Source organism: Streptomyces sp. NPDC047061 (assembly GCF_040643955.1).
In the GTDB taxonomy this organism is placed as follows: Bacteria; Actinomycetota; Actinomycetes; order Streptomycetales; family Streptomycetaceae; genus Streptomyces.
In genome coordinates this window covers 1-57413 of record NZ_JBEYVI010000009.1, presented here as the reverse complement: position 1 = coordinate 57413, position 57413 = coordinate 1, and the positions used below count along the sequence as shown (strand labels likewise).

General features: G+C 71.3%; 49 protein-coding genes, 2 tRNA genes and 1 pseudogene (1 of these 52 running past the window's edge). 38 read left to right on the top strand and 14 right to left on the bottom strand.

Features of this window, described 5'->3' with window-relative positions:
* From ABZ887_RS15975 to ABZ887_RS15930, 10 genes are all read left to right on the top strand, one after another.
* Positions 1–870 carry the 3' portion of a substrate-binding domain-containing protein gene (locus tag ABZ887_RS15975; RefSeq protein ID WP_361288819.1) on the top strand. Its footprint begins 219 nt before the window's first position, so the window shows 870 of its 1089 coding nt (coding positions 220–1089); its start codon lies beyond the left edge, outside the window; it ends in the stop codon at positions 868–870.
* Positions 871–906: 36 nt separating this feature from the next.
* Positions 907–1686 carry an ATP-binding cassette domain-containing protein gene (locus ABZ887_RS15970; protein ID WP_361288816.1) on the top strand — a complete coding sequence of 260 codons (780 nt, stop codon included), beginning with the start codon at positions 907–909 and terminating at the stop codon, positions 1684–1686.
* Between the two features lie 44 nt (positions 1687–1730).
* Entirely contained in the window at positions 1731–3002 is a 1272-nt protein-coding gene (locus ABZ887_RS15965) for a sugar ABC transporter permease (protein WP_361288813.1), read from the top strand.
* Positions 3003–3141: 139 nt separating this feature from the next.
* Positions 3142–4215 (top strand): sugar ABC transporter substrate-binding protein, encoded by a 1074-nt coding sequence (locus tag ABZ887_RS15960; protein ID WP_361288810.1) that lies wholly within the window; start codon positions 3142–3144, stop codon positions 4213–4215.
* 172 nt (positions 4216–4387) lie between these two features.
* Positions 4388–5434 (top strand): ABC transporter substrate-binding protein, encoded by a 1047-nt coding sequence (locus tag ABZ887_RS15955; protein ID WP_361288807.1) that lies wholly within the window; start codon positions 4388–4390, stop codon positions 5432–5434.
* A 65-nt stretch (positions 5435–5499) separates the two neighbouring features.
* Complete coding sequence (locus ABZ887_RS15950) at positions 5500–6372, top strand: siderophore-interacting protein (RefSeq protein ID WP_361288804.1); 873 nt, start codon at positions 5500–5502, stop codon at positions 6370–6372.
* Between the two features lie 153 nt (positions 6373–6525).
* On the top strand, positions 6526–7992 hold the full coding sequence (gene desA, locus ABZ887_RS15945) for a lysine decarboxylase DesA (protein WP_361288801.1): 1467 nt from the start codon (positions 6526–6528) through the stop codon (positions 7990–7992).
* Positions 7976–9268, top strand: coding sequence for a lysine N(6)-hydroxylase/L-ornithine N(5)-oxygenase family protein (locus ABZ887_RS15940; protein WP_361288798.1), 1293 nt, complete (start codon positions 7976–7978; stop codon positions 9266–9268). The genes desA and ABZ887_RS15940 overlap by 17 nt, the downstream gene beginning before the upstream one ends.
* Complete coding sequence (locus ABZ887_RS15935) at positions 9265–9810, top strand: GNAT family N-acetyltransferase (protein WP_361288795.1); 546 nt, start codon at positions 9265–9267, stop codon at positions 9808–9810. Before ABZ887_RS15940 ends, ABZ887_RS15935 begins: the two co-directional genes overlap by 4 nt.
* Positions 9807–11576, top strand: coding sequence for an IucA/IucC family siderophore biosynthesis protein (locus ABZ887_RS15930; RefSeq protein ID WP_361288792.1), 1770 nt, complete (start codon positions 9807–9809; stop codon positions 11574–11576). Before ABZ887_RS15935 ends, ABZ887_RS15930 begins: the two co-directional genes overlap by 4 nt.
* A 62-nt stretch (positions 11577–11638) precedes the next feature.
* Here ABZ887_RS15930 and ABZ887_RS15925 read toward each other — a convergent pair whose 3' ends face one another.
* The gene (locus ABZ887_RS15925) at positions 11639–13210 is read right to left on the bottom strand and encodes a beta-N-acetylhexosaminidase (RefSeq protein WP_361288789.1); all 1572 of its coding nucleotides are present in this window, start codon (positions 13208–13210) and stop codon (positions 11639–11641) included.
* A 158-nt stretch (positions 13211–13368) separates the two neighbouring features.
* Between ABZ887_RS15925 and ABZ887_RS15920 the strand changes: the two genes are divergently transcribed.
* Complete coding sequence (locus ABZ887_RS15920) at positions 13369–14229, top strand: DUF4429 domain-containing protein (RefSeq protein ID WP_361288786.1); 861 nt, start codon at positions 13369–13371, stop codon at positions 14227–14229.
* 54 nt (positions 14230–14283) lie between these two features.
* Here ABZ887_RS15920 and ABZ887_RS15915 read toward each other — a convergent pair whose 3' ends face one another.
* On the bottom strand, positions 14284–15849 hold the full coding sequence (locus ABZ887_RS15915; protein WP_361288783.1) for a metallophosphoesterase family protein: 1566 nt from the start codon (positions 15847–15849) through the stop codon (positions 14284–14286).
* Positions 15850–16014: 165 nt separating this feature from the next.
* Between ABZ887_RS15915 and ABZ887_RS15910 the strand changes: the two genes are divergently transcribed.
* Together ABZ887_RS15910 and glmS are read left to right on the top strand one after the other, a co-directional pair.
* Positions 16015–16272, top strand: coding sequence for a hypothetical protein (locus ABZ887_RS15910; protein WP_361288780.1), 258 nt, complete (start codon positions 16015–16017; stop codon positions 16270–16272).
* A gap of 30 nt (positions 16273–16302) precedes the next feature.
* A complete protein-coding gene (glmS, locus tag ABZ887_RS15905) occupies positions 16303–18120 on the top strand; it encodes a glutamine--fructose-6-phosphate transaminase (isomerizing) (protein ID WP_361288777.1) in 1818 nt (605 codons plus the stop codon).
* Positions 18121–18361: 241 nt separating this feature from the next.
* Here the strand turns inward: glmS and ABZ887_RS15900 are convergent, their stop codons facing one another.
* Complete coding sequence (locus tag ABZ887_RS15900; protein ID WP_361288774.1) at positions 18362–18928, bottom strand: GPR1/FUN34/YaaH family transporter; 567 nt, start codon at positions 18926–18928, stop codon at positions 18362–18364.
* A gap of 154 nt (positions 18929–19082) precedes the next feature.
* Positions 19083–19610, bottom strand: a complete 528-nt coding sequence (locus ABZ887_RS15895) for a universal stress protein (RefSeq protein WP_089105170.1) — start codon at positions 19608–19610, stop codon at positions 19083–19085.
* Positions 19611–19971: 361 nt separating this feature from the next.
* Here ABZ887_RS15895 and ABZ887_RS15890 point away from each other — a divergent pair, with 361 nt between their 5' ends.
* The 9 genes and pseudogenes from ABZ887_RS15890 to ABZ887_RS15850 all read left to right on the top strand — a co-directional run bounded on the left by ABZ887_RS15890 (position 19972) and on the right by ABZ887_RS15850 (position 28306).
* Positions 19972–20313, top strand: a complete 342-nt coding sequence (locus tag ABZ887_RS15890) for a hypothetical protein (protein ID WP_361288771.1) — start codon at positions 19972–19974, stop codon at positions 20311–20313.
* A 377-nt stretch (positions 20314–20690) separates the two neighbouring features.
* Positions 20691–21863, top strand: a complete 1173-nt coding sequence (locus ABZ887_RS15885; protein WP_361288768.1) for a helix-turn-helix domain-containing protein — start codon at positions 20691–20693, stop codon at positions 21861–21863.
* A 539-nt stretch (positions 21864–22402) separates the two neighbouring features.
* Entirely contained in the window at positions 22403–23005 is a 603-nt protein-coding gene (gene orn / locus ABZ887_RS15880; RefSeq protein WP_089105167.1) for an oligoribonuclease, read from the top strand.
* A gap of 125 nt (positions 23006–23130) precedes the next feature.
* A tRNA-His gene (locus ABZ887_RS15875) sits at positions 23131–23203 on the top strand.
* 356 nt (positions 23204–23559) lie between these two features.
* Positions 23560–24639, top strand: coding sequence for an MBL fold metallo-hydrolase (locus tag ABZ887_RS15870; RefSeq protein WP_361288765.1), 1080 nt, complete (start codon positions 23560–23562; stop codon positions 24637–24639).
* A gap of 123 nt (positions 24640–24762) precedes the next feature.
* Positions 24763–25595 (top strand): annotated as a pseudogene (locus ABZ887_RS15865) (alpha/beta hydrolase).
* 177 nt (positions 25596–25772) lie between these two features.
* The gene (locus ABZ887_RS15860; protein WP_361288762.1) at positions 25773–26348 is read left to right on the top strand and encodes a TetR/AcrR family transcriptional regulator; all 576 of its coding nucleotides are present in this window, start codon (positions 25773–25775) and stop codon (positions 26346–26348) included.
* Between the two features lie 83 nt (positions 26349–26431).
* Positions 26432–27226, top strand: coding sequence for an oxidoreductase (locus ABZ887_RS15855; RefSeq protein ID WP_361288759.1), 795 nt, complete (start codon positions 26432–26434; stop codon positions 27224–27226).
* A gap of 57 nt (positions 27227–27283) precedes the next feature.
* On the top strand, positions 27284–28306 hold the full coding sequence (locus tag ABZ887_RS15850; protein WP_361288756.1) for a methyltransferase: 1023 nt from the start codon (positions 27284–27286) through the stop codon (positions 28304–28306).
* Between the two features lie 271 nt (positions 28307–28577).
* On the opposite strand, the gene ABZ887_RS15845 is transcribed toward ABZ887_RS15850, so the two are convergent.
* Positions 28578–29633 carry a LacI family DNA-binding transcriptional regulator gene (locus ABZ887_RS15845; protein ID WP_361288753.1) on the bottom strand — a complete coding sequence of 352 codons (1056 nt, stop codon included), beginning with the start codon at positions 29631–29633 and terminating at the stop codon, positions 28578–28580.
* Positions 29634–29973: 340 nt separating this feature from the next.
* Here ABZ887_RS15845 and ABZ887_RS15840 point away from each other — a divergent pair, with 340 nt between their 5' ends.
* The 5 genes from ABZ887_RS15840 to ABZ887_RS15820 all read left to right on the top strand — a co-directional run bounded on the left by ABZ887_RS15840 (position 29974) and on the right by ABZ887_RS15820 (position 35638).
* Positions 29974–31299 (top strand): extracellular solute-binding protein, encoded by a 1326-nt coding sequence (locus tag ABZ887_RS15840; RefSeq protein ID WP_361288750.1) that lies wholly within the window; start codon positions 29974–29976, stop codon positions 31297–31299.
* A gap of 5 nt (positions 31300–31304) precedes the next feature.
* Positions 31305–32315 carry a sugar ABC transporter permease gene (locus tag ABZ887_RS15835; protein ID WP_361289302.1) on the top strand — a complete coding sequence of 337 codons (1011 nt, stop codon included), beginning with the start codon at positions 31305–31307 and terminating at the stop codon, positions 32313–32315.
* Between the two features lie 10 nt (positions 32316–32325).
* Positions 32326–33225, top strand: coding sequence for a carbohydrate ABC transporter permease (locus ABZ887_RS15830; RefSeq protein ID WP_361288747.1), 900 nt, complete (start codon positions 32326–32328; stop codon positions 33223–33225).
* 106 nt (positions 33226–33331) lie between these two features.
* A complete protein-coding gene (locus ABZ887_RS15825; protein ID WP_361288744.1) occupies positions 33332–34765 on the top strand; it encodes a GH1 family beta-glucosidase in 1434 nt (477 codons plus the stop codon).
* A gap of 198 nt (positions 34766–34963) precedes the next feature.
* The gene (locus ABZ887_RS15820; RefSeq protein WP_361288741.1) at positions 34964–35638 is read left to right on the top strand and encodes a hypothetical protein; all 675 of its coding nucleotides are present in this window, start codon (positions 34964–34966) and stop codon (positions 35636–35638) included.
* Between the two features lie 27 nt (positions 35639–35665).
* Here the strand turns inward: ABZ887_RS15820 and ABZ887_RS15815 are convergent, their stop codons facing one another.
* The 3 genes from ABZ887_RS15815 to ABZ887_RS15805 all read right to left on the bottom strand — a co-directional run bounded on the left by ABZ887_RS15815 (position 35666) and on the right by ABZ887_RS15805 (position 39429).
* On the bottom strand, positions 35666–37150 hold the full coding sequence (locus ABZ887_RS15815; RefSeq protein ID WP_361288738.1) for a cellulose binding domain-containing protein: 1485 nt from the start codon (positions 37148–37150) through the stop codon (positions 35666–35668).
* A 132-nt stretch (positions 37151–37282) separates the two neighbouring features.
* Positions 37283–38722, bottom strand: coding sequence for a HAMP domain-containing sensor histidine kinase (locus ABZ887_RS15810; protein ID WP_361288735.1), 1440 nt, complete (start codon positions 38720–38722; stop codon positions 37283–37285).
* On the bottom strand, positions 38719–39429 hold the full coding sequence (locus ABZ887_RS15805; protein ID WP_361288732.1) for a response regulator transcription factor: 711 nt from the start codon (positions 39427–39429) through the stop codon (positions 38719–38721). Before ABZ887_RS15805 ends, ABZ887_RS15810 begins: the two co-directional genes overlap by 4 nt.
* A 97-nt stretch (positions 39430–39526) precedes the next feature.
* Between ABZ887_RS15805 and ABZ887_RS15800 the strand changes: the two genes are divergently transcribed.
* Entirely contained in the window at positions 39527–40063 is a 537-nt protein-coding gene (locus tag ABZ887_RS15800) for a hypothetical protein (protein WP_361288729.1), read from the top strand.
* Between the two features lie 183 nt (positions 40064–40246).
* Here ABZ887_RS15800 and ABZ887_RS15795 read toward each other — a convergent pair whose 3' ends face one another.
* Both ABZ887_RS15795 and ABZ887_RS15790 read right to left on the bottom strand, forming a co-directional pair.
* Positions 40247–41119 (bottom strand): fused MFS/spermidine synthase, encoded by an 873-nt coding sequence (locus ABZ887_RS15795; RefSeq protein WP_361288726.1) that lies wholly within the window; start codon positions 41117–41119, stop codon positions 40247–40249.
* A gap of 36 nt (positions 41120–41155) precedes the next feature.
* Positions 41156–41578 (bottom strand): hypothetical protein, encoded by a 423-nt coding sequence (locus ABZ887_RS15790; protein WP_361288723.1) that lies wholly within the window; start codon positions 41576–41578, stop codon positions 41156–41158.
* A gap of 255 nt (positions 41579–41833) precedes the next feature.
* On the opposite strand from ABZ887_RS15790, the gene ABZ887_RS15785 reads away from it, so the two are divergent.
* Complete coding sequence (locus ABZ887_RS15785) at positions 41834–43258, top strand: hypothetical protein (protein WP_361288720.1); 1425 nt, start codon at positions 41834–41836, stop codon at positions 43256–43258.
* Between the two features lie 226 nt (positions 43259–43484).
* Here ABZ887_RS15785 and ABZ887_RS15780 read toward each other — a convergent pair whose 3' ends face one another.
* Positions 43485–44081, bottom strand: coding sequence for a histidine phosphatase family protein (locus ABZ887_RS15780; protein WP_361288717.1), 597 nt, complete (start codon positions 44079–44081; stop codon positions 43485–43487).
* Positions 44082–44304: 223 nt separating this feature from the next.
* Here ABZ887_RS15780 and ABZ887_RS15775 point away from each other — a divergent pair, with 223 nt between their 5' ends.
* The 7 genes from ABZ887_RS15775 (at position 44305) to ABZ887_RS15745 (ending at position 50653) form a co-directional block, all read left to right on the top strand.
* Positions 44305–45258 (top strand): phosphatase PAP2 family protein, encoded by a 954-nt coding sequence (locus tag ABZ887_RS15775; protein WP_361288714.1) that lies wholly within the window; start codon positions 44305–44307, stop codon positions 45256–45258.
* Positions 45188–46372 (top strand): hypothetical protein, encoded by a 1185-nt coding sequence (locus tag ABZ887_RS15770; protein ID WP_361289299.1) that lies wholly within the window; start codon positions 45188–45190, stop codon positions 46370–46372. The genes ABZ887_RS15775 and ABZ887_RS15770 overlap by 71 nt, the downstream gene beginning before the upstream one ends.
* On the top strand, positions 46363–47952 hold the full coding sequence (locus tag ABZ887_RS15765) for a hypothetical protein (protein ID WP_361288711.1): 1590 nt from the start codon (positions 46363–46365) through the stop codon (positions 47950–47952). Before ABZ887_RS15770 ends, ABZ887_RS15765 begins: the two co-directional genes overlap by 10 nt.
* Positions 47949–49286, top strand: a complete 1338-nt coding sequence (locus tag ABZ887_RS15760) for an AAA family ATPase (RefSeq protein ID WP_361288708.1) — start codon at positions 47949–47951, stop codon at positions 49284–49286. Before ABZ887_RS15765 ends, ABZ887_RS15760 begins: the two co-directional genes overlap by 4 nt.
* Positions 49287–49521: 235 nt before the next feature.
* Positions 49522–49884, top strand: coding sequence for a hypothetical protein (locus ABZ887_RS15755; protein WP_089105145.1), 363 nt, complete (start codon positions 49522–49524; stop codon positions 49882–49884).
* 105 nt (positions 49885–49989) lie between these two features.
* Positions 49990–50589, top strand: coding sequence for a bifunctional DNA primase/polymerase (locus tag ABZ887_RS15750; RefSeq protein ID WP_361288705.1), 600 nt, complete (start codon positions 49990–49992; stop codon positions 50587–50589).
* Positions 50580–50653: transfer RNA gene (locus ABZ887_RS15745), tRNA-Lys, on the top strand. Before ABZ887_RS15750 ends, ABZ887_RS15745 begins: the two co-directional genes overlap by 10 nt.
* 68 nt (positions 50654–50721) lie before the next feature.
* Here ABZ887_RS15745 and ABZ887_RS15740 read toward each other — a convergent pair.
* Positions 50722–51942 carry a M6 family metalloprotease domain-containing protein gene (locus tag ABZ887_RS15740; RefSeq protein ID WP_361289296.1) on the bottom strand — a complete coding sequence of 407 codons (1221 nt, stop codon included), beginning with the start codon at positions 51940–51942 and terminating at the stop codon, positions 50722–50724.
* A gap of 372 nt (positions 51943–52314) precedes the next feature.
* Here ABZ887_RS15740 and ABZ887_RS15735 point away from each other — a divergent pair, with 372 nt between their 5' ends.
* Complete coding sequence (locus tag ABZ887_RS15735) at positions 52315–54156, top strand: EAL domain-containing protein (RefSeq protein WP_361288702.1); 1842 nt, start codon at positions 52315–52317, stop codon at positions 54154–54156.
* Here the strand turns inward: ABZ887_RS15735 and ABZ887_RS15730 are convergent.
* Both ABZ887_RS15730 and ABZ887_RS15725 read right to left on the bottom strand, forming a co-directional pair.
* Positions 54126–55223 carry an LLM class flavin-dependent oxidoreductase gene (locus ABZ887_RS15730; protein ID WP_361288699.1) on the bottom strand — a complete coding sequence of 366 codons (1098 nt, stop codon included), beginning with the start codon at positions 55221–55223 and terminating at the stop codon, positions 54126–54128. The genes ABZ887_RS15735 and ABZ887_RS15730 overlap by 31 nt on opposite strands.
* 211 nt (positions 55224–55434) lie before the next feature.
* Positions 55435–56136: a decarboxylase gene (locus ABZ887_RS15725; protein ID WP_361288696.1), complete on the bottom strand. Its 702-nt coding sequence runs from the start codon at positions 56134–56136 to the stop codon at positions 55435–55437.
* A gap of 229 nt (positions 56137–56365) precedes the next feature.
* On the opposite strand from ABZ887_RS15725, the gene ABZ887_RS15720 reads away from it, so the two are divergent.
* Complete coding sequence (locus tag ABZ887_RS15720; protein WP_361288693.1) at positions 56366–57319, top strand: D-2-hydroxyacid dehydrogenase; 954 nt, start codon at positions 56366–56368, stop codon at positions 57317–57319.
* Positions 57320–57413 lie beyond the last annotated feature (94 nt).

Genomic DNA, 57413 nt, shown 5'->3' with positions numbered 1-57413 from the left:
GAGCACGCCAACGCCGAAGGCGACGTGGCCATCCAGCAGAAACAGATGGACTCGTCGATCGCCGAGGGGGTCGATGCCATCGTGCTGACGGCCGTCGACGCCAGAGCCATGGCCGCCTCGGTCGGACGAGCGGCTGCCGCCCACATCCCCGTCATCGCCTACGACCGCCTCGCCGAGGGCCCGATCTCGGGCTACGTCTCCTTCGACGGCCAGGAGGTCGGCAGGCTCCAGGGCAGGGCGCTGCTGACGGCCATGGGCGCCAAGGCGCGCGACGGCCGGATCGTGATGATGAACGGCGACCCCGGCGACCCCAACGCACTGTCGTTCAAGCAGGGCGCACTGTCCGAACTCCGGGGGAGGACGACGATCGCCAAGGAGTACGACACGCCCGAGTGGAGCGCGGAGACGGCGAACCGGAACATGTCCGGAGCCCTCTCCGCCCTGGGCGCCGACGGCATCGACGGCGTCTACGCCGCCAACGACGGCCTCGCCGCCGGCAGTATCGCCGCCCTCAAGGCCGACAAGGTCACCCCGCTGCCTCCCGTCACCGGGCAGGACGCCGAGCTCGCGGCCGTACGGCGCATTGTCGACGGCGATCAGTACATGACCGTCTACAAGCCGTTCGGACCCGAGGCCGCCGCCGGCGGCGCCATGGCCGTGGCGGCCGCCCGTGGTCAGCGCCTGGACGGGGTGGCCACCAGGCGGGTGAAAACCCGCGGCGGTGCGGAGGTTCCGGCCGTGCTGCTCACTCCGGTGCCCGTGGTCCTTGCCACCATCAAGAACACCTTGGTGAAGGACGGCGTGTACACGCTCGAACAAATCTGCCCCCTGTCACTCGCGGGCGACTGCCACAAGGCCGGGCTGACCTGACGGGCGGGACCGGCCGACCCCAGGCCCGGGAAGGAGATGATTCTCTTGCCGCCCCCCTTGCTCGCCCTGCACGGCGTGTGCAAGCGCTTCGGCGTCGTCGAGGTTCTCCGGGACATCGAGCTGGAGATCCACGCAGGCGAGGTCCTCGCCCTGCTCGGCGACAACGGAGCCGGCAAGTCCACCCTGGTCAAGGTGATCTCCGGGGTCGCTCCCGCGGACCAGGGGAACATCGAGTGGGAGGGCCGGCCCGTGCACATCCGGCGCCCCCAGGAAGCCCGGGACCTCGGCATCGCCACCGTCTACCAGGACCTGGCGCTGTGCGGAGGCCTCGACGTCGTCGGCAACCTCTTCCTCGGACGGGAGATCCGCAGGTTCGGTTTCCTCGACGAGGTGGAGATGGAGCGCCGCACCGCACAGCTGCTGGAACGCCTGACCCGGAGCGTTCCCGACCTGCGCGGTCCTCTGGTGTCACTGTCCAGCGGCCAGCGGCAGACCGTCGCCGTCGCCCGTTCGCTCCTCGGCGACCCGCGCGTCCTTCTTCTGGACGAACCGACCGCGGCGCTGGGGTTCGAGCAGACCAACGAGGTCCTCGACCTCGTCGACCGGCTCCGCGACCACGGCCTGGGGATTCTGCTCATCAGCCACAACATGGGCGATGTGAAGGCGCTCGCGGACCGGGCCGCCGTGCTGCGGCTCGGCCGCAACAACGGCTTCTTCGACGTGAGCACCGCCTCCCAGGAACAGATCATCTCCGCCGTCACGGGCGCCACGGAGAACGTGCCCCGCCGGCCGGCCCCTCGCGAGGCCGAGTGGTGACGCCGAGTGGTGAAGCCGAGTGGTGAAGCCGAGTGGTGAAAGGGATGCGTGACATGGCGGACGAGACGCCGGCCGATCCTGCCGCAGCCACCGCGAAAGCCCGTCGGGGCCTCGGCGGGCGGGCCGTCGGCCGTGCCGTGGCCGGCTGGATCACCGTCCGGCGGCGCAGGCTGAGCGCCGGTGAGCTCGGCTACCTTCCCGTCACCCTCGTCCTCGCCGCGGTCTGGATCATCTTCCAGAGTCTGAACTCCACCTTCCTCTCGCCCCGCAACCTGTCCAACATCAGCGTGGACATCGTGGGCACGGGCTTCATCGCGGTCGGCATCGTCTTCGTGCTGCTGCTCGGTGAACTCGACCTGTCGGTCGGCTCGACCAGCGGGTTCGCCGCCGCGGTCTTCGCGGTGCTCAACGTCAACAACGGCGTGCCGGAATGGCTCGCCCTGATCGCCGCCGTGCTGACGGGCACCGCGGCGGGAACCGTCCAGGGGTACTCCATCGCCAGAACCCGGGTGCCGGCCTTCGTGGTCACCCTGGCCGGGCTGCTGACGTGGAACGGCCTCATGCTCGTCATCCTCGGCACCAGCGGCACCATCAACCTCGACGAGAACGGGCTCATCGCCCACCTCACCGGCTACTACTTCACCAACGCCGGCGTCGCCTACGCGGTGGCGGCACTCGCCACAGCTCTGGTCTTCCTCTCCGCCTACCTGAACAGGCGCCGCCGTGTGGCCCTCGGCATGCCACACCGCCCGCTGCGCGCCATCGGGGTGCGCACCGGAGCCGTGGCGGTGATCGGGTTCGGCTCCGCCTATCTGCTGAACCAGTTCCAGGGCCTGCCGCTGGCGCTGCTGATCTTCCTCGTCACGGTGGCGGGCCTCGACATCGTGCTCCGGCGCACGCACTACGGACGGCGGGTCTACGCACTGGGGAGCAGCGTCGAGGCGGCCCGTCGCGCCAGCCTCGACGTGACCGCCGTACAGACGGCCGTACTCGCGGTCTCCGGCACACTGGCGGCGACCGGCGGCCTGTTCCTGGCCTCGCGCATCACGTCGGTGAGCCAGAACTCCGGCTCCGGCGTCCTGCTGCTCAACGCCATCGCCGCCGCCGTCATCGGCGGCACCAGCCTGTTCGGAGGACGCGGTACGACCTGGTCCGCCGTGCTCGGCATCCTGGTCATCCAGTCGATCGCCTCGGGCATGGCCCTCACCGACACCCCCACCGCCGTCCAGTTGGTGATCACGGGCGGGGTGCTCTTCGCCGCCGTGGTCATCGACTCGCTGTCCCGGCACACGCAGCAGGCGCACGGGCGCGCCTGACCCTTCCCCGGGCGCCTGGGATGCCCCGGTATATTGGCTGATGAGACAGTTTGGTGTCGGCCGGGTGGCATGTCTCCGTCGGTCAGGTGAGCCCGGGGGAGACGGCAGGCGCTCCGGGACCCAGCGCGAGGAAGTACCGATGAGGTCCAGACCCGTCCTCTGCTCCACCGCTTGCGCCCTCTCCGCACTCGTCCTGCTCGGCGCCTGCGGCGGCGGCTCCGACAGCACGGCCACGTCGAGCGACGGCAAGCCGCTGGTCGGCGTCGACTACCCGCGCTCCGACACCGACTTCTGGAACGCGTACATCAAGTACACCCCCGAGTACGCCGAGCAACTCGGCCTCTCGCTCAGGACCACCAACTCGCAGGACGACGTCGCCAAGCTCGCCGCCAACGCGCAGACACTCATCCTCCTGGGCGCCAAGGGCATCGCGATGGCCCCGCAGAGCACCTTCGCCATCGGGCCGATCCTGGCGCAGTTGCAGGCGGCGAAGACCCCGGTCGTCACCCTCGACACCCGCCCCGACACCGGCAGGGTCTACATGGTGGTCCGCGCCGACAACCGCGCCTACGGCGAGAAGGCGTGCAAGTACCTGGGCACCAAGCTGGGCGGCAAGGGCAAGGTCGTGATGCTCGAGGGCGACCTCTCGTCGATCAACGGCCGTGACCGTACCGAGGGGTTCGACGCGTGCATGAAGGCGAACTACCCGGACATCAAGGTGTTCGGGGAGACCACCAACTGGGACGAGGACGTCGCCGCGCAGAAGCTCCAGGCCGACCTGACCGCACACCCGGACATCAAGGGCGTCTACCTGCAGGCCAGCTTCGCCCTCTCCGGCACGCTCCACGTGCTCAGGCAGCAGGGGCTGCTGGTCGGCCCGAGGAACCCGAAGCACGTGTTCGTCGTCTCCAACGACGGCATCCCCAGAGAGCTCAGGAGCATCTCCGCCGGCACCATCGACGCCACCGTGTCCCAGCCGGTCGACCTCTACGCCAAGTACGCGCTGTACTACCTGAAGGCCGCGATCGACGGGAAGACCTTCAAGCCGGGCAGGACCGACCACGACAGCACCATCGTGCGGATCCGCGACGGACTCCTGGAGGACCAGCTCTCCGCCCCGCTCGTCACCGCCGACGGCGGCACCTACGGCGGCGTCCCCAGCCTCAAGAGCACCGACCCCTCCCTGTGGGGCAACAGTCTCGACCGACAGTGAGAACCGGGAGTGGCATGGGTCAATGAGCGCCACTCGCACGGGAGTTGACTTCGGCGGGCCACCCCCCGGGCGTAAGCCGCAGGGCCCGGACCTGGACAAGATCTGAGGTTAGGCTAACCTAATCTCCATCCCGTCCGGCGGTGTTTCCGCACGTCCGAAAGCAGCCACACCTATGTCCAACGTCAGAGCAGCCCACCTCACCCGCCGTGGCATCCTCGCCGCCGGCGGCGCCCTCGGTCTCGGCGCCGCGCTCGCGGCCTGCGGTGACGACGACGCGAAAAGCGGCTCCTCCGACAAGGAGACGACGGCCGCCAAGTCCGGTCCCTGGACGTTCAAGGACGACCGCGGCACCACGGTGAAGCTGGACAAGGTCCCGGCGAACATCGTCGCGTTCGTCGGGGTCGCCGCCGCGCTGTACGACTACGGCGTCAGCGTCAAGGGCGTCTTCGGCCCGACCAGGACCAAGGCCGGCAAGGCCGACGTCCAGGCCGGCGACATGGACATCAGCAAGCTGACCGTCCTAGGCAACGAGTGGGGCCAGTTCAACGTCGAGAAGTACGCGGCGCTCGCCCCCGACGTGCTCATCACCACCCTGTTCGACGCCGCCGGCACCCTCTGGTACGTCCCGGACGAGTCCAAGGACAAGATCGCCAAGCTCGCCCCGAGCGTCGGCATCTCGGCCTACGACCGTCAGCTCACCGTCCCGCTCCAGCGGGTCTGGGCCCTTGCGGAGTCGCTCGGCGCGGACATGACGGCGAGCAAGGTGACCGACGCGAAGAAGCGGTTCGAGGACGCGTCGTCCCGGCTGCGCGCCGCCGCCAAGGCGCACCCCGACATCACGGTGATGGCCGGTTCCGCCGCCCAGGACCTGTTCTACGTCTCCGGCTCCAACCTCTCCGTGGACCTGGAGTACTTCAAGGCCCTCGGCGTGAACTTCGTCGAGCCGTCGGCGTCCGTGCTCAAGGCGAGCGGCGGCTGGTACGAGTCGCTGAGCTGGGAGAACGTCGACAAGTACAAGGCCGACATCATCATGATGGACGACCGTACGGCGACCATCCAGCCCGCCGACATCACCCAGGCCACCTGGAAGAAGCTCCCCGCGGTCAAGGCCGGCCAGGTCATCGCCCGCTCCCCCGAGCCGATCTTCTCCTACGACAAGTGCGTCGCGATGGTGGAGAACCTCGCCAAGGCGATCGAGACCGCGAAGAAGGTCAGCTGACCCGCGGTCGACCGACCCGCAGGACACCGCACATCCATACAACTTCCTGAATCTCAGGAGCACATATGACGACGGCCGTAGCCGCCCCGTTCCGTTTCTTCTCCCTCCAGGTCGTACGGACGAGGCGGCTCGGTCCGTCTCTGGTCCGGGTCACCTTCGCCGGCGCCGACCTGGCGCACTTCCACTCCCACGGGCGCGACCAGTCGCTCTCCCTGTTCATCCCGGCCGAGGGGCACACCGAGCCGGCCGTGCCCGTCGAGCTGGGATGGGGGTCCCCCCGCTCGAGCGAAGCCGAGAGTGGGGGAGGATGGTGGCAGGGCTGGCGTGAACTCCCGGACGACGTACGGGCCGTGATGCGGTCGTACACGCTGCGGGCGCTGCGCCGGGACCCCGACGAGATCGACATCGACTTCGTGCTGCACGGGGTCGAGCCGGGGGCGGCCGTCCCGGCCGGGCCCGCCTCCCGCTGGGCGTCGCGGGCCGCCGCCGGGGACCGGGTGGTCCTGCTCGGACCCGCGGTCGCCGACAACCGGGCGATCCGGTTCCGGCCGCCCGAGGACACCGACCTCGTGGTGATCTGGGGCGACGAGACGGCCGTACCCGCCGCTACCGCCGTCCTCGAATCGCTGCCCGCCGGCACCCGCGTCCGCGCCTGGCTGGAGGTGCCGTGCGCCGGGGACGTCCAGGACGTGGCCACCGAGGCGGACGCGGAGATCACCTGGTTGGTGGGCGGCCGCGACGCCACGGCGGAGATCCGCGCCGCACAACTCCCCTCCCACACGCACCCGTACGCCTGGATCGCCGGGGAGTCGGGGCGGGTGAAGGAGCTGCGCCGGCACCTCGTCGGCGAGCGCGGGATCGACCGGCGCCGGGTCACCTTCGTCGGGTACTGGCGGCAGGGCCTGACGGAGGAGCAGCTCCGGGAGTCCGGCGAGTAGTTACGGCCGCTGGTTACTACCGCTGGTTACGGCCGTCGACGTGACGGCTGTCACGGGAGGGGCAGCGTTTCACTCGCGTTACTTAGGTTAGGCTAACCTAAGTGGAGCCGATCGCTCCCCTCCCCCGCACGGAACGTCCCGGAGGCCCCCCTCATGCGCTCGCACCTGCTCAATGACCTCACCGCGGAGCAGTACCGCCGCTCCGTGACCGAAGGAGTAGAGCGGGTGGCGGCCAAACTCGCCACCACCGACCGTCCGTTCACCGGCGTCACCGTCGACGCCCTCTCGCCCCTCATCGACGGCATCGACCTCGACCGGCCGCTGCACGACACCACCGCGGCCCTGGACGAGCTGGAGGACGTCTACCTCCGGGACGCCGTCTACTTCCACCACCCCCGCTACCTCGCCCACCTCAACTGCCCGGTGGTCATCCCGGCGGTGCTCGGCGAGGCGGTGCTCTCCGCCGTCAACTCCTCCCTGGACACCTGGGACCAGTCGGCCGGCGGCACCCTCATCGAGCGGAAACTGGTCGACTGGACGGCCGAGCGGATCGGCTTCGGCGCCGCGGCCGACGGCGTGTTCACCTCGGGCGGCTCCCAGTCCAACCTCCAGGCGCTGCTGCTGGCCAGGGAGGAGGCGAAGCCAGGGCCGGGCGGGTGGGAAGGACCGGCCAGCCTCGCCGACCTGCGGATCTTCGCCTCCGAGGTCAGCCACTTCAGCGTGAAGAAGTCGGCGAAACTGCTCGGTCTCGGCCCGGACGCGGTGGTCCCCGTCCCCGTCGGCGCCGACAAGCGGATGCAGACCGTCGCCCTCGCCCGCGAGCTGGAGCGCTGCAAGACGGACGGTCTCGTGCCCATGGCGGTCGTCGCCACCGCCGGCACCACCGACTTCGGCTCCATCGACCCGCTGCCGGAGATCGCCGAGCTGTGCGAGCAGTACGGCGTGTGGATGCACGTCGACGCGGCCTACGGCTGCGGGCTGCTCGCCTCCCTGAAGCACCGGGACCGGCTCGCCGGCATCGAGCGCGCCGACTCGGTCACCGTGGACTACCACAAGTCCTTCTTCCAGCCGGTGAGTTCGTCGGCGCTGCTGGTCCGGGACGGCGCGACCCTGTGCCATGTCACATATCACGCGGACTACCTCAACCCCCGCCGCATGGTCACCGAACGCATCCCCAACCAGGTCGACAAGTCCCTCCAGACCACCCGCCGCTTCGACGCCCTCAAGCTGTGGCTGACCCTGCGCACCATGGGCGCCGACGGCATCGGCGAACTCTTCGACGAGGTCTGCGAGCTTGCCGCGGAGGGCTGGAAGCTCCTCGCGGCCGACCCGCGCTACGACGTCGTCGTCGAGCCGTCCCTGTCCACCCTCGTCTTCCGCTACATCCCGGCGGCTGTCACCGACCCGGCCGAGATCGACCGCGCCAACCTGTACGCCCGCAAGGCCCTGTTCGCCTCCGGCGACGCCGTGGTCGCGGGCACCAAGGTCGGCAGCCGCCACTACCTCAAGTTCACCCTGCTCAACCCCGAGACCACGGCGGCCGACATCGCCGCCGTCCTCGACCTGATCGCCGGCCACGCCGAGCAGTACCTGGGAGAGTCCCTTGACCGCGCGTCCTGACAACCCGACCAAGACCTATGACTTCGTGGGGATCGGGCTCGGGCCCTTCAACCTCGGCCTCGCCTGCCTGACCGAGCCGATCGCCGAACTGGACGGCGTCTTCCTGGACTCGAAGCCCGACTTCGAGTGGCACGCCGGGATGTTCCTGGACGGCGCCCATCTCCAGACCCCGTTCATGTCGGACCTGGTCACCCTCGCCGACCCCACCTCGCCGTACTCCTTCCTCAACTACCTGAAGGAGAAGGGCCGGCTGTACTCGTTCTACATCCGCGAGAACTTCTATCCCCTCCGGGTCGAGTACGACGACTACTGCCGCTGGGCCGCGCACCGGCTGACCAACGTCCGCTTCAACACGACGGTGACGGAGGTCCGGTACGACGACACGGACGAGGTCTACGTCGTCACGGCGGCCGTCGGCGGGACGCGCGAGACGTACCGCGCCCGCCGCCTGGTCCTCGGCACCGGCACCCCGCCCCACATCCCCGAAGCCTGCCAGGGGCTGGGCGGCGACTTCATCCACAACTCGCGCTACCTGCGGCACAAGCAGGAACTCCAGTCCAAGGAGTCGATCACGCTGGTCGGCAGCGGCCAGTCCGCCGCCGAGATCTACCTCGACCTGCTCGGCGAGATCGACGTCCACGGCTACCGCCTGAACTGGGTGACCCGCTCCCCCCGCTTCTTCCCGCTCGAATACACCAAGCTCACGCTGGAGATGACCAGCCCCGAGTACATCGACTACTACCACGCCCTGCCCGAGGCGACCCGCTACCGGCTCACCGCCGAACAGAAGGGCCTCTTCAAGGGCATCGACGGCGACCTGATCAACGAGATCTTCGACCTGCTCTACCAGAAGAACCTCGGCGGCCCGGTGCCGACCAGGCTGCTGACCAACTCCGCCCTGAACGCGGCCGCCTACGACAACGGCACGTACACCCTCTCCCTCCGTCAGGAGGAGCAGGGCAAGGAGTACGAGCTCGAGACCCAGGGCCTGGTCCTGGCCACCGGCTACAAGTACGCCGAGCCCGAGTTCCTGGCGCCCGTCCGCGACCGGCTGCGCTACGACACGCACGGCAACTTCGACATCGCCCGCAACTACGCGGTCGACGTCACCGGCCGGGGCGTCTTCCTGCAGAACGCCGGCGTCCACGCCCACAGCATCACCAGCCCCGACCTGGGCATGGGCCCGTACCGGAACGCGTACATCATCCGCGAGCTGCTCGGCTCCGAGTACTACCCGGTGGAGAAGACGATCGCCTTCCAGGAGTTCGCCGTATGAGCACGATGACGACGGCGTTCACCTTCCGCCCGCTGGACCCGCTGCAGGACGCCGAACTCCTCCACTCCTGGGTCACCCACCCCAAGGCGGCCTACTGGATGATGCAGGACGCCCGCCTGGAGGACGTCGAGCGGGCGTACATGGAGATCGCCGCCGACGCGCACCACCATGCGCTCCTCGGCCTCGGCGAGGACGGCGGGCCCGCCTTCCTCATGGAGTACTACGACCCGGCCCACCGCGAGCTGGTCGGGCTGTACGAGCCCGAGCCCGGCGACGTCGGGATGCACTTCCTCACCCCCGCCACGGACACACCCGTGCACGGCTTCACGAAGGCCGTCATCACGGCCGTGGTGGCCCGTCTCTTCGAGGACCCGGCGGCCCGCCGGATCGTCGTCGAGCCGGACGTCGGCAACACGGCCGTGCACGCACTGAACGAGGCCGTCGGGTTCGTGCCCGTACGGGAGATCCAGAAGCCGGAGAAGAAGGCGTTGCTGAGCTACTGCACCCGGGAGCGGTTCGAGCAGGCGGTGGCCGCCGTATGACCCTCGCCGACTCCGTGGCCCACCTCTCCCCCGAGCGCTGGGAGAAGGCAAACCGCCTGCTCATACGCAAGGCCCTCGCCGAGTTCGCCCACGAGCGCCTGATCACCCCGGAGGCGGACGGTCCGTCGTACGTCGTCCGCAGCGACGACGGCCTCACCCGCTACCGCTTCACCGCCGTCCGCCGCGCCCTCGACCACTGGCAGGTGGACGCCGACTCGATCACGCGCACCCGGGACGGCGCCGAACTCCCCCTCGCCGCCCTCGACTTCTTCATCGAGCTGAAGGAGGCCCTGGGGCTCGGCGACGAGGTGCTGCCGGTCTACCTGGAGGAGATCTCCTCCACCCTCTCCGGCACCTGCTACAAGCTCACCAAGCCCCAGGTACCCGTCGCCGAGCTAGTTCGATCCGACTTCCAGGCGATCGAGACCGGGATGACCGAGGGCCACCCCTGCTTCGTCGCCAACAACGGGAGGCTGGGCTTCGGCGTCCACGAGTACCTGTCGTACGCCCCCGAGACCGCGAGCCCGGTCCGGCTGGTGTGGCTGGCGGCGCACCGGTCGCGGGCCGCGTTCACGGCGGGGGTGGGGATCGAGTACGAGACCTTCGTACGGGACGAGTTGGGCACGGCGACCGTCGAGCGCTTCGACGGTGTCCTGCGCGACCGGGGCCTGGACCCCGCCGACTACCTCCTCATCCCGGTCCACCCCTGGCAGTGGTGGAACAAGCTCACCGTCACCTTCGCCGCCGAGGTCGCCCGCGGGTATCTGGTGTGCCTGGGCGAGGGCGACGACGAGTACCTGGCCCAGCAGTCCATCCGGACCTTCTTCAACAGCTCCAGCCCCGAGAAGCACTACGTGAAGACCGCGCTCTCGGTCCTCAACATGGGCTTCATGCGCGGGCTTTCCGCCGCCTACATGGAAGCCACCCCGGCCATCAACGACTGGCTGGCCCAGCTCATCGACAACGACCCGGTGCTCAAGTCCACCGGCCTGTCGATCATCCGCGAGCGGGCGGCCGTCGGCTACCGGCACCTGGAGTACGAGAAGGCGACCGACCGCTACTCGCCGTACCGGAAGATGCTGGCGGCACTGTGGCGGGAGAGCCCGGTGCCGTCCCTCCGGGAGGGCGAGTCCCTGGCGACCATGGCCTCCCTCCTCCACGTGGACCACGAGGGCGCCTCCTTCGCGGCCGCGCTGGTCGAGCGCAGCGGACTGCCGGCGCGGGAGTGGCTGCGCGCCTACCTCCGGGCCTACTTCACGCCCCTCCTGCACAGCTTCTACGCCTACGACCTGGTGTTCATGCCGCACGGCGAGAACGTCATCCTGGTCCTGGCGGACGGGGTCGTACGGCGGGCGGTCTACAAGGACATCGCCGAGGAGATCGCGGTCATGGACCCGGACGCGGTGCTGCCGCCGACGGTGGAACGGCTGCGCGTCGACGTCCCGGAGGACATGAAACTCCTCTCCGTCTTCACGGACGTCTTCGACTGCTTCTTCCGCTTCCTCGCCGCGAACCTCGCGACCGAGGGGGTCCTGTCGGAGGACGACTTCTGGCGGACGGTCGCCGAGGTCACCCGTGAGTACCAGGAGTCGGCGCCCGAACTCGCCGACAAGTTCGCGCGGTACGACATGTTCGCGCCCGAGTTCGCACTGTCCTGCCTCAACCGGCTCCAGCTGCGCGACAACCGGCAGATGGTGGACCTGGCGGACCCGTCGGGCGCCCTCCAGCTGGTCGGAACCCTGAAAAATCCCGTCGCGGGGTTCTGATCCGGGCCGGCGGCTCCCCCGAGTACGGTCCTCGGGGGAGCCGTCGGTCGTTTCACCTCACCCTAGTGCGCGGGCCAGGGCACCTGCGGCGAGCGGTAGTAGGGGATGCCGAGGGCGTCCCAGCGCGGGGCCTGGACGGCGAGCCGCACCCTGTAGGCGTCCCAGGAGTGGGCGGCGGCCGGGGACCAGCCGAGCTCGGCCACACCGGGCAGCCGCGGGAAGGCCATGTAGTCGATGTCGGCGCCGGTCACGATCGTCTCGGTCCACAGCGGCGCCTCGACGCCCCTGATCGCCGAACCCGGGGCGCCGGCGAGGTAGTCGCCCGGGTCCCAGTCGTACGACCGCCGCACCTCCACCAGGCCCGCCCAGTCCTGGCCCAGCGGGGTGTCCTCGGTGTACTTCATGTCCAGGTACGCCCGGTCGGCGGGCGAGAGGATCAGCCCGGTGCCGTTCCGGGCGGCCGCGGCCACCTGGGCCTTCTCGTCGGCGCTCGTGTCGTCGAGCCCCCAGTACTGGGCGATCGCCCCGGGCGCCGGGTGGGCGCCGGTCAGCTGGTGCCAGCCGATCACCGTCTTGCCGTACTTCGCGACGATCGGCTGCACCCGGTCCATGAACATGACGTAGTCCGCGTGGCTGGTGGAGTGCGCCTCGTCGCCGCCGATGTGGAGGTAGCGGCCGGGGGTGAGGGCGGCCAGTTCGCGGATGACGTCCGCGGCGAAGTCGTACGTCACCTGCTTGCCGGCGCACAGCGAGCTGAAGCCGACCTCCGTGCCCGTGTACAGCGGCGGCGCGGTGCCGTCGCAGTTGAGGTCGGCGTAGGAGGCGAGGGCGGCGTTGGTGTGGCCGGGCATGTCGATCTCGGGGACGACCTCCAGGTAACGGGCGGCCGCGTACCGGACGATCTCCTCGTACTGGGCCTTGGTGTAGTGGCCGCCCGGGCCGCCGCCCACCTGGGTCGAGCCGCCGTAGCTCGCCAGCCGCGGCCAGGAGTCGACGGCGATGCGCCAGCCCTGGTCGTCGCTGAGGTGCAGATGCAGCTCGTTGATCTTGTAGAGGGCCAGCTGGTCGATGTACCGCTTGACCTGGGCCACGGTGAAGAAGTGCCGGGAGACGTCGAGCATCGCGCCGCGGTAGGCGTAGCGCGGGCGGTCGGTGATCGTGCCGCCCGCGACCAGCCAGGGGCCGGGCTGCACGGTGTCCTTCTCGACGGCCGCGGGGAGCAGCTGGCGCAGGGTCTGGACGCCGTGGAAGAGGCCGGCGGGTTCGGCGGCGGTGAGGGTGACGCCGTCGCGGCCACTGTCGAGCCGGTAGCCCTCGGCGCCGAACGGGCCGGGGGCCAGGCGCAGCCGGATGCCGGCGGTGCCGTGGGTGGTCAGGGGCAGCCGGTAGCCGGTCGACGGGCGCAGCAGGTCCGCGAGGTACTCGGCGACCCGGCGGGCCGCCCCGGAGCCGTCGACGCGGATGACGGTGTCCCGGGTGATGCGGTACGGCGCTCCGCCGGGCGTGACCGAGGCGGGCGCCGGGACGATACGGCCGAGCGAGACCGGCGCAGGTGCGGGCGTCGTAGGCGCGGCGCCGACCGTGAAGGCACCGGCCGCCGCGACGAGCAGCAGGGCCCCGAGGACGCGGGCCATGCGGGGAGTTCGGGAAACCCGGAGGGTTCGGGGAGTTCGGACAGTTCGGGGAGTCGTTCTGAGGTGCGTTCGCACATGCGCTCCCTTCAGCGGGGGGTGAGACCGAACCTGGATTGGTCGAGACCACTCTCCCGCACTTCCGGTGGAACAATCCCCGCATGGCGGAAATCATCCAGAAGGACGGCATCTGGGTCTTCGACGGAGACGCCCTGCGGCTGACTCCCGGGCGGGACCGGAACGTCGGTGTGCTGCGCCGGGCGCTGGGTGAACTGGTCGTGCCGCTGGGCGCGTTGGCGGGGATCTCGTTCGAGCAGGGCCGCAAGCAGGGGCGGCTGAGGCTGCGGCTGCGGGACGGCGCCGATCCGCTGCTGCACGCCACCGGGGGCCGCCTGGCCGAACCGCACGACCCCTATCGGCTGACCGTCGAGTCGGACCGGTACGGGGTCGCCGAGTACTTCACGGACGAGGTGCGCGACGCGCTGCTCCTCGAACAGGTGCCTGGCACGCCGGTGAAGGAGTACCTGCTGCCGGGGCCGCCGCTGCCGCTGTCGGTCTCCGCGGGGGACGGCACGGCGTCGTTCGACGGCGAGCGGGTGCGCCTGGAGTGGAACTGGAAGACGGAGGACGTCAAGGCCGCCGCGGGGCCGCGCACGCTGGCCCTGGCGGACATCCTCGGCGTGGAGTGGCAGCCGTCCGCAGGTCTTGAGAACGGCCATCTGCGGTTCCGGGTGGCCGGCGCGCCGGTCCGGGAGCGGGCCAAGTACGACCCGCACGCGGTGGAGTTGTGGGGGTTCAAGCGGGATCCGCTGATGGCGCTGGTCGCGGCGGCGGTCCAGGCGCGGCTGCCGCATCCGTCGGCGGACGGGGTACCGGAGGTGGCACCGGTGCCGGAGGCGGCCGAGGCCGATCACGACGCGCTGCTGCGCAGGCTGCGCGAGCTGGGTGAGCTGCACCGCGAGGGGGTGCTCACGGCCGAGGAGTTCACGATGGCCAAACAGGCGGTCCTCAAACGCATGTGAGGACCGCCTGCGGGTGCCTTGCCGCCGTTCGCCCTGTCTTCGGGGCGTACGGCCTTACTTGGCCTTGCGGGCCACCGTGAAGTGGTCGATGCGGTCGCCGGTCTCGGCGATGCCCGACACCTTCAGCTTGGCGTACTGGCCGCGCGGGGCGGGCTCGACGTCCACGCGCAGGAAGGAGTAGTTGAGGTAGCGCACCCGGGACCAGGCGACGGTCTCGTTGACCTTGCCGTCCTTGGTGTTGATGAAGGAGGCGACGGAGTCGACCTCGTTCAGGTGGCCCTCGTAGGAGTCCGGGGCGGTGAACGCGTAGAGGCTGCGGCCGGCCGCGCCCGCGGTGACGTAGACGACACCCTCGGTCTCGGAGTAGGCCGTCTCGCCGATCGGGAGCTTCTTGACGACGGTGTTGCCCTTGATGACGTCGGTGCGCTCGTACTGGTGGTTGTGGCCGTTGATGACCAGGTCCACCGTGTACTTCTCGAACAGCGGCACCCACTCCTGTCGCACGCCCCCCTCCGAGGCGTGCGCCGTGGAGGTGCAGTAGGCGCAGTGGTGGAAGAACACGACGATGAAGTCGATGTCCTTCGAGGCGCGGAACTTCTTCAGCTGCGCCTCGAACCACTTGGTCTGGGTGCCGCCCGAGATGCCGAGGTTGGCCGGGATCTCGAAGGAGACGTCGTTCGGGTCGAGCGAGATGATCGCCGTGTTGCCGTGCACGAAGGAGTAGACACCCGGCAGGTTCTTCTTGTCCGGCCCGTTGTCGGGCAGGGTGAAGCGGGCCTCCTCGCCGCCGTAGCCGTTGGGCGAGTACCAGGCCTCCATGTCGTGGTTGCCGTACGACACCATCCACGGCACCGACTTGGCGACCGACTCGGTCTGGTACAGGAACTGGTCCCACACGCGGGAGTCGAAGCCGGTGTCGGCCGTCTTGCCGGCGCCGGCCGGGTCGGCGTAGGCGATGTCGCCGGCGTGCAGGTGGAAGCTGGGGTTCTGGCCGAGGATCAGGCTGTCGTTGGCCAGGCCGTGGTAGCTGACGCCCTGGTCGCCGAAGGCCGTGAAGGTGAACGGCTCCTTGTTGCGGGGGGCGGTGGTGAAGGTGCCGATGGTGCCGGCGAACTTCGGCGAGGCCGGGTCGAAGCCGTCGTGGCCGACGCCGTAGAAGTAGGTGCGGCCGGGCTTGAGGTTGGCCAGCTTGGCGTGCACGTAGTACTGGGTGTGGTCGCCGCTGGCGCCGATGCCGGCCGGGGTGTACAGGGTGCGGATCTCGGCGTCGATCTTGACCGAGAGGTGGGAGGCGTGGGTGCCGATGCGGACGAAGGGCTTCTTCACCGCGACCGGGACCTGCCAGGAGATCGTCATCTCCGTGCCGGCGTCGTTGCCGAAGGCCAGGTGGCGGCCGAACGGGGCGACGAAGGCGCCGTCGACGTACTGGGTGGCGGGGGCGGAGGACTGGGTGGGGACGGCGGCCTGGGCGGTGCCGCCCATGACCAGCGAGCCGCCCGTGACGGCGCCGAGGGTCACGGCACCGCCTCTGATCATCGAGCGCCGGGAGAATTTGGCGCGGAGGTACTCGTGCTGCTCGGCCATGCTCATGCGGTCGGCGAGCTCATCGGGTACGCCCATACGAGGAATGTCCATGGCGTCTGAAAATCGTCTCCACAAGCGACGTGGCGCAAGACACAGGATGGACAGGCTGCGAACAGCACCCCATAAGAGATTCAACAGTCCGCTGCCCGGAATCGGGCAGGATTCTTGCGAAACCGGCGCCGGTACCCGAGGATCTACCGGGTGCACGATGAACTTGTTGATCACCTGACGCGGTCCACGCCCCTCAGCCGGGGCGAGGCGCTGCGGGTGATCCAGGACGTGCTCGCCTACTTCGACGAGACGGCCGGGGACTACGTCCGGCGCCGCCACCGCGAACTCCAGGCGGAAGGCCTGGTGAACGCGGAGATCTTCGAACGGATCGAGGCGGATCTGAAGTACAGGGCGGTCGCCCCGCCGGAGCTCACCCTCCGGCAGCTGCGCCGCCTGGTCTACGGCTGACTACGACCCAGGAATACGGAACACCTATATATGTGCGGAATTGTCGGATACATCGGTAGGCGCGACGTCGCCCCCCTCCTCCTCGAAGGTCTGCAGCGGCTGGAATACCGCGGTTACGACTCGGCGGGCATCGTCGTCTCGGCCCCGAAGACGCCCGGCCTGAAGATGGTGAAGGCCAAGGGCCGGGTCCGGGACCTGGAGGCCAAGGTACCGGCGCGCTTCAAGGGCACCACCGGCATCGCCCACACCCGCTGGGCCACCCACGGCGCCCCCTCCGACGTGAACGCCCACCCGCACATGTCGGCGGACCAGAAGGTCGCCGTCGTCCACAACGGCATCATCGACAACGCCTCCGAGCTGCGCCGCAAGCTGGAGGCGGACGGTGTGGTCTTCCTCTCCGAGACCGACACCGAGGTCCTCACCCACCTGATCGCCCGCTCCCAGGCGGAGACCCTGGAGGAGAAGGTCCGTCACGCACTGCGCGTGATCGAGGGCACCTACGGCATCGCGGTCATGCACGCCGACTTCCCCGAGCGGATCGTCGTCGCCCGCAACGGCTCCCCGGTGGTCCTCGGCATCGGCGACAAGGAGATGTTCGTCGCCTCGGACATCGCGGCCCTGGTCACCCACACCCGCCAGATAGTGACCCTCGACGACGGCGAGATGGCCACCCTCAAGGCCGACGACTTCCGCACCTACACCACCGAGGGCACCCGCACGACGGCCGAGCCGACCACCGTGGAGTGGGAGGCCGAGTCGTACGACATGGGCGGCCACGACACCTACATGCACAAGGAGATCTTCGAGCAGCCCGACGCGGTCGACCGCGTGCTGCGCGGCCGGATCGACGACCGCTTCTCCACCGTGCACCTCGGCGGCCTCAACCTGGACGCCCGGGACGCGCGTGCCGTGCGCCGGGTGAAGATCCTCGGCTGCGGCACCTCGTACCACGCGGGCATGATCGGCGCCCAGCTGATCGAGGAGCTGGCCCGCATCCCGGCCGACGCCGAGCCCGCGTCGGAGTTTCGCTATCGCAACCCGGTGGTCGACCCGGACACCCTCTACATCGCCGTCTCCCAGTCCGGTGAGACGTACGACGTCCTCGCCGCCGTCCAGGAGCTGAAGCGCAAGGGCGCGCGGGTGCTGGGCGTGGTGAACGTGGTGGGCTCGGCGATCGCGCGGGAGGCGGACGGCGGGACGTACGTGCACGCGGGCCCGGAGGTCTGCGTGGTCTCGACGAAGTGCTTCACGAACACGACGGTCGCGTTCGCGCTGCTCGCCCTGCACCTGGGCCGCATCCGCGACCTCTCGGTCCGCGACGGCAAGCGGATCATCGACGGCCTGCGCAAGCTGCCGGCCCAGATCTCGGAGATCCTCGCCCAGGAGGCGGAGATCGAGAAGATGGCCGCGGAGTACGCCGAGGCCCGCTCGATGCTCTTCATCGGCCGCGTGCGGGGCTACCCGGTGGCCCGCGAGGCCTCCCTGAAGCTCAAGGAGGTCTCCTACATCCACGCGGAGGCCTACCCGGCGTCCGAACTCAAGCACGGGCCGCTGGCGTTGATCGAGCCGGCCCTCCCCACGGTGGCGATCGTCCCCGACGACGACCTCCTGGAGAAGAACCGCGCGGCCCTGGAGGAGATCAAGGCCCGCAGCGGCAAGATCCTGGCGGTGGCCCACCAGCACCAGGAGAAGGCGGACCGCACGATCGTCGTCCCGAAGAACGAGGACGAACTGGACCCGATCCTGATGGGCATCCCCCTCCAACTCCTCGCCTACCACACGGCGAAGGCGTTGGGCCGCGACATCGACAAGCCGAGGAACCTGGCGAAGTCGGTGACGGTGGAGTAGCGCGGTTCGGTTGTGGGGCCGGTGCGGGCCGGTGGGGGCTGGTCGCGCAGTTCCCCGCGCCCCTAAAAGAAAGGGGCGCCGCAGTGCGCCCCGTAAGGGGCGCGGGGAACTGCGCAAGCAACCACAACGCACCCGCACGGGCCGACGAAACCGAACGGACCCCCACGTGTGCCACCAAGCCACGGGGGGTCCGCTCTATTTGTCGCCGGGGACGCCCGACTCCCCGGCGTCGGCTGCCATATCAGCCGTGGGCCGTCACCCCCCGACCGGCAGCCCGTCCCGGAAGCACCGTCGGCCAGTGCGCCAGCGCGGCCGTCGCGGCGTACCAGGCCACCGCCCCCGCCGCCACCGCAACCCAGCCGCCGACCTTGGTCAGTGACGAGCTGTCGGCGAACTGCGCGACGGCGAGCACGAGCATCGCCAGGAACAGCAGCCCGTGCATGGCCTGTCCGAGCTGGTCGCCGCCCGCGAGGGTCAACGACAGGGCCACGAGGGCGAAGAGGAGCAGGAAGAGCCCGGCCCCGTTGGCCGAACCCTGGCCACCGGCCCCGACGGCCCAGGTGAACCAGAGGGCGCCGAGGGCCACATAGCCCGTGCCGTTCGCGGTGTCACGGTCACGGAAGGCCAGCAGGCCGACCAGGAAGAGGGCGACTCCGCCCACGTAGTGGGCGATTGACACGGCGTCGGACGTGGTCACGTCGTCGATGACACCGGTGGTGCCGAGGCCGAACGCCAACAGGGTGATCCCCAGGGCGAGTCGGCCGGCCACGGTAGTGGTTCCGCTTCCCGCAGAGACGTCGTTGTCCACGGCGGGCTCCCTTCATGCTTTGTGCAGTTGTGCGCGGTGACCGATATATGCCCTTCACAAGGGCACAAACACCTCTGCACGCCAGGAATTTCAGGCACTGCACGAAGGGAGCCGGACCGTTCCCACGGCACATCTCACCTGGGAGAACGGGGAGTTACGGAATGACAACGACAGGGCGCTTGGCCCGCTTGGCGAGCCGCCCGGCGACGGAGCCGAAGATCCGCCCGACGATCCCGTGGGTCGACCCCACGACGATCGCGTCGGCCTCGTACTCCCGCCCCACCTCTTCGAGTTCGTGGCAGATGTCACCGCCGCGCTCGACGAGGATCCAGGGCACCTCGGCCAGATACTCGGCACAGGCGAGCTCGAGCCCGAGCACCTCTGTCCGGTGATCCGGCACGTCGACGAAGACGGGTGGCTCGCAGCCGGCCCACACGGTGGTCGGCAGTCGGTTGGCGACGTGGACGATGATCAACCCTGCGCGGGAGCGGTGTGCCATCCCGATCGCATAGGCGAGAGCGCGCTCACTGGAGGTGGAGCCGTCGAAGCCGACGACCACCCCGTGCTTGAAGGCGGGATCGCAGGAAGGGCGTGACTCTTCCGCCGCCAGCGCATCGGCCGCCGTGGGGTCGGCGACCGGCCGCTTGCGGTCCGCTGGATCGAAGAATTCGTGACCGGCCATGGCTGTCTCGGCGTTGTGATCCTTTGTGGGAGGGACGACAGTGTGCGGCGGAGCTGTGTCCGGGAAACATCTTCCCAACCCCATACCCCCAAGGGTACGGCGGCACGCCTCCTCAGCCCAGATCCCGCGCACTCTCCGTAGGGGACCTTCCCCGGAGTCGGTTAGGGGTTCCAGGGAGCATGCACGAGGCGCGCCCGTAACGCAATGGTTGCTGCCCCGTACAGGCGGTTTGCACAGGATTCGGACAGGACCAGGGCCCCACGCACGGTGACCGACCGCCCGAACGCGCGTTGATCCCGGTACGAGTACGTCACGAGGGAGCACGGGAGAGCACGGGGGAGCACGACGAGGGAGTACGACCATGTCCGGACCGCGCCCCACCACCCCCGATCCGCGCCCCGTCCCACCCCCGGCCCCACACCCGTCCCCGCCCCCGGCCCCGCGCCCACCCTCGACCCCACACCGCGCCCCGCACCCCGCTCCGGACACCGCCGGCGACGTGGTCCGCTGGGCCGTGTTCTCCTGTGTCCTCGTCCCCGCGGTGCTCCTCTGCTACGGCACCTCGGCGGCCGGCGCGGCCGGCACCGCCCTCGGCCTCGCCGCCGTCACCGCCGCCTGCCGCTTCCTGCTGCGCCGCTCGGAGCGCGGAACGACGGCCCGGGGAGGCGGACGTCACACCAGAGGTACTACACCGGTCGACTGACCGGTTTCCGCGCACACGAACGCTTCTTTTCAGCCAACTTGGCGGACCTGCGCAGGGGGGGCACCAACTACCCCCCAACCCCCGTTCCACCTGCACGGAAAGGGCCTGCGGGACCCTCTGCACCCTACGCGGTTTGGCCACTGCCACGAGGCGCACTTCCCTGCACGGCCCGTGAGTGCAACCCTTCGTGATCGAATGCTTCACGCCAAGTTGTCATGTCGACAATCGACGGCGTGTCGAACTGGTCAACGCGACACCGCGGAAACCAGTAGATTCGATCTTGACGTCTTACGGCGGGGGACTCGTGCAGGACCGAGGGGAAACGTGCAGGAGCGACACAACCGAGGAGCCGCGACCACCGAGGGGGGCTTAGCAGGATGAGCCACGACTCCACTGCCGCGCCGGAAGCCGCGGCCCGGAAACTCTCCGGGCGACGCCGCAAGGAGATCGTCGCGGTGCTGCTGTTCAGCGGCGGCCCCATCTTCGAGAGTTCCATACCGCTGTCGGTGTTCGGGATAGACCGCCAGGACGCCGGCGTACCGCGCTACCGACTGCTGGTGTGTGGTGGCGAGGAAGGCCCGCTGCGGACCACAGGGGGCCTGGAACTCACCGCGCCGCATGGCCTGGAAGCGATCTCACGCGCCGGCACGGTCGTCGTACCGGCCTGGCGCTCGATCACCGCGCCGCCACCGGAAGAGGCACTGGACGCGCTGCGCCGCGCCCACGAAGAGGGGGCCCGCATAGTCGGGCTGTGCACGGGCGCGTTCGTGCTGGCCGCCGCAGGCCTGCTGGACGGCCGCCCGGCCACCACCCACTGGATGTACGCACCGACGCTGGCCAAGCGCTACCCGTCGGTACACGTCGACCCACGAGAGCTCTTCGTGGACGACGGCGACGTCCTCACGTCGGCCGGTACGGCGGCCGGAATCGATCTCTGTCTCCACATCGTGCGGACGGACCACGGCAACGAGGCGGCCGGCGCGCTCGCCCGCCGCCTGGTGGTCCCGCCGCGCCGCTCCGGCGGTCAGGAGCGCTACCTCGATCGATCTTTACCAGAGGAGATCGGCGCCGACCCGCTGGCCGAGGTCGTCGCCTGGGCGCTGGAGCACCTCCACGAGCAGTTCGACGTGGAGACGCTGGCGGCGCGCGCCTACATGTCGCGCCGCACCTTCGACCGCCGCTTCCGTTCACTCACGGGGTCGGCCCCGCTGCAGTGGCTGATCACGCAACGGGTCCTCCAGGCGCAGCGCCTCCTGGAGACGTCGGACTACTCGGTGGACGAGGTGGCGGGCCGCTGCGGCTTCCGCTCCCCCGTCGCCCTGCGCGGCCACTTCCGCCGCCAGCTGGGTTCGTCCCCGGCGGCGTACCGGGCCGCGTACCGGGCACGCCGTCCGCAGTCCGACCGCTCCGACACCCCGGAACCGGCACCGCTGCCGCCGACGGGTCCGCTGTCGGTCCAGTACCCCGAGGGCGTACTGCCGATGCAGACCCGCAGGACAGCCTCGGTAGGCCTCTCGGCCAGCCTCCCGGGCCCCCGCACAGGCAGCTGACCCACCGGCCCGCCCACCCGAACCCTCGGGTGGGCGGCCCCCGGCCCTCACCCGCCCACCACCCGACTCGGTGGGACAGAAGAGCGAGGCCAAAAGCACACCGCGAGGCCGTCCACAGCGTGACGCACCTGTGAAGACAACGGCGCGCACCCCTTCTCAACCCGCCCGGCGCCTGAGAACAACGCCACACCGGCGGCCACACCCCCCGAAGACGACGGCGATCACCCGCCCTCCAGCCCGCCCGGCGCCCGAGAACAACCACGCCCAGCCACCACCCAGCCCGCCCGGCGCCCGAGGACAACCACGCCCAGCCACCACCCACCCAGCCCGTCCGGCGCCTGAGGACAACCACGCTCAGCCACCTACTCAGCCCGTCCGGCGTTTGAGGACAACCACGCTCAGCCACCTACTCAGCCCGTCCGGCGTTTGAGGACGAGGCCGTAGGCCGATGATGCGGGGGTACGGGGGCGGCAGCCCCCGGAGACGTCGGCGTCGCACCAGGGGCCCCCAAACGCCGACGTCAGCTTTAGGGTGGTCGCATGAACGATCGCATGGTGTGGATCGACTGCGAGATGACCGGCCTCTCGCTGTCCGACGACGCGCTCATCGAGGTGGCCGCACTGGTCACCGACTCCGAGCTGAACGTGCTCGGCGAGGGCGTGGACATCGTCATCCGTCCGCCGGCCAAGGCACTGGAGACGATGCCGGAGGTGGTGCGGCAGATGCACACCACGTCCGGCCTGCTCGACGAGCTGGCCGGCGGCACGACGCTCGCCGAGGCCGAGGAGCAGGTCCTGGCCTATGTACGGGAACACGTGAAGGAACCCGGCAAGGCCCCGCTGTGCGGCAACTCCGTCGGCACCGACCGCGGCTTTCTGGCCAGGGACATGGCGGCCCTGGAGGGCTGGCTGCACTACCGGATCGTCGACGTGTCCAGCGTGAAGGAGCTGGCCCGGCGCTGGTACCCGCGGGCGTACTTCAACAGCCCGGAGAAGAACGGCAACCACCGCGCCCTCGCCGACATCCGCGAGTCGATCGCCGAACTGCGCTACTACCGCGAGGCCATCTTCGTACCGCAGCCCGGCCCCGACTCGGACACCGCACGGACGATCGCGGCCAAGCACGTCCTGCCTGCGGAATAGGCGCCGAGGAGAGGTCCAGGAGGTCTCCGGAGGGGCCCCGGGAAAGCCGTGCGCGAGCACCCCTTCGGACCCTGTACACTTTTTCTCGGCCGGTCGGAGAGACCACAAAGTCACCACCGGTCGTGGTGGGTGTAGCTCAGCTGGTAGAGCACCTGGTTGTGGTCCAGGATGCCGCGGGTTCGAGTCCCGTCACTCACCCTTGTGGGAAAAGGTCCCTGGCCTGCGGAAACGCGGGCCAGGGACCTTTTCGTTCTCCCGGTCCGGCGGAACCCCGTGGGTGCCTCAATTCCCGCCCGCATCCTGCGGGTTGTGGCCGCACTCGGCCGTGGCCGGCGCCGGGGTCCCGCCGCCGGCGGGTGCGTCCCGCTGGGGTGGAGCCCCGGTGCGAACGCCGCTCACGCAGTGCTGTCCTGACGTGGTCGGCGATCAGGGTTCGCGCGGCCAGGAGCGCCGGGGCCGTCGGCAGCCACTCGGCACCCCCGATCCCTGGCGCAGCCGAACTCCGTCCTGAACGAAGACCTCTGCTCCCCGAACCGGAAGGCGACCCGATTCCCATGTCTCCCGAGCCCCAGCCTCCGACCGGCCGCCGCGGATTCCTCAGGGGCGCCGCCGGCGTCCTCGCCGTCCCCGCCGCCGCCGGCCTCGTCGGCGCACTGGCCGAGCCCGCCCACGCCGACGACGGCGGCCTGCCCGACTACGCGCCGATCCCGGCCGCCTCGGTCGGGCCCACACCGAACGCGGACGGTTACCACGTGGGCCAGATCGCCGGAAACCTCTACTGGGTCACGGACTCCTTCTACCAGGCCATGTTCCTGACGACGTCGCGGGGCGTCGTCCTCGTCGACGCCCCGCCGACCATCGGGCACAACCTGCTGCGCGCGATCGACGACGTCACCCGGGCCAACGGCCGGCCGAGCAAGGTGACCCACCTGGTCTACTCGCACTCGCACGCCGACCACATCGGCGCCGCCGGTCTGTTCGGAACCGACGTCGTGCGGATCGCGCACGCCGCGACGGCCGGCCTGCTGGCCCGCGCGGCCGACCCCAACCGTCCGCTGCCGACGGTCACGTTCCACGACAAGTACCAGCTCAAGGTCGGCGGAGAAACCCTGCGCCTGGCGTACCACGGCCCCAACCACTCCCCCGACAACATCTTCGTCTACGCGCCCGAGTACGCCACCCTGATGCTGGTCGACGTCCTGTACCCGGGCTGGGTGCCGTTCAAGAACCTCGCGGTCTCCCAGGACATCCCCGACTGGATCAAGGCCCAGAGCATCGCGATGGACTACCCGTGGCAGACGTTCGTCGGCGGCCATCTCGGACGGCTCGGAGTCCGCGCGGACGGTGCCCTGCAGATCCAGTACATGGACGATCTGGATGCCGGCACCCGGTCCGCGATCGCCTCCGTCGACCCGGCCCCGTTCTTCGCCAAGTACGGCGCGCAGGGGAACTCCTGGGCGATCTTCAAGACCTTCCTCGACGCGGTGGCGGACACCGCGGCCGCTCCGGTGGCCGCGAAGTACACCGGAGTCCTCGCCGCCGCCGACGTCTTCACCCGGGACAACGCGTGGACGCTCCTGGAGTCCCTGCGGATCGACGCGGGAGTCCTCGGGCCGTTCGGCGTCCGTCCCTGAACCCCTGCCGAAGAACACGGCCACCGGGCCGCGCCGCCTCCTGACCCGACGTCAGCCGCGCCGGGCGTGGCCTCGGCCGGGCAACGCGCCTCTGGTTCACCCAGCCCACGAAGGGAAGACGACATGCCGTACATCACCGTCGGCCAGGAGAACTCCGCCGACATCGAGCTGTACTACGAGGACCACGGGAGCGGGCAGCCCGTCGTGCTGATCCACGGCTACCCGCTGGACGGCCACTCGTGGGAGAAGCAGCTCCCGGCCCTGCTCGACGCGGGCCACCGGGTGATCACCTACGACCGGCGCGGTTTCGGCCGGTCGTCGCAGCCGACCACGGGCTACGACTACGACGGTTTCGCCGCCGATCTCGACGCGGTGCTGACCGAGCTGGACCTCACCGACGTGGTACTCGTCGGGTTCTCCATGGGCACCGGGGAAGTCGGCCGTTACCTGGGGACGTACGGCTCGCAGCGGGTCGCCAAGGCCGCCTTCCTGGCCTCCCTCGAACCCTTCCTGGTGAAGACCGACGACAACCCGGGCGGCGTCGACCAGTCGGTCTTCGACGGCATCCTGGAGGCGGTCACGAAGGACCGTTACGCCTACTTCACCGGCTTCTACGAGGCGTTCTACAACCTCGACGAGACACTCGGCAGCCGGATCAGCGAGGAGGCCGTGCGGGCGAGCTGGAACGTGGCGGCGGGCGCGTCGGCGTACGCGTCGGTGGCCTGCGTGCCCACCTGGGTCACCGACTTCCGCGCCGAGTCGCCAAGATCGACGTACCGGCGCTGATCCTGCACGGCACGGCCGACCGGATCCTGCCGATCGACGCCACCGGGCGGCCCTTCCACGCGCTGCTGCCCTCGGCGGAGTACGTCGAGATCGAGGGCGCCCCGCACGGCCTGCTGTGGACGCACGCCGAAGAGGTCAACGCCGCGCTGCTGGCGTTCCTGGCCAAGTAGTCGCGCGGCCCGGCCGCCGCCGAGGACCCGGACCGTGCTGCGGCGCGGGCCCTCCGCGGCAGGCTCCCGGCACACGCGGCTCCCAGTACACACGCCCTCACCTGCGCGGACACCGGCGAGCGCGCCTGGCCCCCCATTGTGGATTGACTATTCCACAAAACACGCTACGCTCTCCCCATGGCACGCATCAGGGAATTCGACATCGACCAGGCCGTGGACCGCGCCATGGACCTGTTCTGGCGCCAGGGCTATGCCGAGACCTCCCTGCAGGACCTGCTGAAGGAACTGTCGATAGGCAGCGGCAGCTTCTACGCGGCCTTCGGCTCGAAGGAGCAGCTCTACATCCACTCCCTCGACCGCTACCTCTCGCTCCAGGGCCGGGACCTGGAGACGACCCTCGACGAGACGCCCGGGATCCGGTCCGCGATCCGCAGGGTGCTCACCTCCCTGATCGAGGCGGACCTGGCCGACCCCACGCGCGGCTGCCTCGTGGTCAACACCGCCACGCAGTGCGGTGACCAGCCCCTGGCGGCGGACCGCGTCAACACCGCGATCCGGCAGGTCGAGTCCTCCCTCGCCGGCGCCCTGGAACGGGCGCAGGCACGAGGGGAGATCTCCCCCGAGAAGAGCCCGAGGGAACTGGCCAGGTTCCTGACCACGTTCATCCAGGGGATCCGCATAGTCGGCGGAGCGCGCGTGGGGCGGGAGTTCATGGAGGACGCCCTGTCCACGGCGATGCGCGCACTGGACTGAGACACCCCCGGAAAACCCCGGCATCCGCACCCGCGGTTCGCCGCACCCAAATTGTGTATTGATCAATCCAGAAAGGAACCGTCATGGAACTGCACCTCAAGGACAAGGTCGCCGTCGTCACCGGAGCCAGCAAGGGCATCGGCCTGGCCGTGGTCGAGAAGCTGGCCCGCGAGGGCGTCAAGGTCGTGGCCGGCAGCCGCTCCTCCACTCCCGAGCTGGACGCCCTGGCAGCCGGACACGACGTCACGATCGTGCCGGTCGACCTGTCCACCAGGGCGGGGGCGGAGACCCTGGTCCAGCAGGCCGTGGAGCGTCACGGGCGCCTGGACATCCTGGTCAACAACGTCGGCGCCGCCGAACCCCGCGAGTCGTTCCTCAAGGTCGACGACGCCGACTGGCAGCGGATCTTCGACCTGACCTTCTTCAGCGCCGTGCGTGTCAGCCGCGCCGCCCTCCCCCACCTGATCGCGGCCGGTGACGCGGCCATCGTGAACATCAGCTCGATCAACGCCCGGCTGCCGTTCCCCATGGTGGTCGACTACTCGGCGGCCAAGGCCGCGCTGACCAACCTCAACAAGTCCCTGTCCGAGGAGTTCGCACCGCAGGGCGTGCGGGTCAACGCCATCGCCCCGGGCCCGGTCCGCACACCGTTCTGGACCGCGCCGGGCGGCTTCGCCGACGCCACCGCCGCGGCCGCCGGGACCACCGCGCAGGAAGCGCTGGACGTCGTCGTGCCGCAGAGCATGGGCATCACCTCCGGACGCGTCAGCGAGGCGCACGAGGTCGCCGACCTCACCCTGTTCCTCGCCTCCCCCCTCGCCGGGAACATCACCGGCACGGAGACCGTCATCGACGGCGGCCAGATCAAGACGCTCTGAGCCCCGGCGGGCCAAGAGCCATTCAAACTGCAACCTTCAATCCGAGCGGAGAGAGAAATGTCGGTCACCGAACCGATCACCCCTGAGCCGCTGCTGCGACTCGGCCTGGGCTTCATGGCGTCCAAGACGCTTCTCAGCGCGGTGGAGTTGGGAATCTTCACCGTGCTGGCCGGCGGCGGCCGCGACCGTGGGTCCATCGCCGCCGAGACCGGCCTGCACCCCAGGTCCGCCGCGGACTTCCTGGACGCCCTGGTCTCGCTCGACGTGCTGACCCGCGACGAGGACGGCACCTACCGCAACACCCCCGCCGCGGACGCGTTCCTGGACCGCGCCAAGCCGTCGTACGTGGGCGGCATCCTCGAGATGGCCGGCGCGCGTCTCTTCGGCTTCTGGAACAACCTCTCCGACGCGCTGCGGACCGGCGCCCCGCAGAACGAGGTCGCGCACAGCGGCGCCCCGTTCTTCGCGACACTCAGCCAGGACCCGGCCGCCTGGCGCACCTTCCTCAACGGCATGAACGGCGTCAGCACCCCCCTCGCCGCCGCGCTGGCCGCCGACTTCGACTGGACCGGCCGCCGGCACGTCGTCGACCTCGGCGGCGCGCTCGGCGCCGTGCCCGCCGCCGTGCTGCGCTCCCATCCGGACATCACCGGGGCCGTCTTCGAACTGCCCCCCGTCGGCCCGGTGTTCGAGGAGTTCGTCGCCGCCCACGGGCTGACCGACCGCCTCACCTTCCACGGCGGGGACTTCTTCTCCGACCCGCTGCCCGAGGCCGACGTCTACGTCATGGGACAGATCCTCCACGACTGGAACGTGGAGCAGCGCCGGTTCCTGCTGGAGAAGGCCTACGACGCCCTGCCCGAGGGCGGCACCCTCATCGTCTACGACGCCATGATCGACGACGAGCGCCGCCACAACACCTACGGCCTGATGCTGTCGCTCAACATGCTCATCGACACCGAGGGCGGCTCGGAGTACACGGTCGCGGACGCCACCGGGTGGCTCCGGGCGGCCGGCTTCGCCAAGGTGGAGGCCCGTCACCTCATCGGCGGCTACACCGCCGTGTACGCCACCAAGTGAGCGTCGCTCTCGGCGCCGCACACTGCCGGGCGTCGACGAGCAGCCGGCGAACGGCCCCGACCGGGACCACCGCCGGACGCGCCGTGGCGCAGACCGCCTCCGCGCCATGCCACAGACCGCCCCGCACACGGGCGGCCTCCGCCACGCCCACCACGGCAGCTCGCGCCCGGTTCGGAGGACGCGGATGCGCGCCCGCCTGCCCGCCGACGACAGGGCCATGAGGGCCCCGACGACAGGGGCGTGACGGCCCCCGACAGGGTCGTGACGGCCTCTAGGAAGACGCGCGAACCACCAGCTCCGTCGGCAGTACCGCGTGCCGTCGCTCCAGCCCCCGGGACGCGGCCGGGCGGCGGTCGGCGATCTCCGCGAGGAGGAGGTCGATCATCGCGCGGCCCATCTCCACTATGGGCTGGCGGACGCTGGTGAGCGGCGGGTCCATGTGGCGGGCGATGGCCGAGTCGTCGTACCCGACCAGCGCCACGTCGTCGGGGATCCGGCGGCCCACCTCGCGCAACACCTGGCGGGCGCCCGCCGCCATCACGTCCGAGCCGGCGAAGACGGCGTCGAGGGTGGGGTGCCGGTCCAGCAGCACGGACATCGCCCGCCGGCCGCCCTCCTCGGTGAAGTCGCCCGGCTCGACGAGGAGTTCGTCGACCTTGTGGCCGGCGTCGCGCAGGGCGTCGCGGTAGCCGTCGACGCGGCGCTGGGCGCCGTACACGTCGAGGCGGCCGGTGATGTGCGCGATCGTCCGGCGGCCGGAGGCGAGCAGGTGCTCCACGGCCGAGCGGCCGCCGCCGTAGTTGTCGGAGTCGACGGAGGTCAGCGCCTCGGCGGCGGAGCGCGGGCCGCTGATCACCGCCGGGATCTCCAGCTGGGCGAGGAGGTCCGGCAGCGGGTCGTCGGCGTGCACGGAGACCAGCAGGACGCCGTCGACGCGGTGCGCGGCCAGGTACTGGGCGAGCCGCTGCCGCTCCCGGTCGCTGCCCGCGAAGATCAGCAGCAACTGCATCTCGGTGTCGGAGAGCTCGGCACCGACACCGCGGAGCATGTCCGAGAAGTACGGCTCCGCGAAGAACCGGGTCTCCGGCTCGGGGACGACCAGGGCGATGGCGTCGGTCCGGTTGGCGGCGAGGGCGCGGGCGGCCGTGTTCGGGACGTAGCCGAGCTCCGCGACGGCGGCCTCGACGGCGGCCCGGGTGGCGTCGCTGACCCGCGGCGAACCGTTGATCACCCGGGACACGGTGCCGCGCCCCACCCCGGCCCGGGCCGCCACCTCTTCGAGGGTGGGCCGACCACCGCTACGCCCCCGCGCTCCGTGGCTTGCCATGGGCTCCGCCCTCCTCGCCGACGTACAACTCGCTGGCCTGGAATCTAACAGTGCCACCTGCGGCCATCACCGCAGCCGTTTTGTCATGACATATACGATTTTCGCGACGCGGATCCGAGTTAGTTAACGGCCAGATAACTGAACGCGGTTCGCCGCGCCCGCTCCCTTGACACCCCGCTCCGAACCGACGACTCTTCAACACATCACCGGTGGGAGCGCTCCCACAGTACCTGACACATACACATCCCGCACGTTCCCCGCCCGAGCCGCAGCGAGAACTAACGGGCCCAACAATGCAGTTGGCCGGGGGGTCGGCACGTCAGGGCAACAGGAGGACGTAATGCGAGCACGTACCCGAACCGCCTCGCACAAGGCGGTGGTCCTGGCGGCCGTTGTGGCGCTGGGAGGAGCGCTGCTGGCCGGCTGCGCCGACGACAGCGGTGGCGGCAGCGACGACACGAGTGGCGGCGGCAAGGGCAAGACGACGATCACGCTCGGCCTGTTCGGCACCTTCGGCTTCAAGGAGGCCGGGCTCTACAAGGAGTACGAGAAGCTCCACCCGAACATCACCATCAAGGACACCTCGGTCGAGCAGAACGCGAACTACTACCCGGCGCTGGTCAACCACCTGACCACCAACAGCGGCCTGATGGACGTCCAGGCCGTCGAGGTCAGCAACATCGCCGAGGTCACCAGCACGTTCGCGGACAAGCTGGAGGACCTGTCCAAGGTCGACGGCGTCTCGGAGAGCAACTGGCTGGACTGGAAGTGGAAGCAGGCCACCACCAGCGGCGGCCAGACCATCGGGCTCGGCACCGACGTCGGCCCGCTCGCCATCTGCTACCGCACGGACCTGTTCAAGAAGGCCGGCCTGCCCACCGACCGCGACGCGGTCAGCAAGCTGTGGGCCGGCAGCTGGGACAAGTTCATCAGCGTCGGCGAGCAGTACAAGAAGAAGGCGCCCTCCGGGACCACCTTCATGGACTCCCCCGGTGGTCTGCTGAACGCGATCCTGTCCAGTGAGAGCACCAAGTTCTACGACTCCTCCGGCAAGATCATCTACAAGACGAACCCGGCCGTGAAGACCGCGTTCGACACGACCGCGAAGGCCGCGCAGGAGGGCCTGGTCCAGGCACAGACCCAGTTCCAGGCGTCCTGGAACAGCACGATCGCCAACAACAAGTTCGCGGCGATGTCCTGCCCGCCGTGGATGCTCGGCTACATCAAGGGCCAGTCCAAGGCGGACGCGGCCGGCAAGTGGGACGTCGCCCAGGCGCCGAAGGCCGGCAACTGGGGCGGTTCCTTCCTGACCGTGCCCAAGAGCGGCAAGAACGTCGCGGAGGCGGAGAAGCTGGTCGCCTGGCTGACCGCACCCGAACAGCAGGCCAAGCTCTTCAGCGTCCAGGGCTCCTTCCCGAGCGCGCCCTCGACGTACACCTCGGCGGCGGTGACCGGCGCCAAGAACGACATGACCGGTGAAGCCCCGATCGGCACGATCTTCGCCGAGGCCGCCAAGAGCAGCCCCGTGCAGGTCATCGGCCCGAAGGACCAGATCATCCAGGACGGTCTGGCCAACAACGGCGTCGTCCTCGTCACCAAGGGCAAGACGGCCGCGGAGGCCTGGGCGAACGCCACCAAGACCATCGACAACAGCCTGGACAAGTGACCGATATGGCCACCCGGCACGACACCGCCGCCCCCCTCGCACAGGAGGGGGGCGCGGCCCCGGTCCACTCGCCCGCGCCTCCCACGGAAGCGGAGCGGCGGCGCCGCGCCCGTCTCTCGCGCCGCTGGCAGCGGGACATCAGGTGGAGCCCGTACGGCTTCATCTCGCCGTTCTTCGTGCTCTTCCTCGCCTTCGGGCTCTTCCCGCTGGTCTACACGGGCTGGGCCTCGCTGCACACGGTGGAGCTGACCGCGCCCACCGACATGCAGTGGGCGGGGCTGCACAACTACACCCGGATCTTCGGCGACGACTTCTTCTGGAACGCGGCGAAGAACACCCTGACCATCGGGATCATCTCGACGGTCCCGCAGCTGCTCATGGCGATGGGGCTCGCCCACATCCTCAACTACCGGCTGCGCGCCTCGACCTTCTACCGGGTCGTGATGCTGGCGCCCTACGCGACGTCGATCGCGGCCGCCTCGCTCGTCTTCGTGCTGCTCTTCGGCCGTGACTACGGGATGATCAACTGGGCGCTGCACTTCTTCGGCGTCGGCAAGATCGACTGGCAGAACGACAAGTGGCCGTCCCAGATAGCCGTGTCGTCGATCGTGATCTGGCGGTGGACCGGCTACAACGCGCTGATCTACCTGGCGGCGATGCAGGCGATCCCGACGGACCTGTACGAGTCGGCGGCTCTGGACGGCGCCTCGCGCTGGCGGCAGTTCGTCCATGTCACGCTGCCGCAGCTGCGCCCGACGATCCTGTTCACCTGTGTCGTCTCGACCATCGGCGCGAGCCAGCTGTTCGGCGAGCCGTTGATCTTCGACGCCAACAAGGGCGCGTCGGGCGGCGCGGAGCACCAGTTCCAGACGCTCGGCCTGTACCTGTACGAGCAGGGCTGGGTGAACCAGCACCTGGGCCGGGCCTCGGCCATCGCCTGGACGATGTTCCTGATCCTCATCGTGATCGGGATCGTCAACTACGTCATCTCGCGCCGGCTGCGCGCCAGTAGTTAGGAGACCGGCCGTGACGACGACCCTGACCAAACCCTCCCCGGCGGTCGAGCCCAAGCGGGCCCGGCGCTCCAAGTCGGCGCGCGCCGGCGGCACCATGCACGCGGGCCCGATCGCGTACACGATCCTCGCCCTCTTCTCCATCGGCTCGCTGTTCCCGCTGGTGTGGACGGCGATCGCCGCGTCCCGGAACAACAACCGGCTGGCCGAGACCCCGCCGCCGTTCTGGTTCGGCGGGAACCTCTTCCACAACCTGGACGTGGCGTGGAACGAGGCCAACCTCGGGCAGGCCTTCCTCAACACCACGATCGTGGCGGGCATCTCGGCGGTGACCATCGTCGTGCTCTCGACGATCGCCGGGTTCGCCTTCGCCAAGCTGCGCTTCCGGGGCCGCAACATCCTGATGCTGACGGTGATCGGCACCATGATGGTGCCGCCGCAGCTGAGCATCATCCCGCTGTACATGATGGTCGCCAAGCTGAACTGGGCGGACCAGTTGCAGGCGGTCATCTTCCCGTCCCTGGTGAGCGCGTTCGGCGTGTTCTTCATGCGGCAGTACCTGCTCCAGGCGCTGCCGGACGAGCTGATCGAGGCGGCCCGGGTGGACGGCGCGAGCAGCTGGCGGGTGGTGTGGCACATCGTGTTCCCCGCGGCGCGCCCGGCCATGGCCGTGCTCGGCATGCTGATGTTCGTCCAGGCCTGGAACGACTTCCTGTGGCCGTTCCTGGTCCTCACCCAGACCGGCAACCCGACCGTGCAGGTCGCCCTGGCGGGCCTGGGCCGCGGCTACACCCCCGACCAGTCCCTGATCATGGCGGGCGCGCTGCTCGGCACCCTCCCGCTGCTGCTCGTCTTCGCGATCTTCGGCAAGCAGATCGTGGGCGGCATCATGCAGGGCGCCGTGAAGGGCTGACCGCCGTCAGGACGGGGGGCCGGGTCACCGCCGTCCCGGCCCCCTCCCCTCCCCCTCCCCATCCACTCACCCGTCGGTCTCCACGACCTCCTATGGGAGCGCTTCCATGCCTGAGCCCATGACCTCCGTGACCTTTCCTCCCGCCTTCCTCTGGGGCGCCGCCACCTCCGCGTACCAGATCGAGGGGGCGGTGCGGGAGGACGGCCGCACCCCCTCCATCTGGGACACCTTCAGCCATACGCCGGGCAGGACGGCCGGCGGCGAGACCGGTGACATCGCTGTCGACCACTACCACCGCTACCGCGACGACGTGGCGATGATGGCGGACCTCGGCCTGAACGCCTACCGGTTCTCGGTCTCCTGGTCGCGCGTCCAGCCGACCGGCCGCGGCCCGGCGGTCCAGGTCGGCCTCGACTTCTACCGCCGCCTGGTGGACGAACTGCTGGCCAAGGGCATCAAGCCCGCGATCACCCTCTACCACTGGGACCTGCCGCAGGAGCTGGAGGACGCGGGCGGCTGGCCGGAGCGGGACACGGCGTACCGGTTCGCCGAGTACGCGCAGATCGTCGGCGAGGCGCTCGGCGACCGGGTGGAGCAGTGGATCACCCTCAACGAGCCCTGGTGCAGCGCCTTCCTGGGCTACGGCTCCGGCGTGCACGCCCCCGGCCGTACCGACCCGGCGGCCACCCTGCGCGCCGCGCACCACCTCAACCTCGCGCACGGACTGGGCACGTCGGCGCTGCGCTCGGTGATGCCGGCCCGCAACCAGGTCGCGATCAGCCTCAACTCCTCGGTGGTACGGCCGCTGTCGCAGGGCCCGGCCGACCTGGTCGCCGCCCGCACCATCGACGACCTGGCCAACGGCGTCTTCCACGGCCCGATCCTGCACGGCACGTACCCCCGGTCGCTGTTCGCGGCGACCGCGTCGGTGACGGACTGGTCGTACGTCCTGGACGGCGACCTCGCCGCGATCCACCAGCCGCTGGACGCCCTCGGCCTGAACTACTACACGCCCACCCTGGTGTCGGCCGCGTCCGACACGTCCGACGGCCCCCGGGCGGACGGCCACGGCGCCAGCGCCCACTCCCCCTGGCCGGGCGCCGACGACGTCGCCTTCCACCAGACGCCGGGCGAGCGCACGGAGATGGGCTGGACGATCGACCCGACGGGCCTGCACGACCTGATCATGCGCTACACCGTCGAGGCCCCGGGCCTGCCGCTCTACGTCACCGAGAACGGCGCGGCCTACGACGACAAGCCCGACCCCGACGGCAACGTCCACGACCCGGAGCGCATCGCCTACCTGCACGGCCACCTGTCGGCTGTGCGCCGGGCCATCACCGACGGCGCGGACGTGCGCGGCTACTACCTGTGGTCCCTGATGGACAACTTCGAGTGGGCGTACGGGTACGGGAAGCGGTTCGGGGCGGTGTACGTCGACTACGCGACGCTTGCGCGGACGCCGAAGTCGAGCGCCCGGTGGTATGCGGAGGCGGCCCGGACGGGGACGTTGCCCCCGACCGGGGCGGCGGCCGCCTGACAGAGCCGCGATATGCCGTCGTTCGGCCGCGGCGCCGTCGTGGCTGGTCGCGCAGTTCCCCGCGCCCCTTTGGGGCGCGGAGTGCCGCCCTCGTCTCACAGGGACCGCTCAGGCTTCGGCAAGCGGTCTCTCAACTCCCCGGCGTCTCATGGGTGGTACGAGGTGACCCAGTGATCCTCGTGGACACCGGAGGACGTCATGGGATTCATTGCGCTGGTGCTGCTGGCGCTGGTCATCGGGTCGGTGGTGGCCGCCGTCGGACGGAACCGGCAGCGGGCCGCGGCCGGCGCCGGGTCGATGACACAGGAGGACCTCACCGCCGACGCGGGGGCGGAGGCCACCCGCTGGGTGGACCGGCTGGGCGGCGGCATCGCGACCCTGGCCGCGGGCGACGACCGGGCGGCCCGCCAGTCCCTGGCCGACGCGACGGAACGCCACCGCGCGGCCCAGGCGCAGCTGGCGACGGCGTACACCCCGGCGCAGTACGCCCTGGTCACCCAGACCGCCGTCGAGGGCCTGCACTACGTGCGCGCGGCCCGCACCGCCCTCGGTCTCGACCCCGGTCCGGCCCTGCCCCCGACGGGCTCGGCCGCGGCGGGCCGGCAGGTGACGGTGGGCGGCCAGACGTACACGTCCTCGGACCGCCCGGGCGCCGGCACTCCCTATTACTACCCGGGCGGAACGGTCGCCGGCCGTACCGTCCCCGGCGGCTGGTACAGCGCCCCCTGGTGGAAGACTGCTCTGGTCGCGGGCGCGGCAGGCGTCGGCGGCATGCTCCTGGCGGACGCCCTCTTCGACGGCTTCCACCACCACGGCCCGCCGATGGGCGGGCCGGGCGGGTTCGGGGGGTTCGGCGGGCCCGGCGCCTTCTGAGCCGGGCTCCGGGGCTCCGGGGGGCCGTCAGCCGATCGCGGCGAAGGCCTTCGAGAAGGCGAACTTGTCCTGGGTGATCGAGCTGCAGGTGGCGTCGGCGGTGGACTTGGCGCCGCCGGCGCACTGCTGGTCGCGGGTGGCCGACCACATCGAGAGCCAGCCGATCCCCTTGGACTTGGCGAAGTCGACGAGCTGGGTGGCGTCGTCCACCTTGAAGACCTCGGAGGAGACGTCGTTGACGCCGATCATCGGGGTGACGGCGACCGCCTTCCAGGCGGCGGAGTCGGAGAGGCCGAGGACGCTCTTGATCTGGGCCTGGGTGGCGGTGGCGGCCAGGATGGCATAGGTGCCCATGTCGCCGTTGTACGAGGCGCCGTAGTCCATCGCCATGATGTTGACGGCGCTGATCCTCACGCCGTTGGCCTTGGCGTTGGAGAGGAGGTTCACGCCGTCCTGGGTGAGGCCCTCCGGCATCACCGGGAGGGTGAAGGAGACGTCCAGGTTCGGGTGGCTCGTCTGGAGCTTGGCGATGGCCTTGGCGCGGTTGGTGTTCGCCGTGGTGTTGGGCAGCGCGCCGCCCTCCACGTCGAAGTCGACCTTGGTCAGGCCGTACGCGTCCACGACCTTGCCGTACGCCGTCGCCAGCGCGTCCGCCGAGGAGCAGGTGGTGGCGAGTTCGGAACCCGACGCACCGCCGAAGGAGACCCTGACGTCACCGCCCTTGGCGCGCAGGGCGCCGATCTGGGACGCCACACCGTCGCTCGCCAGGTCCGTCACCCCGCCCCACTTGGGCGTGCAGCCGCCGCCGTCGGTGACGAAGGCGAGGTTGTAGTTCTTCACGCCGGTCGCGTTCGCCGCCGCGAGGAGGTCGAACGCCGGGTAGAGGGAGGTGTCGACGTAGGGGGCGAAACCTGCGGAGGTGGTGGTGCCGCCTCCGGTGCCGGTGCTCTGGGTCGGGGAGGCGGTGGGGGTGGCCGTCGCGGTGGGGGTGGGGGTGGCCGTGGGCTTGGGGGTCGCCGTGGCCGTCGGGGTCGCGGTCGGGGTGGCGGACTGCGTCGGGCGGCCGCTCGGCTCCGGGGTCGCCGTACCGTCCGCCGAACAGCTCGCGTTGTCGATACGGCAGCCGGTCGGGTCCCCGCTGCCGTTGACCACGAAACCGACGGTGTCCGACTCGCCGGCCGCGAGGCCGTCCGTGTCCCACTTCGGCGGCTTCACCGTGACGTGCTGCCCGCTCACGGTGTACTCGGCGTTCCACAGCGAGCTGAGCTTCGCACCGGCCGGCAGGTCGAACTCCAGCGTCCAGCTCTGCTCCCTGGCACCGCTGTTGTTCGTGACGACGTACTGGGCGGTGTACCCGGTCGACCAGTCGCTCGTCTTCGTGTACGCGGCGCCGATCCCGGCCGCCTGCGCGATCCCGGTGAACAGGACCGCCCCGCCACCGACCACGGCCGCGGCGACGACACCGCCTATCACCTTGTTCCTGCTGCTGATTCTGCGCCGGTGCGTACTCATGCCGTGCCTGCCTTCGCCTGCCGGAGGGGGTGGGGTGCGGCAGCACGCTAGCGGCCAGGATTCGGACAAACGGCCTGATCGGGACGGCCGTTGCGGATCTTAGGGTGCGCTTAAGGAAGGCATCGGGAGCGATTAAAGGTCGAGACCAATTCGCCCGGTGGTTCCCCCGGTTCCGCCGGTTCCTCTCCGGCCCGGGTCCCCCGGCTGCCTGCGCGAACGGCGTCGGCGGACCGCTCCCCGGTGCCCCCTGCGCTCCGGCTTCCGGCCGTCCAGCTGGATCCAGATCCGCACCTCGGTCCCGCCGAGTACCGACGACCCGATCCGCACGTCCCCACCGGTCGACTCGGCGAGCCGGCGCACGATGTCCAGGCCGAGCCCGGTCGACCCGGCCGCCCCGGACCCCCGCCCCCGGGCCATCGCCGCCTCCGGATCCCGGATTCCCTGTCCCGCGTCCGAGACCAGCACGATCACCGCGTCCTCCGCGTTGTGCACGTCGACCGCGAAGGCGGTGCCCTCCGCGGTGTGCCGGAAGACGTTGCCCAGCAGCGCGTCGAGCGCGGCGGCCAGGTCGGCGCGGGCGACGGGTATGCGCACCGGCCGGTCCGCGCCGGCCACCCGCCACTTGCGGCCCTCGTCCTCGGCGAGCGCCGACCAGAACCCCATCCGCTCCCGCACCACCTCGGCCGCGTCGCACCCGGCGCCCGGCCCGGCGGCCGCCGTCTGCGGCTTGGCCTCCCGGGCGGTCCGGATGATGGTGTCGACCTCGCGCTCCAACTGCGCGACGGCGGCCCGGGTCTGCTCGGCGGCGGTCCCGTCCCCGAGCGAGGCGGCGTTGAGCCGCAGCACGGTGAGCGGAGTACGCAGCCGGTGCGACAGATCCGCCGCCAGCTCCCGCTCGTTCGCCAGCAGTTGGACGACCTGATCGGCCATCGAGTTGAACGCGACCGCCGCCAGCCGCAGCTCGTTCGGCCCTTCCTCGGGCACCCGCGCCCCCAGCTTGCCCTCGCCCAGTTCGTGCGCGCCCTCGACCAGCCGCTGGGCGGGCTGCACCATCCGTACGCCCAGCCGGTCGGCGACCGCGACCGAGCCGACGATCAGCGCCAGGCCGACGGCGGCGAGCACCGCCCAGGCCGTGCCGACGCCGTTGGTCACCTCGGACTCGGGCACGTACACCTCGACGACCGCGATGGCGCCGGAGCTCAGCGCGACGGGCTGCAGCAGGGTCGACCCGCCGGCCACCCCGGTCGTGGAGGCCCGCCCCAGCTTCCGTACCGTCGCGATGTCCCGGTCGGCGGCGCGCTGCCGGCCGATGTCGACGGCGGCGCCGCCGACCGTCGCGGGTATGTGCACGGCCATGCCCCGGTCGGCACCGGCCGCGGCCACCACCCGCTCCAGCTTGTCCCGGTCGGTGGTGATGGACAGCGCCGGGGCGACGGCGGCGGCCTCCCGCTCGGCGTTGGAGAACGCCCGGTCGCGGGCCAGCTCCTTGACGACCAGGCCGAGCGGAACGGCGAAGGCGACCACGACCATCGCGGTGACCGCCAGACAGACCTTGACCAGAGCCCATCTCATCCGACCGGCCTCGCTTCCGCGCCCGGCGGCTCCAGCTTCACGCCGACCCCGCGCAGTGTGTGCAGATACCGCGGCCGGGCCGCCGTCTCCCCCAACTTCCGCCGCAGCCAGGACAGATGCACGTCGATGGTCTGGTCGTCCCCGTACGACTGCTGCCACACCTCCGCCAGCAGCTCCTTGCGCGGCACCACGACCCCCGGCCGCCCGGCGAGGAAGGCCAGCAGGTCGAACTCCCGCCGGGTGAGGTCGAGCCGCACCCCGTCCAACTCGGCCTGCCGGCGCAGCGGGTCGACGGCCAGCCCGCCCACCCGCAGCACGCTCGACGGCGCCGCCTCGCCCCCGGCCGACCGCGCCCGGCGCAGCACGGCGGCCATCCGCGCCGACAGGTGCTCGACGGAGAACGGCTTGGTCAGGTAGTCGTCCGCACCGGCGTTGAGCAGCCGGACGATCTCCGTCTCGTCGTCCCGGGCGGTGGCGATGATGACGGGCACGTCGGTGATGCCACGCAGCATCTTCAGCGCCTCGGAGCCGTCCAGGTCCGGCAGTCCGAGATCCAGTACGACCACGTCGAACCGGAAATGGGCGACCTCGCGCAGCGCCTCCAGTGCCGTGCCGACACTGCGCACGGTGTGCGAGGCGTCGGTGAGATGCCGGATGAGCGCCGAGCGGACGAACTGGTCGTCCTCGACGACGAGCACACTTGCCATGCGCCGCACCGTACGCCATGCGGCCGACGCCGGTCGGGGCCTGTGGATAACTCGGGTCGAGTGCGCACGGCGGTACCCCTGAGGCAGTATGGCCGCGATGCGCAGAGGACTCGTACACGTACTGGCTTGGCTGCTCGCCACGGGCGCGGCGGTCACGCTGTCGTGGTGGGGCGTCCACACGGTGATCGCGGCCACGGCCTACGACCCGCCCCGCGCCCTGCCCGTCACGGCGGCGGACGACGACCCGACGACCCAGGGCTCCAAGTCCCTGGCGTCGGCGGCATCGCACACACCGAGTCCCTCGCGTACGACCGCCCCGCGACCGTCGGCGACCCCCGCACCGACGCCGTCCCGGACTCCGGCCACCACCCCGACCCCGACCGCCACGGCCACCGCCTCCGGTTCCGCTTCGGGCCAGGTCAAGGCGTACGACACGGACGGCGGCCGGGCGGTCTTCGACCTGGGCGACACCAGCGCGACGCTGGTGTCGGCGACGCCGGGGACGGGCTGGTCGATGCAGGTCTGGAAGACGGAGACGTGGATCCGCATCGAGTTCAGCAAGAGCACGGACCGCGTGTCGGTGTTCTGCACCTGGCACGACAGCGCGCCGCAGGTGCAGGTGGAGACGTACTGAGCCGTCGGCTGGGGCCGGGGGGGACGCTTACCGGCGCTTGCGGGGTGCCTCCCCCAGCCTTCGGCCGGGGGGACCCCCAGCGCCCACCCGTGCCGCCCTGCGGCACGCCTGCCCGCAGCTAAGCGAGAGCGCCCGTAAGGGGCGCGGGGAACTGCGCGATCAGCCCCCCACCGGCCCGCGGGCTCACCTGAAAACCGAAGGCGGCGGAGGCGGCGAAGCCACGGCCACCGCGTCCGTCACGGCCACCGCCCCACCCGTGAAGTCCCTCAAAGCGCGCCCGTGTTCGACCCGTCCCGGGTGCGGGTCGGATGCGCAGCGCCGGGTCAGTTCCCCCACCGGCAGCTGCACGTCGGCCGCCACCAGCACCGCGTTGCCGAACCGCTTCCCCCGCCACACCCCCGCGTCCGCGACCACCGCGACCTCCGCGAACCGCGCCCCCGCCGTCGCGATCTGCCCTCTGAGATGGGTGAGCGGCGGCCCGTCCGCGAGGTTGGCGGCGTACACACCGCCCGGCCGCAGCACCCTCCGTACCTCGTCCAGGAACTCCGTGGACGTCAAGTGCGCCGGAGTGCGCGCCCCGCTGAACACATCCGCGACGACCAGGTCCGCCCACGCCTCCGGGACCTTGCCCAGCCCCTCCCGGGCGTCCACGGACCGCACCCGTATCCGGGCACCGGGATCCAACGGCAGCTCCCGCCGCACCAGTTGGACAAGGGCCGCGTCCCGCTCCACCACCTGCTGCGTGGACCGGGGCCGGGTCGCCGCGACGTACCGGGCCAGCGTGAACGCGCCGCCCCCCAGGTGCACGACCTGCACGGGCCTGCCCGGCGGCGCGACGAGGTCGATCACATGGCCGAGCCGGCGCTGGTACTCGAAGAAGAGGTACTCCGGGTCGTCGAGGTCGACGTGCGACTGCGGGGCGCCGTCGATGAGCAGCGTCCAGGCCCGGCCCCGGTCGGGGTCGGGGATGAGCTGGGCGAGGCCGCCGTCGACGGCCTCGACCACGGCGTCGGCGGCGGCAGCCGACCGGCGCCGTGAGTTCCTGGACTTGCCCATGCCGCCATTTTCCCAGGCGACGGCCGTCCGGGAAATTCAGCGGCAGCTGTCCGCGGCCTTGATCAGCCGGGCCGCCTCCCCGAGCGCCCGGCGCAGCACCGCCGGGTCGGTCGCGAGGTCGGCCTCGCCGGGCGGCAGCAGCCAGTCGGAGCCCTCGACCGGCGGCTCGGGGCTGAGCCGCAGCCCGCGCCCGTCGGTCTCCGTACAGGTGCTGCCCGGAACGTCCCAGCACGCCGCCGTACCGGCCGGCACCACGAAGCCGAGGGTGTCGCCCCCGTCGTCGTGGAGTACCGGCCCCACCGCGTCCCCGGCCCCCCGGCGCAGGATGTCGACCGCCTCCAGACCCTGCCGGGCCGGCACCGTCACAAGGTCGCATCCCGCATCGTCCGCCGCCGAAGTCAACGAGGTCACCGAAGCCACCGGCGGCGTACAAGGATCGTTGCTCTGGCTGGTCTCCATCCCGGCCTCCACCACGCAGCCCTCTTGCAGTCCATGACGTCCAACGCGCCACCGCGTCAACGGCTACGGCGGAAGTCAGCCGCAAAGGATGGCAGTTCATGGCAGATCGTGGATGAGATATCCGGTTTGTAGCCAAACCCAGCGTCACGGGTCCGACACAGCAGGTACGTTCTTGCCCGCCGGAATCAAGGGTCCACTCGGACAACTCACCACGAGTCCGGCATGGTTCGACGGTTCGCACGAGAGGACCCGGCCATGGCGTCGTCAACCACGAGCTCGCCACAGCCCGATCGGCCGGTACGGCCGAACCTCGCCTTCCGGCAGCTGCGCGGCCGGCACTCGCCGGCCGAGTTCGCCGCGCTGGTACGGCGCGCCGCCCGCGAGATCGGCGAGCGGGTGAGCTGTGACGCGCGCTACATCGGCCGGGTCGAGGCGGGCGAGATCCGCTGCCCGAACTACGCGTACGAACGGGTGTTCCTGCACATGTTCCCCGGTCGCACGCTCGCCGACCTCGGCTTCGCGCCCCGCTCGTCCGTCCGCGGACGCGCGACGCGGCCGCCGGAGGAGGCGCCCCCGGCTCTCGCCGGAGGTGAGACGCAAGGGGCCGTCGAGCCGTATGACCCGCAGGACCCGTACGAGACGCACGACAACTACGAGGAGAGCGACGTGCTGCGTCGCCTATTCATGACCGGCGGGGGCGCCACGGTGGCCGCCGCCACGCTGGGCCCCCTGGGGTTCACCATCGACGCCGTGGCGGCGGACCGGCCGGTGCGCCGTGCCGGGTCCTCGCACGCGGCCGCCCTGGAGGAGGCCGTACGCCGGATCCGGCTGCTGGACGACCGGCACGGCGCGGACGGGCTGTACCGGCGCGCGGCGGCTCCGCTGCGCGCGGCGTACGCGCTGCTCGACGCGGGCGCGACCCGGCAGACGACCGCCGAGCGGTTGCACTCGGGCGCCGGTGAACTGGCCATCTCGGTGGGCTGGCTGGCCCATGACTCCGGCCGCTTCGACGACGCCCGCTCGCACTACGCGGAGGCGCTGGCGACCGCGCGGATGACCGGGGACCCGGGACTGGAGGCGCACGCCTTCTGCAACACGGCGTTCCTGGCGCGGGACGCCGGGCGGCCCCGGGAGGCGGTACGGGCGGCGCAGGCCGCGCAGCGCGTCGGCCGGCCCCTGGGCTCGGCCCGCCTGATGTCCCTCCTCGCCCTGCGCGAGGCGGGCGGCTGGGCCGGGCTCGCCGACCGCACCGGCACGGAGCAGGCGCTGGCCCGTGCGCAGGCCCTCTTCGAGCGAGGCCACTCGGACGCCGACCCCGAGTGGATGAGTTTCTACGGAGAGGCCGAGCTGGAGGGCCTGGAGGCGCAGTGCTGGTCCATGCTGGGCGACTGGCCACGGGCCGCGCGGCACGCACGCCGGGCCGCCGACCTGCAGGATCCGCACTTCACCAGGAACATCGCGCTGTACACGGCGGAGCTCGCCGACGACCTCGCGCGCGGGGGGCGGCCGGACGAGGCGGCGACGGCGGGCATGCGGGTCCTGGACCTGCTGGACCAGGTCCAGTCGTCCCGGATCCAGGGGATGCTGGCGGGCACGGCCCGGGTGCTGCTGCCGCACCGCAGGGCGAGCGGGGTCCAGGAGTTCCTGGAACGGCACGCGTCCACCCCGAGAGTTGTGTAGGGCCGACAGGGTGGACCTGTAGTCGTACGGCTGCGGCTGCGTGGGGGTTGCTCGCGCAGTTCCCCGCGCCCCTGACGGGGCGCTGTAGCCGCCGCTTCTCCCCAGCCGCGGGCAGTCGTGCCGCTGGGGCGGCACGGGTGGGCGCTGGGGGTCCCCCCGGCCGAAGGCTGGGGGAGGCACCCGGCAAGCGCCGGTGAGTGTCCCCACCCCCGGCCCCACCTCGCCGTCAGCCGACCATGTGCCCCAAGTCGTTCCAGCTCTCGATCGCAGGCTCCCCGTAAGCCCACCCCAGGACCGACAACGACGTCGGGTTCAGTCTGATCCGTGCCGCGAAGTCCAGCGGCAGGCCCAGCCACCGTGCCCCGATCGACCGCAGGATGTGCCCGTGGGCGAACACCAGGACGTCCCGGTCCGCCGACCGCGCCCAGGACACCACCTCGTCCGCCCGCGCGGTCACCTCCGCCAGGGACTCGCCCCCGGGCACCCCGTCCCGCCAGATAAGCCAGCCGGGGCGGGCGGACTGGATCTCGGCGGGGGTCAGACCCTCGTACGCCCCGTAGTCCCACTCCATCAGCGTGTCCCAGCGGGCGGCACGGTCGCCGAAGCCGGCGAGTTCGCACGTCTCACGCGCGCGTACCAGCGGGCTGGTGCGTACCTCGGCGTCGGCGAGGCCGTCGAACGGCGGCCGGTGCAGGCGCTCGCCGAGCGACTTGGCCCCCCGCCGGCCCTCCTCCAGGAGCGGTACGTCGGTCCTGCCGGTGTGCTTGCCGGACAGCGACCACTCCGTCTGTCCGTGCCGGGCCAGCAGGATGCGCGGTGCCATGGAGGGAGAACCCTTCGGGAGAAATTCGGGAGCGGGACACCTCCATCATCGCCCAGGCTGGGATCGCGCCGGGAACGGGCCGGGGAGCGGGCAACCCGGCGCGCGCTCTCCGCGTCTTTGAGTGCTGAGCGCACCGCATGGGCGGGAAGGCGCGCAACGTAAAGTGTCACGGTCGGCTCTCCGGGCGACGCGCGGACAGGGACGAGAAGGGGGAGGCAGTCGGATGCCGCAGACCGAGAAACCAGGCACCGAGGTGGCTGCGCGAACCCGGCTGCGCTGGTGGACCGAGCTGCCGCTGATCCTGCTGGTGTACAGCTGCTACACGGCCGGCCGGCTGCTCGCCCGCGGGGACACCAGCACCGCCGTCGACCACGGCCTGGCGGTCCTGCGCATCGAGAAGGCCCTGCACCTCAACGCCGAGCACCCGCTCAACCGCCTCTTCACACGGGAGGCATGGCTCGGCGTACCGGCGGACTTCTGGTACGCCTCGCTGCACTACCTGGTCACCCCGGCGATCCTGGTCTTCCTGTTCCGCAAGCGCGCCGAGGTCTACCGGCGGGCCCGCACCTGGCTGATGACGTCCACGTTCATCGGCCTGATCGGCTTCACCCTGCTGCCCACCTGCCCGCCCCGGCTGCTGGACGTGAAGTACGGCTTCGTCGACACCATGGCCCAGTACAGCTCGTACGGCTGGTGGGGCGGCGACGCCAGCGCCCCGCGCGGCCTGGGCGGCATGACCAACCAGTACGCGGCGATGCCGAGCCTGCACTGCGGCTGGGCGCTGTGGTGCGGGGTGATGCTCTGGCGCCACGGCGGCAACCGCCTGACCAAGGTGCTCGGTGTGACCTACCCGGTGCTGACCGTGCTCGTCGTGATGGGCACCGCCAACCACTACTTCCTGGACGCGGTCGCGGGCGTGTTCGTGATGGGCGTGGGCTACCTGCTGGCGCCGTACGTGATGCGGGTCGCGGATCTCGTCAGGGTGCGGATCACCCCGCGCGCCTCCCTCGTCGCAGCGCGCTCCGGCGGCGCAGGCTCCCCGATTGTCAGTGCCGGATGCCAGACTTCGGCGGGTGAGCGAATTCCATCGCAGCGCGAGTCCCGGCCTGCCGCCGCAGCCGAACCGGACGCCGCCCCCACCGACGCGGGGGACGGCGCTCCGGCACCGGCTCGCTGAGCTGCGCGGCCCCGACGTCCCGGCCAAGGCCCTCGACGCGCGTGCCCTCGCGGCGCTCGCCGCGAACCCGGGGTGCAGGCGGCGGGCGATCCTGGACGGCGCCGGGGTGGACAAGACCGCGCTGGCGGGCGCCCTCGGCTCGCCGTCGGGCTTCGGCCAGTCGCAGTTCGCGCTGACCCGGGGCAACGCCTTCGAGGCGAAGGTGAAGGCGGACGGCGGCGCCGAGTTGCTGCGGCTGGTGCGCACCCACCTCGACCCGGGCGCCGAGCCGGCCGAGCCGGCCGCCGTGCCGGATCTCTCCGCGATCGGGCCCGAGGGGCGTACGGCCCGTACGGCGCTGGCGCTGCGCGAGGCCGTGGAGGCCGGCGGCTGGGCGCTGTTCGACCATCCGATGCTGGCCCTGGAGGTGGCCGGCTCCCCCGCGTTCCTGGAGCCGGACGCGGTGGTCGTGCACCCGGACGGCAGCTGGACGGTCGTGGAGATCAAGTCCTTCCCGATGCTGGACGGTTCCGCCGACCCGGCGAAGGTCGGCGCGGCCGCCCGGCAGGCCGCGGTGTACGTGCTGGCCCTGGAGCAGGTCGCAGCCCGGCTCACCCCGGCCCCGCGGGTCCGCCACGACGTGCTCCTGGTCTGCCCCAGGGACTTCGCCAACCTGCCGACCGCCGCCGCCGTGGACGTCCGCAAGCAGCGCGCGGTCACCGCCCGCCAGCTGGCCCGGCTCACCCGCATCCAGGACATCGCCGACACCCTCCCGGCGGGCACCTGTTTCGCCCCGGACCTGCCGGCGGGGCAGCTCACGGCCGCGGTGGACGCCGTCCCCGCGACCTACGCGCCCGAGTGCCTGTCCGCCTGCGAACTGGCCTTCCACTGCCGGCAGCGCGCCCGCGCGGCCGACGAGGTGACCGCGCTGGGCCGCGCGGCCCGCGCCGAGCTGGGCGGGCTGTCCACCGTCGAGGACGTGCTGGCGGCGGCGCGCGGCGAGAGCGGCGACCCGGCCGACCCGGCCGTCGCGGCCCTGCGCCGGGCGGCGGCCCTGCGGGCGGAGGCACTGAGCGCCGACCTGCAGGGGGCCGACGCACAGGGGTCTGACGTGCAGGGGGCCTTGTGTCCCTGATCACCACCCTCGCCCGCCTCGAGGCGGTGAGCACGGGCACCGCGCAGCCCGCCGCGACCGTCCGCCACCGGCACCTCTCCGAGCACCCGCTGGTGTTCGTGCCGCTGACCACCGCCGGTGAGGCCGGTGCCCCGCTCGGCGCCCTGGTCGGCACCGACCGGGACGCGCCGCGCCTGCTGGCCGTACCCCAGCCGCGCGACCGGGACCTGCGGTTCGCGTTCCTCGCCGAGCTCGCCGACGTGGTCCTGCCGTACCTGGACTCCTACGCGGACAGCGTCGAGGCCGCCGAGCGCACCGAGACCGACCCGGAGACCGGCAAGCGGGTCAAGGTCGAGGTCGAACTGTGCGCGGACGCACCCCAGTTGATCGTCCCGGGCCGCGCGGGCGTCGAGTACGTACGGCTGCTGGGGCGGTCGATGCGGTTCCGGCGCACGGCGGAGCAGGACCCGGAGACGCCCTACCCGGCCCCGCCCCGGGTGCCGTTGCTCGGCCGCTGGCTCACCCACTTCGGGGAGCGCGCCCGCGTCCCCGGCTCCTCCCTCCTCCTCGCCACGACGGACCTGCTGTCCCGGCACTGGGCCACCGGCCAGTCCGGCATCGAGGACCAGCACCTGGGCGCGCTGCTCGCCTGGATCGCCCCGCCGGAGGGCAGTACGGGCGCGGCGGCCGCGCGGGTGGCCGAGCTGGCGCGGGACGGCGACGGGCAGTTGCTGTGCCCGCCGGCCGGTCCCGCCACCGACCCGGCCTTCGACAACAAGCTGCTGGCGCCCGCCTTCGAGCGCTACGACCGGGCCCGCACCGCCCTCGCCGCGGCGGAGGACGGCCTCCAGGCCGACGACCGGCTGGCCATCCTCACCGCCGCCGAACGGGAGATCCGCGCCCTGGTCGAGAGCCGTACCCGGCCCACCTGGGACGCGGTCTGGCAGGGCCTGGACCTGCTGCGCGGGCTGCCGGAGGGCGCCAGGGCCGAGGAGCGGTGGACGCGCGACCGCTGGTCGTTCACCGGTCACCGCGACCGGGTGCTGGCCGGCGAGCCCCCGCAGCCGCGCCGCGACGACGCGGTGACCGCGGCCAACAAGCTGGCCACGCGCGAGCGCGAACAGGCCCGCCTCGACGCCCAGGAGGCACTGGACGACCCGCTGGTGATGGCGGGGCGGCGGCTGTCCGGGGAGGCGTTCGCGGGCGAGGTCCTCGATGTCGTCATGGCGTACAGCGAGGGCAAGCGGCCCAGCCCGCGCCCGCTGGTGACCGTGCGCACGGAGGACCGGCCGCAGCTGGGCGAGCGCGCCAAGGCCTACCGCTCGCTGGGCGGCAAACCGCAGTCGGTGGAGTTCGTCGGGTACGAGGCGGAGGGAGTCCTGGTGCTGCGCGTCCTGGACAAGATGGGCCGTGGCAAGGAACCGGAGGAGGGCTCCGTGCCGGAGAAGGGCGACCGGCTCGTCTTCACCCTGTTCGAACACGAGCAGCGCGGCGGCGCCAAGCTGCCCGATCCGGAGGACACCCCGTGGACGCACGGCGGCCCGCCGGGCGAGACGGCACCGGAGGCGGCCGACACCATGACGGCGGAGGACGTCCTGTGACGACCACGGACTTCGATCCCGGCACGGCCGCCGCGCAGGCCACGGCCGCGATCCTGCGCGACACCCTGCACGGCACCGACCGGGGCGTGGTCGTGGACTCCCCGCCGGGCGCCGGCAAGTCCACGCTGGTGGTCCGCGCCGCGCTGGAACTCGCGGACGCCGGGCGCCCGCTGATGGTGGTCGCGCAGACGAACGCCCAGGTCGACGACCTGGTCCTGCGGCTCGCCGAGAAGAACCCGGAGCTGCCCGTCGGCCGCCTCCACAGCAGTGACGCCGACCCGTACGACAAGGCGCTGGACGACCTGCCGAGCGTGCGCAAGTCGGCGAAGGCGGCCGACCTCAGGGAGGCGCAGGTCGTGCTCTCCACCGCGGCGAAGTGGGCGCACGTGAAGGTGGACGAGCCCTGGCGGCACGCGATCGTCGACGAGGCGTACCAGATGCGCTCGGACTCGCTGCTCGCCGTGGCCGGCCTGTTCGAACGGGCGCTGTTCGTGGGCGACCCCGGCCAGCTGGACCCGTTCGCGATCGTGGGCAGCGAGCAGTGGGCGGGCCTGTCGTACGACCCGTCGGCCTCCGCGGTCTCCACGCTCCTGGCCCACAACCCGGGCCTGCCCCAGCACCGCCTCCCGGTCTCCTGGCGGCTGCCGGCCTCCGCGGCCCCGCTGGTCTCCGGCGCGTTCTACCCCTACACGCCCTTCCGCAGCGGCACCGGCCACGACGACCGCCGCCTCACCTTCGCCGTCCCCTCCGACGGCTCAGGCCCCGACCGGGTGATCGACGAGGCGGCGGAGTCCGGCTGGGGCCTGCTGGAGCTCCCCGCCCGGCACACCCCGCGCACCGACCCGGAGGCGGTCCGGGCGGTGGCGACGGTGGTACGACGCCTCCTCGACCGCGGCGGCGCGGCCCTCTCGGAGCGCTCCCCCGACCCCGCCCCCCTCACCGCCGACCGGATCGCCGTCGGCACCGCCCACCGCGACCAGGCGGCGGCCGTCCGCGCGGCCCTGGCGGAGCTGGGCGTGCCCGAGGTCACCGTCGACACGGCGAACCGACTCCAGGGCCGTGAGTACGACGTGACGGTCGTCCTGCACCCGCTCTCCGGCCGCCCCGACGCCACCGCCTTCCACCTGGAGACGGGCCGCCTCTGCGTCCTCGCCTCCCGCCACCGCCACGCCTGCATCGTGATCTGCCGCGCCGGCGTGACCGACCTCCTGGACGACTACCCGTCGACAGAACCGGTCCAGCTGGGAACCCTCGTGAAGTTCCCGGACGGCTGGGAGGCGAACCACGCGGTGCTGGCACACCTGGCCGAACACCGGGTGACGTGGCGCCCCTGACAGACACCGGGATCAGCGCTCCCCACCCGCCGGAGGCGGTGAAAGCGCCCCGTAGGGGCGCGGGGAACTGCGCGACCAGCCCCGACGGCGCCGCGGGGAGGCAACCATGCGGTACTGGCACACCTGGCCGAGCACAGAGTCAGCCATCGGCCTTAGGGTCCCCTTGCGCGGGCGCGGGAGAATGGACGGTGGTCTTCGGACCTCAGTCATCGACACCGTACGAGGAGGACCAGACATGGCGGAGCCCACGCCGCGTCGGAACGAACCGCGGCTACGCCCCGCGCCCCTGCTCTTCGAGCCTGTGGAAGCGGTCGCCGACCCGGAGCACTTCTTCGGCCTGGAGTCGGTCGACGACCCCGGGGTGCTGCTGGCCCGTGCCACGGAGCTGACCCAGGCGTTCCGGGTGGCCACCGACCGGGCGGTGGAGTTCCAGGCCATGGCCGCCGCCCAGCTCGCCGACCCGCGCCGCTTCGACCGTCTGACCCCGGCGGACATCGCCGAGCGGGCCGGGTGGACCGAGGACTACGCGAAGAAGATGGTCGAGTTCGGCCGGGATCTGCTGACGGGGAGGGAAGGCCAGGGGCCCGAGCAGATCTAGCACATGGCATATGCCGGGCGGGCAAGATACGCCCCTCCGCCCCGTCCCGTCCCGGTTTCCCGCAACTCAGGGAGAGCGGGTGCTCACCCGGGGTATCAATTCCCCATGAGCAGCACACCGTACGAGACCTTCCCCGGCGGTCCGGGCGACGCGGCCGCGGCCACCTCCGACGGAGCCGCCTGGCTGGCCTCGGCAGGAACGTATCCGCGGAGCACGCTCGCGCTCTGGGAGGAGCGGCCGGACGCCCCGGTCGTCCTGCCCTGCGGGACCGCCTTCGACGTGGTGAACGCCCCGGCGCTGTTCGGCCGCCGCATGCTGGACCGACTGTGGGACGAGGGGCCGGGGTCCGGGCCGGTCGCGGTGTTCCGGGGCCGGATGCTCCTGTTCGCCGCCCCCGGCACCGCCGCCCGACTGCCGTCGCTGCTGGGCTGGGAGGAGTGGGGCGGCCGCGGCCAGGCCGTACCGCCGCTGCTGTGCCACGGCACCGGCGACGCGGTGACCGTCCCGGCGCCGGGCGCCGACCCCTCCCCCGCCCCGGCCGGCGTCCGCTGGCTGGTCGCCCCGGACACCCGGCACCCATGGCTCCCCGGCCCGGAAATCCTGCTCTGGGCGGCCGTCCGCGCGGCCCGCTCGACCGTGCGGATATCGATTTTTCCTCCCGCCGATCAGGATGCTAAGGTCTACGACGTCAGCAGGCGCCGCTAGCTCAGTTGGTTAGAGCAGCTGACTCTTAATCAGCGGGTCCGGGGTTCGAGTCCCTGGCGGCGCACGCGAAGTAGGCGAGAGGCCAAGCTCCTGTGAGCTTGGCCTCTCGCCTTTCCGTCGGCGGTGCCTCCGTCAGGATTCGGCCGGGGTTCCCGGCGTGATCCGCACGTTCCAGGCGCCGGACGCCGTCCGCCCCTCCACCGCCACCTGCACGCCGTCCACCGGCACGGTGAAGCTCTCGCCGAGGGCGACCGGGGCGTCGGCCAGCGGCGGGTAGACCGAGTTCTCCCAGCAGGCCTCGGTGCGCGGATGGGCGTCGACCACCTCGATCGGGCCACTGCCGGAGGCCGTCTCGTCGCGGACCCGGTAGACGAGGATGCCCTGCCGGCAGGCCGCGCTGTCGTTGCCGGACGCACCGCGCGCCTCGAAGGCCAGCACGGTGTCGGGCCCGGTGCGCACCACCGCCAGCTTGGTGCCGTCGCCGAACCCGAAGGCCGGGGCGCCCGCGGCACCCTGCGCCGGCACCCCCGGCCCGGCGGACAGCGGCTCCAGGGTCAGCCGGGTCGGCCCGGCCCCCCGGACGCACACCACCTGGCGCGGATCCAGCCATCCGAGCTTCCACTTGTGCCAGGCGAAGAAGTCCGGCGACAGCCCGAACTGGCTGCCCATCAGATCCCAGTCGCCGACGTACGTGTCCCAGTCGCCCTTGCCGTCGACCGGGCGGTGGTAGAGGTCGGGGAGGTCGAAGACGTGTCCGGTCTCATGGGCGAGAACCAGCCGGTCCGGCGGGTGCTTCTCGAAGACGGTGACGACCCGGCGGACGTCGGTGCCGTCCACGTGCACCGGGGTGTCGAGGTTGACCACCTTCGTGGCGTCGGAGTCGACGCCGGGCGCGTCCGGGTCGGCGACGAAGTACACGACGTCGTAGCGCGAGAAGTCGACCTCGGGATCGGCCGCCGCGAACGCGTCCCGCAGGTAGGCGGCCCGCAGCGTGACGCTCCAGTCGCGCCTTATGCCGTAGGCGACCGAGGGCCGGGGCATCCGCAGCCAGTGGGCCAGCGGGTGCGGGCGGATGGTGAACTTCCCGTAGGAGGCCTGCTCGTAGTAGCGGCTGGTGGCCGGGAAGTGGTCGGCGGCGAGCTCCGCGGTCGTGGTCTGCGGGGCGGCGTCCGGGAAGGAGAGGAACACCATCACGGCCGAGAGCGGGTGGGTGGGGCGGGTGTAGTCGGCGTTCCAGGTGTCGACGCCCTCGGAGTGGTGCGCGTCGGTGCGGTGCAGGGCGCAGGGGGCCGTGGAGAACGGCTCGGCGGCCGACGGCCCGGTCAGGATCGTCGTTGCGACGAGCGCCGACATCGTGGTGAACACGGCGGCGGAGCTGCGCAGCAGGAGACGCGACACGGAAGGACCTCCGGGGGCGGTTCGCGGGACACCGCACCCAGCCTGTGTGACTTTGTGACCATATGACCTGTTTATCTGCACCAGAAGGGTGAGGAACCCCCTGCTCACCACGCGCAGACCCGAACGGCCGACACCCCGAGTCACTCACGGAACGTCACAAGCGGTCGGGCGGCCCAAGAACCCGTCCAGGTGCGGGCAGAAACGATCTGTCAGAACCGCCGGTTCATCGTGGACACTGGACAGTGGCTGGAAGGCCCTCGGGCCAGCATCTATGATCGGCACACTTTCCTGCACGGACAGAGATCGAGTGCACTGCGGGAGCGAGCGGTGAGCGGAACGTCCGAAGGGCCGACGCCCGCGGCAGACCTCGACCGGTCCGCCGTCACAGAGAGTGACAAGACCTACCGGAAGTCGTACGAGAAGACAGAACCGAAGACCTACGAGTACGCCTTCGCGTCCGCCACGCTGCCCATGGCCGTCGTGGACCGCGAAGGGCATGTCACCACCGCCAACGAGGCGTTCGCCACGCTGATCGGCGCCGATCCGGCCGGGCTGCCCGGGCGGGTCGCCGCGGACCTGGTGGACCTGGCCTCCGACGCCCGTACCTGGCACGCCTACCGCGAGGTACTGCGCGGCCGGCAGGCCAAGCTGCGCTGCACCCGCCGCCTGAAGCACCCCGACGGGCACTCGGTGTGGGTCCAGGTGACCATCTCCCCGCTGGACAAGACGGCGCCCGGGGTGCTGATCTCGGTCTCCGACATCAGCGAGCGCCGCGAACTCCAGGCCCGGCTGCGGCACTTGCAGATGCACGACCCGGTGACCCGGCTGCCCAACCGCACGCTGTTCTTCGAGCGGCTGTCGGCCGCGCTGGAGGCGGAGTCGTACGAGCAGAGCGGCACCGGCCGGATCGGCCTGTGCTACCTGGACCTCGACGGCTTCAAGGCGGTCAACGACACCCTCGGCCACCGGGTCGGCGACCGCCTGCTGGCCGCCGTCGCCGAACGGCTGACCCGGGTCTCCGACGAGGCCGGCTTCGCGCGGACCGGCGCCCCGCTGGTGGCCCGGCTCGGCGGGGACGAGTTCGCCCTGCTGGTCGAGGACTCGACGGGCACCGAACAGCTGGCCGACCTCGCCGAGTCCGCCCTCGCGGCCCTCCAGGCGCCGTTCGACCTGGCCGGCCAGCGGCTGTCGCTGTCGGCGTCGATCGGGGTCGTCGAGCGGCATGCCGCCGGCACCACCGCCACCGGTCTCATGCAGGCCGCCGACACGACGCTCTACTGGGCCAAGGCCGACGGCAAGTCCCGCTGGACGCTCTTCGACCCGGAGCGCAACGCCCACCTGGTGACCCGGCAGGCGCTCTCCTCCACCCTCCGCCCGGCCATCGAACGCGGCGAGTTCGTGCTCGAGTACCAGCCGCTGGTGGGTATGGAGGACGGCCGGCTCAGCGGTGTCGAGGCCCTGGTCCGCTGGCACCATCCGCAGTTCGGCACACTAACGCCGAATCGGTTCATCGGACTGGCGGAGGAGGACGGCTCGATCGTCCCGCTCGGCCGCTGGGCCCTGACCACCGCCTGCCGGCAGGCCCGCCGCTGGCAGCTGGACCACCCCGGCGAGCCGCCGATCTTCGTCAGCGTGAACGTGGCCGTCCGCCAGGTCTGGGACTCCGACCTGGTCGCGGACGTGGCCGAGACCCTGGCGGAGACGGGCCTGGCCCCGCACCTGCTCCAGCTGGAGCTCACGGAGTCGGCCGTCATGGGCTCGGCCGGCCGCCCGCTGCAGGCCCTCCAGGCCCTCAGCGACATGGGCGTCCGCATCGCCATCGACGACTTCGGCACCGGCTACTCGAACCTCGCCTACCTCAGCCGGCTCCCGGTCTCGGTCCTCAAACTGGACGGCTCCTTCGTCCGGGGCTTCCAGTACGACGACCCGGGCGACCGCCCGAACCCGGCCGACGAGGTCGTGGTCGAGGCGATGATCCAGCTCGCCCACCGCCTCGGCCTCACTGTCACCGCCGAGTGCGTCGAGACCTCGGCGCAGGCCTCCCGGCTGCGCCACATCGGCTGCGACACCGGCCAGGGGTGGCTCTACTCCCGGCCGGTGACGCCGGATCGTATCTCCGAGCTGCTGGACACCCGGACCTACGCGGACACCCCGGTCGGCAAGCCGTAGGCGTCGGCGACCAGTTCGTAGGAGCGCAGGCGCAGCTCGCCGCGGTGGGCGTGCGTGGTGAGCATCAGCTCGTCGGCGCCGGTGCGCTTCTGCAGGTCGTCGAGGCCGGCGCGGACCTCGTCGGCGGTGCCGTGCACGATGTTGGCGGTCCAGGAGTGCACGAACTCCTCCTCCATCGGGGAGAACTCGTGCTGCTCGACGTCGTCGGGGTCGGGGAACAGACCGGGCCGCCCGGTGCGCAGCCGCAGCATGTTCACCGCACCGGCCCGCACCTGCCGCCGCGCCTCACGCTCCTCGTCGGTCGCCAGCACGGAGACACCGATGAGGGCATAGGGCTCGTCGAGCACGGCGGACGGACTGAAGGACTCCCGGTACAGGTCGAGGGCCGGGACGGTGTTCTGCGCGGAGAAGTGGTGCGCGAAGGCGAACGGCAGCCCGAGCATGCCGGCGAGCCGGGCGCTGAACCCGGAGGAGCCGAGCAGCCAGACCGGCGGCCGGTGCGGCGACTGCACACCGCCGGCGGCGGTGCTCTGGACCGGCCCGGGGATGGCGTGGATCCGCCGGTACGGGTGCCCGTCCGGGAAGTCGTCGTCCAGGAACCGGGTCAGCTCGGCGAGCTGCTGCGGGAAGTCGTCGGCGCCCTCGTTGAGGGTCTGGGTACGGCGCAGGGCGGCCGCGGTCGCCCCGTCGGTCCCCGGCGCCCGGCCGAGGCCGAGGTCGACCCGCCCGGGAGCCAGCGCCTCCAGCGTGCCGAACTGCTCCGCGATCACGAGCGGGGCGTGGTTGGGCAGCATGACGCCGCCCGACCCGAGCCGGATCCGGTCCGTGTGGGCGGCGAGGTTGGCGAGGATGACGGCGGGCGAGGAGGAGGCCACGCCCGGCATCGAGTGGTGCTCGGCGACCCAGTACCGGTGGAACCCGCGCGCCTCGGTGAGCTTCGCGAGCGCGGCGCTGGTGCGCAGGGCGTCGGTGGCGGTACTGCCGGTGCCGACGGTCACCAGGTCCAGTACGGAGAGGGGGACGGGGGCGGTCCCGTGCGTAGTGCCCCGGATCTCGTCTGCCGACACGGTGAGAGCCTCCTGATTTCACGGCCGTGAGCTTGTAGGAGGAGGTAACAGGAGGAGGTCTCCGTTTATTCCGTGCGGGTGGGCCGGGGCGGGGGGTGGGGACGCTTACCGGCACTGGCCGGGTGCCGCTGCGCCCACCCGTGCCGCCCCAGCGGCACGATTGCCCGCAGCTACGCAGCTACCGAGTCGGGTGGTGGGTGGGCGAGGGCTTTCAGGCCTGGACGAGGGGTTCGCGGGAGAACAGCGTGCCCAGTGCCGGGGCGTTCACGCGGCGGTCGGCCAGGCGGAGGCCCTCCCAGACCGTCACCTGGTTCGCCGTGAGCACCGGCTTCGACAGCGCCCTCTCCAGCAGGGACAGGTGCGCCGCCGTGTGCAGTGCCGTGTCCGGAAGGAGCACCGCCTCCGCACCGGAGACGTCGGCGGCCCGCGCGAGGGTGAGGACCTCCTCCTCCCCCCACGTCCCCGCCTCCGCCGCCGTGACACCCCCCGAGGACCGCACGCCGGTCACCTCCAGGCCCCCGGCCCGCAGGAAGTCGGCGAAGAGGGCCGCCACGTCGTCGGGGCAGGTCGCGCCCACCGCCACCCGCCGTACCCCGAGCTCCCGCGCCGCGTGCACGAACCCGAAGGACGTGGCCGACGCCGGCAGGCCGGCCGCCCTGGCGAGCGCGCGGACCTGCTGCTGGGCGCCCTCCCAGTCGTACCCGAGGCTGCCGCCGGTGCACGCCCACACCACCGCGTCCGCACCCGCGAGCCGCAGCTCCGCCACCCGGGCCGCCAGCCGTTCCCCGGCCTCCGTCCCGCCGGGGTCGACGTGGACGACGTCCACCCGGATGTCGCTGCCGAGGAGCTGCTCGATACGGGGGTAGTCGTCCTCCGCGAAGTGCCCCGGGTAGAGGAGTCCGAGCGCTGTCATGTCCACCCTTCCTGCTGTTCTTCCGGCAGTGCGGGCCAGTCATTCGTAAGTATGTCCATCTTATTGACCAGTGCCCGATAAGGCCCAACGGCCGCCCGGGGCGCCGATGCCGTACCGGACACACCCGTGTTGACGAAGGTGGGTTCGGGTGCCAGCGTGGTCGATCCGTGCCTCTGAGATGTTCCGTCCGCCCTTGTCAGACGCTGTCGGATCCGGGAGACCACCCCGAATGACACCGCCCGTGCCCACCCTGCTGGTCCTCGACGCCGACCCGCCGCCGCGGCTGGGCCGGCTCACCGGCCGCGCCCGGATCGTGCACACGGACGCGGCGGGCCTGGCGGCCCGGCTGCCGACCGCCGACGTGCTCCTGGTCTGGGACTTCACCTCGCAGGCCGTCCGCGAGGCCTGGCCGGGCGAGGGGCGGCGGCCGCGCTGGGTGCACACGGCGAGCGCGGGCGTCGACCATCTGATGTGCCCGGAGCTGGCCGCGTCCGACACGGTCGTCACCAACGCGCGCGGGGTCTTCGACGCGCCGATCGCCGAGTACGTGGCCGCGCTGGTGCTGGCCATCGCCAAGGACCTGCCGCGGACCCTCGACCTCCAGCGGGAGCGGACCTGGCGGCACCGCGAGGCGCGCCGGGTCGCCGGCACGCGCGCGTGCGTGGTCGGCTCCGGGCCGGTCGGCCGGGCGATCGTCCGTACCCTCAAGGCGCTCGGCGTCACCACGGCCCTGGTCGGCCGCGTCCCGCGCACCGGTATCCACGGCCCGGACGACCTGGACCGGCTGATGTCCCGCGCGGACTGGGTGATCGCGGCCGCCCCGCTGACCGAGCAGACGTACGGCATGTTCGACGCGCACCGCTTCGGCGTGATGCAGCCGTCGGCCTGCTTCATCAACGTCGGCCGGGGCCGGCTGGTCGACGAGGAGGCCCTGGTCCGGGCGCTGACCAGGCGCTGGATCGCGGCCGCGGCCCTGGACGTCCTCGCGACCGAGCCGCTGCCCGCCGACAGCCCGTTGTGGGATGTGCCGGGCCTGGTCCTCTCCCCGCACATGAGCGGGGACACGGTCGGCCGGCGGGACGAACTGGGCACCCAGTTCGTGGAGTTGTACGAGCGGTGGGCGGCGGGCAGGTCCCTGCTGAACGTGGTCGACAAGAAGCGCGGATACGTGCCCGGTCACTGACCGTTCCTAGAGACTGAGCGGGAGTGAGTCCTGTTGCCAGAACTCATGCTCAGCCGGACGCCCCGAACGGTGTTGGGTGTCCTGGTCGACCGCG

Coding starts and splice junctions, on each gene's coding strand:
- ABZ887_RS15970 (WP_361288816.1), top strand. CDS start 907: ATGATTCTCTTGCCGCCCCCCTTGCTCGCCCTGCACGGCGTGTGCAAG.
- ABZ887_RS15965 (WP_361288813.1), top strand. CDS start 1,731: ATGCGTGACATGGCGGACGAGACGCCGGCCGATCCTGCCGCAGCCACC.
- ABZ887_RS15960 (WP_361288810.1), top strand. CDS start 3,142: ATGAGGTCCAGACCCGTCCTCTGCTCCACCGCTTGCGCCCTCTCCGCA.
- ABZ887_RS15955 (WP_361288807.1), top strand. CDS start 4,388: ATGTCCAACGTCAGAGCAGCCCACCTCACCCGCCGTGGCATCCTCGCC.
- ABZ887_RS15950 (WP_361288804.1), top strand. CDS start 5,500: ATGACGACGGCCGTAGCCGCCCCGTTCCGTTTCTTCTCCCTCCAGGTC.
- desA (WP_361288801.1), top strand. CDS start 6,526: ATGCGCTCGCACCTGCTCAATGACCTCACCGCGGAGCAGTACCGCCGC.
- ABZ887_RS15935 (WP_361288795.1), top strand. CDS start 9,265: ATGAGCACGATGACGACGGCGTTCACCTTCCGCCCGCTGGACCCGCTG.
- ABZ887_RS15930 (WP_361288792.1), top strand. CDS start 9,807: ATGACCCTCGCCGACTCCGTGGCCCACCTCTCCCCCGAGCGCTGGGAG.
- ABZ887_RS15925 (WP_361288789.1), bottom strand. CDS start 13,210: ATGGCCCGCGTCCTCGGGGCCCTGCTGCTCGTCGCGGCGGCCGGTGCC.
- ABZ887_RS15920 (WP_361288786.1), top strand. CDS start 13,369: ATGGCGGAAATCATCCAGAAGGACGGCATCTGGGTCTTCGACGGAGAC.
- ABZ887_RS15915 (WP_361288783.1), bottom strand. CDS start 15,849: ATGGGCGTACCCGATGAGCTCGCCGACCGCATGAGCATGGCCGAGCAG.
- glmS (WP_361288777.1), top strand. CDS start 16,303: ATGTGCGGAATTGTCGGATACATCGGTAGGCGCGACGTCGCCCCCCTC.
- ABZ887_RS15895 (WP_089105170.1), bottom strand. CDS start 19,610: ATGGCCGGTCACGAATTCTTCGATCCAGCGGACCGCAAGCGGCCGGTC.
- ABZ887_RS15890 (WP_361288771.1), top strand. CDS start 19,972: ATGTCCGGACCGCGCCCCACCACCCCCGATCCGCGCCCCGTCCCACCC.
- ABZ887_RS15885 (WP_361288768.1), top strand. CDS start 20,691: ATGAGCCACGACTCCACTGCCGCGCCGGAAGCCGCGGCCCGGAAACTC.
- orn (WP_089105167.1), top strand. CDS start 22,403: ATGAACGATCGCATGGTGTGGATCGACTGCGAGATGACCGGCCTCTCG.
- ABZ887_RS15870 (WP_361288765.1), top strand. CDS start 23,560: ATGTCTCCCGAGCCCCAGCCTCCGACCGGCCGCCGCGGATTCCTCAGG.
- ABZ887_RS15860 (WP_361288762.1), top strand. CDS start 25,773: ATGGCACGCATCAGGGAATTCGACATCGACCAGGCCGTGGACCGCGCC.
- ABZ887_RS15855 (WP_361288759.1), top strand. CDS start 26,432: ATGGAACTGCACCTCAAGGACAAGGTCGCCGTCGTCACCGGAGCCAGC.
- ABZ887_RS15850 (WP_361288756.1), top strand. CDS start 27,284: ATGTCGGTCACCGAACCGATCACCCCTGAGCCGCTGCTGCGACTCGGC.
- ABZ887_RS15845 (WP_361288753.1), bottom strand. CDS start 29,633: ATGGCAAGCCACGGAGCGCGGGGGCGTAGCGGTGGTCGGCCCACCCTC.
- ABZ887_RS15840 (WP_361288750.1), top strand. CDS start 29,974: ATGCGAGCACGTACCCGAACCGCCTCGCACAAGGCGGTGGTCCTGGCG.
- ABZ887_RS15835 (WP_361289302.1), top strand. CDS start 31,305: ATGGCCACCCGGCACGACACCGCCGCCCCCCTCGCACAGGAGGGGGGC.
- ABZ887_RS15825 (WP_361288744.1), top strand. CDS start 33,332: ATGCCTGAGCCCATGACCTCCGTGACCTTTCCTCCCGCCTTCCTCTGG.
- ABZ887_RS15820 (WP_361288741.1), top strand. CDS start 34,964: ATGGGATTCATTGCGCTGGTGCTGCTGGCGCTGGTCATCGGGTCGGTG.
- ABZ887_RS15815 (WP_361288738.1), bottom strand. CDS start 37,150: ATGAGTACGCACCGGCGCAGAATCAGCAGCAGGAACAAGGTGATAGGC.
- ABZ887_RS15810 (WP_361288735.1), bottom strand. CDS start 38,722: ATGAGATGGGCTCTGGTCAAGGTCTGTCTGGCGGTCACCGCGATGGTC.
- ABZ887_RS15805 (WP_361288732.1), bottom strand. CDS start 39,429: ATGGCAAGTGTGCTCGTCGTCGAGGACGACCAGTTCGTCCGCTCGGCG.
- ABZ887_RS15800 (WP_361288729.1), top strand. CDS start 39,527: ATGCGCAGAGGACTCGTACACGTACTGGCTTGGCTGCTCGCCACGGGC.
- ABZ887_RS15795 (WP_361288726.1), bottom strand. CDS start 41,119: ATGGGCAAGTCCAGGAACTCACGGCGCCGGTCGGCTGCCGCCGCCGAC.
- ABZ887_RS15790 (WP_361288723.1), bottom strand. CDS start 41,578: ATGGAGACCAGCCAGAGCAACGATCCTTGTACGCCGCCGGTGGCTTCG.
- ABZ887_RS15785 (WP_361288720.1), top strand. CDS start 41,834: ATGGCGTCGTCAACCACGAGCTCGCCACAGCCCGATCGGCCGGTACGG.
- ABZ887_RS15780 (WP_361288717.1), bottom strand. CDS start 44,081: ATGGCACCGCGCATCCTGCTGGCCCGGCACGGACAGACGGAGTGGTCG.
- ABZ887_RS15775 (WP_361288714.1), top strand. CDS start 44,305: ATGCCGCAGACCGAGAAACCAGGCACCGAGGTGGCTGCGCGAACCCGG.
- ABZ887_RS15755 (WP_089105145.1), top strand. CDS start 49,522: ATGGCGGAGCCCACGCCGCGTCGGAACGAACCGCGGCTACGCCCCGCG.
- ABZ887_RS15750 (WP_361288705.1), top strand. CDS start 49,990: ATGAGCAGCACACCGTACGAGACCTTCCCCGGCGGTCCGGGCGACGCG.
- ABZ887_RS15740 (WP_361289296.1), bottom strand. CDS start 51,942: ATGTCGGCGCTCGTCGCAACGACGATCCTGACCGGGCCGTCGGCCGCC.
- ABZ887_RS15725 (WP_361288696.1), bottom strand. CDS start 56,136: ATGACAGCGCTCGGACTCCTCTACCCGGGGCACTTCGCGGAGGACGAC.
- ABZ887_RS15720 (WP_361288693.1), top strand. CDS start 56,366: ATGACACCGCCCGTGCCCACCCTGCTGGTCCTCGACGCCGACCCGCCG.